Genomic DNA, 49,244 nt, shown 5'->3' with positions numbered 1-49,244 from the left:
CACTGCTGCGCAGCTTGGAACAAGCTCGTCGATCAGCCCTGGAAAATCACGTCCATCGGAATGCGAGAGTGGGCGCATGGGTCTTGATCAGCGCCCGTTGGTATAAGAGATGGATTAGAAAAGATTTCTTGGTACATAGTCACGCCGATGACTGCGCGGCATAGGATATTTACATCTATCTGCCAGCCAGCTCTACCAGATCAGGGTCTTATAGCAATCGCCTTTGCATCGCATAGCGCGCTAGCGGTGCTATCGGCACGACTTCACATATATTGGGCAATTCAGCTTGGTGGGTTCATGGGAATCGGTAACGACCCTCGTTACAACAATACCCGCACCTTCGACCCCTTTCCCTTTCCCGCCTGCGTGGCCGAGGTTCCGCCCGCTTTGCGCGGGCCGGAGGATGCCGGCAATGCCGCGCGTCGCGCGCATCTCGCCGAGCTGGGTGAGCGGCTCGATGCCTTCCGCAAGCAGCGGCTGGCCGAGCACGATTTCCTGACCATGACCGGCCTCTACAACGTGCTGGAGCGCGTCCGCGCGCTGGAATGGGCCGGGCGTGCCGGGCAGGGCGCCCATTCCTCTCCTCTCGGGGGAGAGGGTGGTTCGCGAAGCGAACCGGGTGAGGGACAAGGCGGTGGCAAGACCCCTCATCCGGCGCCTGCGGCGCCACCTTCTCCCCGCCGGGGAGAAGAACCGGGCGCAACCGCAGAGCCCGCCGCCGTTCCGCCGCTGAGCGAGGCGGAACGCGCCATCTACGATGCCGGGCTGATCGCCGTCCTGAAGGAGATTCACGACGACATCGACCGCGCCGTCTTCGCCGCCTATGGCTGGGAGGATCTGGCTACCCGCCTCGTCGGCCGGCCCGGCGCGACCATGCCCTCGCCATTCAAGAGCGAGGACCAGGAGGTCGCCGAGGAGGAGCTGTTGAGCCGTCTCGTGGCGCTCAACCTGGAGCGCCAGGCCGAGGAAAAGCGCGGCTATGTCCGCTGGCTGCGGCCGGACTACCAGATCCCAAAACTCGGTCACAAGGTGGCCGAGCCCGCCGCCGCGACGCAGATCGAGGCCGAAATCGCGGTGGTGGCGGCCGGCGTCAAACCGCCGGCGCTGCCGGCGGACACTTTCGAGCAGATCCGCCTCGTCCGCGACGCGCTGGCGCGCGCCCCCGAGCCGGTCCTGCCTGACCAGCTCGCCGCCGCCTTCGCCGGCAAGGCGACGAAAAAGAAGCTGGCGAATGTCGAGGAGGTGCTGCGCAATCTCGCCGAACTCGGCCTTGCCCGCACCGGCACCGGCGAGGACGGCGCCACCCGCTATTTCGCCCCGCGTGGATAGGCGCGCGCCGGGAGGCGCACTACAGCATCGAGCCGAGGTCTGAGCCGACGGACGGGTAGGCGGCGATCATCGATTTGAGGTCGCGGGTTTTCAGCCCCAGCCGCATGGCGAGGCCGCAGAAATTGACGATCTCGGCATATTCCGGCCCGAGCAGATGCGCGCCGAGAATCTCGTCGCTGTCGGCGTCGATCAGGATCTTGGTGGCGGCATGGGTCTCGCCGACCCGCAGATTGGAGTACCAGCCGCTGGTGTCGTTATACGCCACCCGAAAGTTGCGGCCTTGCTCCCGTGCCTCGGACTCCAGCATGCCGACCCGGGCAAGCTCGGGAATCGTGAAGACGACGCTCGGTACGCCGCGATAATCGACGGTGGCGTGATCGCCCTTCAGCATGTTCGAGGCGGCGACCTTGCCCTCGGCAACGGCCACCGGCGTCAGCGGTGGGCCGTCCGTGTCGGCGGCGTCACCCGCGGCAAAGACCGCCGGGTTGGAAACGCTCTTGAGATGACGGTCGACGCGGATGCCGGCCTCGCTCGCCTCGACCCCCGCCGCCGCAAGGTCGAGCCGGTCGATCGCCGCCACGCGGCCGGCGCCGTGGACGACGAGATCGGCGGCGAATGTCGCGGGCTTGCCGTCGGTCTCGGCATGGACGGTGTAGCCGTCGCCGCTCCGTTCCACCGATGTGAGATCCGTCATGGTGGTGACGGCGACGCCCGCCTCACGGCCGCGCGCGACCAGTCTGTCGACGAGGTCGGGGTCAAAACCCTTCAGCGGCCGTTCGCCCCGTTGGACGATCTGGACCGCGCTGCCGGCCCGCGCCGCGATATGGGCGAACTCGAAGGAGATGTAGCCGCCGCCGACGAAGACGATGCGGCGCGGCAGCGTTTCCAGCTCCAGAAACGCCGTGCTGTCGATGACGTGTTCGGCGCCCGGAAATTCCAGCGGCCGGGGCTCGGCGCCGGTGGCGATCAGGATGTGGCGGCCCTGCAGCCGGGTCTCTCCACCGATTTCGACCGTGTTGTCGTTCAGGAAGCGCGCCGGGCCGTGAAACGTGCTCACGCCGTTCTTGTCGAGACCGCCCTCGATCTTGTCCGGCATCGCGTCGGTGAAGCTGCGCTTGAACGCCATCAGATCGGCCCAGTCGATCTTAAGGTCGCCGGCTTCGACGCCCTTGCCGCGCATCAGTCGCGCCGCGTCGATGATCTCGGCGCCCCGGCGCAGCATCTTCTTCGGGTCGCAGCCGCGCAGTGCGCAGGTGCCGCCATAGGGCAGTTCGTCGACGACGGCGACCGACCAGCCGGCGGCGGCGCATTTGTTGGCGGCGCTGACGGCGGCCATGCCGACGCCGAGCACGATGAGGTCGAAATTCTGGGTCATGGGCTAACTCTAGCTCGCGCAGCAGGCGGCGGTTTCGCCGCTCGCCCGCGCTTCCTGGATCGGCGGACAGGGCACGCTGCCGAAGGAGCAATAGACGCAGCAATCCCCGGCATTCGGCCTGAGCAGCGCGCCACAGCCCTTGCAGTCATAAAAGAACTGGCAGGCGTCGGTCGGCATGGTTTCGGTTTCCTGGTGTCCGCATTGCGGGCAGGTGAGGGTGGAGCGAGGTTCCATCAGCAGGCGGCTTTCTTGTGGCGGTGGCGTAGCAGGAGGGCGTAGGCGGTGATGCCGACAAACAGGAACAGCAGCGGAAACAGCACATAGTCGGCGAAGGCCAGCCAGGCGGAGACCCCGGCGAAGGCGAAGAGGATCACCAGCGCCGGAGTGAAGCAGCAGATCGCCGCGATCACCGAGCCGACAATGCCGGTCTTGAGAAGCGTCCTGTCTTTCATGACGGATCAGCTTCCGGTGATTTTGGCCGGGTAGCCGGCGTTGGTCGAGGCTTCGGCGAGGTCGCCCGGCGTGACTATCGCCGGATCGAACACCACCGTGGCCGTCTGGGCGTCGAGATCGACCGCGACCGAAGTAACGCCGTCGAGCCCGCTCATCGCCAGTTTGACGGTGATCGGACAGGTCGGGCAGGTCATGTTTGCGATCGTGAAGGTTTGGGTCTGAAGCGCCGGGGCGGCTTCCGTCTGCGTTTGCGCGATCGCCGCCGGGGCAAGCAGGGCCGCGCCAAGTCCGACGACGCTCAGCATCGCAGCGGCCAGGGAAAGGGTCGACAGGCGTTTCATGCGTGGTCTCCTAATAGAATAACGGCGCCCACCAGGCGTTGGTCATCGACAGGATGACCAGGACGGTGGCGATCCAAAGGGCGCTTTGCGTGATCAGCGAGGCAATGGGGCGGGCGCAGGCGGCGCCGACCGCGCAGGCCGCTTTCGGCCGGAAATAGACCTGCCAGAACCCGAGCCCGAGAAACACCAGCGTCAGGGCGACGAAATACGGCTGGTAGGGGGTCAGCGCCGTCAGATTGCCGATCCAGGCTCCGCTGATCCCCAGCGTGACCAGAACCAGCGGCGCGATGCAGCAGGACGAGGCGAGCACCGCGCCGACGACACCGCCGCCCGCGAACCACGCCTCGCGCCGCTCCGGGGCGGCCGGTCGTGCGTCTTTTCGTCCGATCTCGGCTGCTGTGTCGCTCATGTCGATTGGCCCTCGCTTTCGGGTGGACCAACATCTACGGTCTGTAGCGACTACAGGTTCAAGAGGTTTTTTCCGCTATGGCGATCACGGCTGCGAGAGCGGTGCTCAAGCGCGGCGAACTGGCCAAGCGCATGAGCTGCAACAGCGAGACGATCCGTTACTACGAGAAAATCGGGTTGCTCGGCGTTCCGGACCGCTCAGAGGGCGGTCACCGGCTCTATGCGCCGGATGATCAGGCGCGGCTCGGCTTCATCCTGCGCGGCCGCGAACTCGGCTTCTCGATCGAGGAATTGCGGGGATTGCTGGGTCTCACCGATGCGCGCGACACGACGTGCGGCGAGGTTCTGGCGCTGACCCGTCGCCATATCGACGGCATCCGCGCCAAGATCGCCGACCTTGAGCGCCTGGAGCGTACGCTCGTGGCGGTCTCGGCGGAATGCGAGGGCGGCAATGTGCCCGATTGCCCGATCCTGGATACGCTGCTGGATTCCGGCAACCGCTGATCGCCGTGCTGGCACAGGAGATAAGTGTTCGGCGAAAGGCCGGTCGCATGGGTGTGCGCCCGGCCTCTTGGATTGTTTCGCGTTACGCCGCTTCCGCGAGCGCGACGGCCTGCGGAAACATCTGTTCGAGGTTGAGGAAGCAGATCATGCCGTCCGAGTGCGCGATGATCCCCTGGGCGTAGCTCTTCTCGTAAGCTCCGCTCATTTCGGGGACGGGCTGGATGCTGGAATGATCGACGGTCATGATGTCGGACAGGCGGTCGACCAAAAGGCCGAGCGTCTTGCCTTGAACCTCGACCACCACTATGGCGCTGCGCGGATTGGGGTCCGTGGCGGTCATTCCGAGCTTGCGGGCCATGCTGACCACCGGAATGATGGTGCCGCGCAGGTTGATCAAGCCCAGGATGTCCGGCGGGGAGTTCGGCAAGGGAGTCGATTGCGACCACCCTCGGATTTCGCGGACCGAGATGGTCCGGACGCAAAACTCCTGCTCGTTGATGCGGAAGGCGACGATTTCGAGCGGTCCGCCGTCCTCTCCGATGTCGGGAGCCATCAAAATTCCTCCCATGTGTTGGCGTCGACTGCCGCGTTGCCATTGGTCGCGAAGGCGCGGGAGACTTTCCCTACGAGCTGCCGGGCTGGAGAATCCGGCATCCTCGTGACTTTTCGGCCGGCGGGCTGCGCTCCCTGCCGTTCGTCGCTGAGGTCGAAATGGCCCAACAGTTCGGTCAAGGCCGCGGCTTGCTGGCTGAGACCGTGACAGGCCGCGGAGGACTCCTCCACCATGCTGGCGTTCTGCTGCGTGCCCTGGTCGATCGAAGCGACGGCCTTGTTGATCTCCTGAAGCCCGACCATTTGTTCGCGCGCGGCCTCGACGATCGCCGTGACGTGCTGGTCGATCTCCTTCACCTCGCTGACGATGGTCTCGAGCGCGGCACCCGTCTCGCCGACCAGCCCCACACCCAGCTTGACGTTCTCGCCCGAGGTGTTGATCAGACTCTTGATTTCCTTCGCCGCTTTCGCCGAGCGTTGGGCGAGTTCGCGCACTTCCTGGGCGACGACCGCGAAGCCCCGGCCGGCTTCGCCGGCGCGCGCCGCCTCCACCCCAGCGTTGAGAGCCAGGAGATTGGTTTGGAAGGCGATCTCGTCGATCACCCCGATGATGTTGACGATCTGGCCGGACGAGGCCTCGATTTCGCCCATTGCGGCGACGGCACGCCGCACGACCTCGCCGGACTTCTCCGCTCCCGCCCTGGTCTGGGTGACCAGTTGCCCGGCCCCTTCGGCCCGCTCGGTGGAACTCTTCACGGTCGCCGTCATCTCTTCGATCGCGGCGGCGGTCTCCTCGACGGACGCAGCCTGCTGTTCCGTCCGCTTCGCCAGATCGTCGGACGCGGTCTGGATTTCGGCGCTGGCGCTATGAATGGCGGACGCATTCTCTCCAACCTTCTGCAGGGCCGCCTCCAAAGTGCCGACGGACTCGTTGAAGTCCTCGCGCAATTTGTCGAGGGCCGGAATGAAGGGTCGAGTGATGCGCTGACGCACGTCGCCATCGGCCATCCGGCCGAGTCCGTTGGCGAGCTCGTTGACGGCTTCGACGCGCCCGGTAATGTCGGTCGCGAATTTGACCACCTTCATCACCTTGCCGCTCATGTCGAAGATCGGGTTGTAGGACGCCTGGATCCAGATTTCCTTGCCGCCCTTGCCGATCCGCTTGAATTCCTCGGACACAAACTCGCCGCTGCCGAGCCGCGTCCAGAAATTGCGGTAGTCCGGTGATTGGGCATAGGCCGGTTCGACGAACATCGAATGGTGTCGTCCGACGACCTCGTCGAGCCCATAGCCCATCGCGTTCAGGAAATTGTCGTTCGCGGTGAGGATCTTGCCGTCGACGGTGAACTCGATCACCGCCTGCGCCCGACCGATGGCATCGAGTTTGCCGGAATTTTCGGCCGAAACCAGCTTGGCGGCGGTAATGTCCGTCGCGATCTTGAGGACTTTTTGAACCTTCCCGCCGGCACCGAGGATCGGATTATAGGTGGCCTGGATCCAGATTTCCTTGCCGCCCTTGCCGAAGCGCTTGTATTCGCGCGCATCGAATTCGCCGCGTCCGAGCTTGGCCCAGAACTCTTTGTATTCGGCGCTCTGGGCGTAGGCCGGTTCGACGAACATCGAATGATGCCGTCCGGCGACCTCGCTGACGTCATAGCCAATCGCGCTGCAGAAGTTCTCATTGGCCGTGATGATCGTGCCATCCGGCTTGAACTCGATTGTTGCGAGCGACTTGCTGAGCGCCGCGAGAATGGCCTTTGAATCGCCATTCCCGAAACCTGCCGGTAGAATACCCATCAAACCTATCTCCTCACCCTCACTGCCGACTTTCCGGTCGGACCCAATTGAACTCGCGCCAATATGAAGGCGCGTCGCTCGTCGGACAGCCGGGCACGCTTTCGCGACGCTCAGGCATACGCTTGGCATCCGGCAAGCGAGCTTAATGGGGTTGTTAGACGGCTATCTGTTAACAACTGATTTCATTCGTAAGTATTTGCATCACGCATCGGTGAGGAAGGTGCGATGTAAAAAGAGTACGGATGATAATTGTTATTGCCGGCGCACGGCCCCATGGGACTCGATGCAAACCTGAAATGCCTTTGTCGCGTTTCGCGTAACGAGCTCTGAAATAACCGAAATTCGCGCCCGCCACTTGATCGCGGCGTTGATACCTCGAGCGAGGGCCGAGGGCGAATACCGAAGGTGCCGCCGTTAGTTGGCGGCAGTCCCCAGCTCCCCTTGCGGCATTACGCCGCGGCAGCCAATTTTGCGACGTCTGGAAACATGTGGTCGAGGTTGAGGAAGCAGATCATGCCGTCGGCGTGCGCGATGATGCCTTCGGTATAGCTCTTGTCGTAGCCGCCGGTCATTTCCGGAACCGGCTGGATAGTGGAGCCGTCGAAGGTCAGGAGGTCGGAGAGACCGTCCACGAGCAGGCCCAGAATCGTATCTTGAACCTCGACGACGACAATGGCGCTGCGAGGATTCGGCGGCGCGGCGGTCATGCCGAGCTTCTGCGCCATGCTGACCACGGGAATGACCGTCCCGCGCAGATTGATCATGCCCAGGATGTCGGGCGAGGAATTCGGCAAGGGGGTCGATTGCGACCACCCCCGGATTTCGCGCACCGAAATCGTCCGGACACAGAATTCTTGCTCGTTGACACGGAAGGCGACGACCTCCACAGGGCCGCCATCGTGATAGTCCGGGGTCTTCATCGCCATCCTCATCCACGCGTCGCGGCAAGGTTTGGCCGAGCGACGAATTCGATGTGGTGACCAAACGGCATTGAGATTAATAATCTGGCGGGGGACGAGGGTTAAAATTCTGTAAACGACGCCACGGCATGGCGCTCGTCCGCGCATTCCTGCGCTTGGATGGCGCGTGTCGGTCCCGTCCCGGCGATCGTGCGGTAGCCGGAACGCGGCGGGATCAACCGCCGCCGAGGTGCTGCTTCAGGAACGCGACCGTCTGCTCCCAGGCGCTGTCCGCCGCCGCCTTGTCGTAGCGCGCCGCCGATGTGTCGTTGTTGAAGGCGTGGTTGACGCCCTCATGGACGACGATCGCATGCTCCATCCCGGCCGCCTCCAGCGCCGCCTTGTAGGCGTCGATGCCGGCATTGATGCGCTCGTCGAGCCCGGCATAGTGCAGGAGCATCGGCGCCTTGATTTTTGCGACATCGGCCGCGTCCGGCTGGCGGCCGTAATAGGCGACGCCGGCGCCGAGCTCCGGATCGGCGACCGCCAGGCTGTTGACCAGCCCGCCGCCCCAGCAAAAGCCGACCGCCCCGACTTGGCCGGTGGTGCCGGCCTCGCTCGTCGCCCATTCGCGCGCCGCGACTGCGCTCTCCACCGTCTTGGCGCCGTCGAGCGCGCCGATCATCTCGCGCGCCTTGTCCTCGTCCGTCGGCGTGCCGCCATCGGCCGACAGGAAGTCCGGCGCGACGGCGACGAAGCCCTCCAGCGCCAGCCGTCGCGCGACGTCCTCGATATGGGCGTTGAGGCCGCGGTTCTCGTGGATGACGAGGACTCCGGGCAGCGGTCCCTCGGCGTCGGTCGGCTTGGCGACATAGGCCTTCATCTCCGCGCCGGCGGCAGGGAATTGCGCCCACACGGTCGTCACCCGCTCATCCTGCGGGGCGACGATCTGGGCGCTGGCCTTGGACGCGCCGATCAGCGGCGCGATCGCGGCCGCCGCCGTCGCCGAGCCGGCAAGCGCCGTCAGCTTGGCCATGAAGCCGCGCCGGTCCAGTGTCAGATGCGTGTATTCGTCATAGACGTCGATCATCGCCTGGGTGATCTTCGGCGTGCGGGGTGTTTCGTCGGTCATTGCGCTTGCTCCCATGCTCCATCATTGGGAATACTAACGCGGTCGCCTCTGCCCGCAAGGCGACCGCGTTCCCCTAGGAGCGTGACTCCTTAAAGCGGTAGCAGGGGAAGCTTTGCGCCGAAAGGGGGGTGGCGCGCTGTGGATGCGATCTGGATGTTCGTGTGAGAACAGTTCTCGTCGGCTGGAAGTGGCTGGCGGACGCCGGTGCAGCATCGACACTGGGCTTTCGGCGCCCGGTTCAGGCCAGTGCCGGTCGATATGTGGCCAGTTTCAACAGATTGTGGACGGTGCAGATCATCGCCCATTCGCTAGCGACCTTGTCGCGGCCACGCAGCAGGAATTGCCGGAAGCCGCGGGCGTGCTTGATCTGACCGAAGACCGGCTCGACGGTCTGCTTGCGCAAGCGATAAGGACTGTCAAAGCCGTCCTTGCGCAGCTTGGCGCGCATCCGCTCGACCCTGGTTCCAGGGGCGCCGGGTGCGCCACCCTCGCCGGGCGGCCGACCGTGTCGCTGTCGTCCGGGGGCAATGAAGGCATTGATCTTCTGCTTGTCCAGAGCTGCCAGATTGGCATCCGAACAGTAGCCGGCATCAGCCGAAAACTGGGCAGGGTTACGCCCGGTGTTGACGCGGATCTCCTTGAACATGGGCTCGAGCTGGCCGCTGTCGGCCGAACAGTCGCTCAGACCGTGGGCAACGATGATCTGCGCCTTGGCGTCGACGGCTGCCTGGGCGTTGTAACCCTGGAGGAAGCCATCAGGCCCCTTCATGATCCGGCTTTCAGGATCGGTGAAATTGCGCTGCGCCTTGGCCTTCGGCTTCGGCTCCTCCTTGGATTCCCCCTGGGCCTCGGCAGGTGGCTCCGGCTGGGCCTTGCCCTTCGTCGGCTTGCCTGGCCCGCCCTTGCGCTTCCGCTTTCGCTGCTTCTCGGTCGCCGCCCTGGCCTTGGCTTCAGCCTGGGCACGAGCCTCCGCCTCGAGGGCCGTCTTGGCTTCCTCGATCTTGGCGATGCGTTTCTGCTTGTCTGCCATCCAGTCCGGCATCTCGTCGCCGCGCGCCTCGCCGAGCTCGGCGTCTTCGAGCGCATCCGTCTGCTCGGCCCGCGCAAGCCAGGCGTCCACTTGCGCTTTGAGTTCCGGCCCGGTCTTGAGCATCCGATCATAGCTCATCGCCTTGTGCCTGGAGGCATTGGCCTTGATCTTCGTCCCGTCGAGCGCAACGTGACCAAGGTCGGCCAGCCCCGCTTTCTGGCAAAGCTTCAACACCTGCACGAACAGGCCGCTCAAGGCCGACAGGTGACGCTTGCGGAACTTGTTGATCGTCCGATGATCCGGACGGTTCATCGCCGTCACCGCAAGGAAATCCAGCCGCTCCTCGCAGGCCCGCGCCATCCGTCGCGACGAATAGACCCCCTGGCTGTAGCCGTAGAGCAGCAGCGCCGTCATCATCACAGGGTCAAATGGCGGATAACCGCGCAACTCGGTGTAGCTCTCGATAATCTCCGACAGGTCCAACTGCTCGCGGGCCATGTCGCGCACGAAATGGGCGACATGGCCCGCCGGCACGAAGTCACCCACCGACGCAGGAAGAAGCTGAACCTGATCAACAGGCCACCGACGAAAGGTTTTGCTCATCCCACGACTGAATCAGCATACTTCCATCTTGTCGAGTTCAACCGAGGCATTACGGGGACAGCCTCCTAGTGTTCCGCGCCCGAACCATTACATTGCGGGCGATGACCGATTCCCATGATCTTTCCGGCCCCGCCGCTCCCCGGGCCGGCTCCATCGCGGCCCGCGCCATGGCCGCCCGTGGCTCCCGCGCGCCCGACTATCTCGCCGGCCTCAACGCCGAGCAGCGCGCCGCCGTCGAGACCACCGAGGGTCCCGTTCTGGTGCTGGCCGGCGCCGGCACCGGCAAGACGCGGGTGCTGACGACGCGCATCGCCCATATCCTCGCCACCGGCCGCGCCTTTCCGTCGCAGATCCTCGCCGTCACCTTCACCAACAAGGCGGCGCGCGAGATGAAAAACCGCGTCGGCCTTTTGGTCGGCGAACAGGTCGAGGGCATGCCCTGGCTCGGCACCTTCCACTCGATCGGCGTCAAGATCCTGCGCCGCCATGCCGAGTTGGTCGGGCTGAAATCCAACTTCACCATCCTCGACACGGACGACCAGATCCGGCTGATCAAACAGCTGATCCAGGCGGAAAACCTCGACGACAAGCGCTGGCCGGCGCGCGGCTTCGCCCAGATGCTCGATTCCTGGAAGAACAAGGGTCTGACCCCGAAGGACATTCCCGAGGGCGACGCCCGCGCCTTCGCCAATGGCAAGGGCCGCGAGCTCTACGCCGCCTATCAGGCGCGGCTGAAATCGCTCAACGCCTGCGATTTCGGCGATCTCTTGCTGCATCCGATCGCCATTTTCCGCGCCCATCCGGATGTCCTCGCCGAATATCACAAGCGCTTCCGCTACATCCTGGTCGACGAGTATCAGGACACCAATGTCGCGCAATATCTCTGGCTGCGGCTCCTGGCGCAAAGGCCGACGCGGCGGGATTCCACCGCGATTGCAGAGACACGCGCCCCGGCCGAAGGCCGCGAGGGCGACCGCCCGTCGGCCGGTCAGGCCGCGCCTGCGCAGGCCAGCGAGCGAAGCGAGCGCTCGGCCGTGAGCGAAAACCAGAAGCAGCAGATCAACATCTGCTGTGTGGGCGACGACGACCAGTCGATCTATGGCTGGCGTGGCGCCGAGGTCGACAACATCCTACGCTTCGACAAAGACTTTCCCGGCGCCACCGTCATCCGGCTGGAACGCAACTACCGGTCCACCGCCCACATCCTCGGCGCCGCCTCCCACCTCATCGCCCATAATGAGGACCGGCTTGGCAAGACGCTGTTCACCGACTTTTCCGACCCCGAGCACCAGAAGGTCGAGGTCAATGCCGGCTGGGATTCGGAGGAGGAGGCGCGCGCCATCGGCGAGTCGATCGAGGATCTGCAGCGCCGCGACAATCACGACCTCAACGACATGGCGATCCTGGTCCGCGCCTCCTTCCAGATGCGCACCTTCGAGGACCGCTTCGTCACCATGGGGCTCAACTACCGGGTCATCGGCGGCCCGCGCTTTTACGAGCGCATGGAGGTGCGCGACGCGCTGGCCTATTTCCGCTGCGTCGTCCAACCCGCCGACGATCTGGCCTTCGAGCGCATCGTCAACACGCCGAAGCGTGGCCTCGGCGATGCCACCATCCGCTTGCTGCACGACTACGCCCGCTCCCGCGAAATCCCGCTGATCGCGGCCGCCGGCGAAATGGTCGAGACCGAGGAGCTGAAGCCGAAGCCGCGCAACGCGCTGCGCCGAGTCGTCACCGACCTTGTCCGCTGGGCCGAGCTGCTGGATTCCACCAAGCACACCGAATTGGCCGAGCAGATTCTGGAGGAATCCGGCTACACGGCGATGTGGCAGGCCGACCGCTCGGCCGAGGCGCCGGGGCGGCTGGAAAACCTGAAGGAGCTGATCCGCTCGATGGAGGAGTACGAGGGGCTCGCCTCCTTCCTCGAACATGTCGCGCTGGTCATGGACACCGAGCAGAACGCCGATCTCGACGCCGTCTCGATCATGACGCTGCACGCGGCCAAGGGGCTGGAATTCGAGACCGTCTTCCTGCCCGGCTGGGAGGAGGGGCTGTTTCCCCATCAGCGCGCTCTCGACGAGGGCGGCCGCTCGGGCCTGGAGGAAGAGCGCCGGCTCGCCTATGTCGGCATCACCCGCGCCAAGCGCCGGGCCAAGATCTGGTTCGTCTCCAACCGCCGCATTCACGGTCTGTGGCAATCGACCATCCCCTCGCGCTTTCTCGACGAGCTGCCTGAGGCGCATGTCGAGGTGATGGAAGCCAACACCAGCCAATACGGCGGCTACGGGGCCTCGCGCTGGGACGGCGCCGCCGCCTTTCAGGAAAACGCCTACCAGACGCCGGGCTGGCGCCGGGCTCAGGCGGCGAATGCCGGCTTTGCCGGGGGCAAAGGCAGTTCGGGCGGCGACGGCTGGTCCGGCGGCCGCGCGCGGCAGATCGACTATGGGGGCGGCGGCGGGTCGAATGCGGGCGCCGGCGCCCGCGGGGGCAGGGGCCACAACCAGCCGCCGAAACAGGGGTTCGGCCTCTACGCCTCGGCCAAAAAGGGCGGCCCGCGCGAGATCGAGGGCGAACTGGTGGCGAAATCCGTCATCGCCGAGGACAGCCGCTTTGCCAGCGGCGACCGGGTCTTCCACCAGAAATTCGGCAACGGCACCGTCGCCTCGGTCGAGGGCAACAAGCTCACCGTCGACTTTGACAAGGCCGGCCAGAAGCGCGTGCTGGAAGGGTTTGTCGCGGGGGTGTGAGGGGCTTGTATGAATGTGATCAGAATGGGGAACGCTTGAAGATTTAAACCCGGGGTAAGGATTTTCTGAATGATGGGATTCGACATATTTTCGAAGCGTGCGAAACGCGAATTAGGAACGCTTCCAGATGTTTATCAGTACGAAGAATTTCCTCAAACGTTACGCATTCAGATAACATCTGGGCTCATCCGGACTGTCAATCTCGACTACTATAATAATTTAGATAAAGAATTTCAGGCTGTGCATGATATCTTATCTGAAGAATATGGTATGAAAATGCTATTTCAATCACGATCAAGCGTGTATTATGAAGACTTCTTTCGATGGTTCATTGCGGTGCCTCCATGTGATCAGGCCCTGGACTGCGTTGAGTTTTTTGACAGAATTGTAGAGACAAAAGATTATTTAGACGTACGCGTGTACCGAGAGCTAGTAAATTTTCGTTTCCGGGAAGCCGGATTTGGTTATAGATTGGATGATCAGGGTCATATTATCAAGATCAGCAACGAATATCTGCATGCTGATGTCACTAGTCCAGCGCTTCTTTTGCTGAGCGATCCGGCGTTTCGGGGCGCGAACGATGAGTTCCAGGCCGCGCATGCGGACTACAAGAACGGTGATTTCAGTGGTTGTCTCGTTGAGTGCCACAAATGTTTTGAAAGCACCATGAAGATAATACGCGATAGGCGCGGATGGACATCAGACGGAGACACTTCTTCAAAACTCGTAGCCTGCATGTTGGACAACGGGCTCATAGAAGCATACTGGAAAAACCAGATGATGTCCCTGCGCAGCATGCTGGAAAGTGCGATTCCCACGCCGCGGAATAAGAAGGGAGGACATGGTCAGGGAGGGCAGCCCCACAACGTACCGGACCACTTGGCAGCCTTTTGCCTACACCTCACGGCCGCGACTGTTCAATTCCTTGTTCAATCCTTTAAGTCTCTTCCGTGACTCTGCATGGCGTAGACGCGAGCGCCTAAGCTCAGCTGACTTAAAACTCGGCTCTCCTCTCCCCACTTGTGGGGGAGAGTGAAGAGCGGTCCGCAAAGCGGATCGGACGCGAAGCGTTCGAAACGATGAACGCCCGGAGCCCAAGCGACGGGCCGATCATCGGCTTAGCGACGAAGGAGCTAAACGATAGAAATCGCAAGAGAGGGGTTGCGCGGTCTTGTTCGGCGCCGGAGCGGCGGTTGGCCTGGTGACACCCCGCTCTTGCCTTTTCTGTGGTTTGCGCCTCGCTTTGCTCGGCACAATTCCACGAAAGGCTTTCTCGCCCACAAGGGGCGAGAAGGGGCGCCGCGCCCCTAACAAAAACCCGCCCCTGCAAAAATTTTTATCCCCACCCTCTCCACCTCCCGCACAATGCCTTCACCGCCGGCCCATCCTGAGCCAGTCGAAGGAACGGGCGCGGACGATCGCCGGGATCGTTCGAGGGCCAAAGGGGAGTGATCCCTGGTGGGCGGTGCCGGTCTCGGCCGCTTCCGGAGCGGCGGGAACCGGGCCTTGTGACGGCCGCGCCTGCCTTCCGTTCTGCGGGGAAGGCGGCATGTCGCCGGCCTGGAGGTCGTGCTCCTCCCGGCGGCACCCCACAGCCCGTCCGGTCCTGGCCGAAAGGTTGGGCCGGCAGGCGAATGGTTCGGCGACACACGGGAACCGAGAGCCCGTGCGTGTCCTTGGCACCCATCGCGCGGAACGCCGGAGGCGGACCGTTTATTACAATCGTTCGGAGGGTTCGCCTCCGGCGTTCCGCCGCTCGTGAGGGCGGTAGCATAGCTAACACTCCGGCCCGATCGGGTGCGGAGGCGCTGTCGCGTGCCCGGTGGATTTTTGCGGAAAGCCCCCGGCGCGCCGGCGATGGTTGATCGATTGTTAAGTCGCTGATTCTAGGGTGGCTCCCGGTATGCGAGATGGCGCGACTCGTCTATCCTCACGGTTGGATCGCGGAGGACAAACGGTCTTGGTCGAAAGGCGGACAGGCAAGGCTGGACGGGGGTTGCGAGGCGTGCGAATCAGCGCCGCGGCGTTTCTCTGTGCCGTGCTCGCGCCGTTTCCGTCCGGCGCGCAGCCGGATGCGGTTCGCTCCGAGGCCAGACCCGTCGAGTCCGCCATCGACCCGATCCAGGTCGCCTCGATCCAGACCGCCCGCTCGGCCATCCTGGAAAAACAGCGCCGCCAGACCGCCGCCGATCTGGTGGCCGTTGCCAACACCATCGCGTTGTCGCGGGAGACGATCAGTTCGCTCGACGAAGAGATCGACGCGCTGGCGAAGGACCGGGAACGGATTCGCGAGGCGATGATCGATGCCGCCGCCGCCCAGAAGGCGGTCAGCGAGGAATTGGCGGCGACCGAGGGGCGGGTCGATGAACTGGCGAGTGAGGAGGGGCTGATCAAGGCCTCGCTCAACGAGCGCCGCGGCGTCCTCGCCGAAGTGCTCGGGGCACTGCAGCGCATGGGCCGCAAGCCGCCGCCAGCGCTGCTGGTCAAGCCGCGCGACGCGCTGGGTTCGGTCCGCAGCGCCATTCTTCTCGGCGCCGTCGTTCCCGCCATTCGCGAGGAGACCGACCGGCTTGTCGCCGATTTGGAACGTCTGGGAACGGTTCGTCTCGCCATCGTCTCCGAGACGCAACGCTTTGCCGGCCAGGTCGCCCGGCACCGCGAGGAGGAAGCGCGCCTTGCCCGGCTGTTCGCCGAGAAGGAAAAGCTCGAAGCGACGAACCGCGAGCGGCGAACAAGCGAAGCCGCGCGGGCGGCCGACCTCGCCGGAAAGGCGACGGACCTGAAAGACCTGATCGCTTCGTTGCAGAACGAGGTCGACAGCGCCAGGGCCGCCGAGGACGCGGCGCGCCTCGCGGAGATGCGCCGCCAGGCGGAGGAAAAGGTGCAGGCGGCGGAAGCCCGGCGCTTGGCGGAGGCCCGGCGCATGGAAGAGGAGCGCCTGACGCGCGAGGCGCGCGTCATCGAGCAGCGCGTGGCTGAGGCAACGCGGCTGGCCGAGGCTCGCGACGCCGAAGCGGCCCGGACGCGGGAGGCCGCGATCGAGGACGTTCCGGAGACGGTCGTCGCCACGGCCGCGCCACCGGCGGCTGAGACAGCCGCACCAGATGATGGCGCGGTGGAGAGCGAACCGGCAGCCGAGGCGACGGTCGAAATTGCCGCGTTGCAATCAGCCGACGCGCCCTCCGCCGACGCAACGCCCGAATACGATATTGCCTCACTTCGTCGTGAGGCGGCGCGGCTCGAACCGGCCGCCGCATTTTCGACAATGAAAGGCCGTTTGTCGAAGCCGGTGGCTGGCATGCAACTGATCGGATTCGGCGGGAAAGACGATATTGGGCGGGAGACGACGGGAGCATCCTTCGAGGCGCGGCCAGGTGACGCCGTCACGGCGCCTGCGGACGGTCGGGTTTTGTATTCCGGGCCGTTCCGGTCCTATGGTCAGCTCTTGATCCTGGACGCCGGCGACGGCTATCATGTCGTGCTCGCCGGTATGGAGCGGATCGACGTCGAGACCGGCCAATTCGTTTCGGCGGGCGAGCCCGTCGCGGTCATGGGCGCAAGACGTGTTGCCAGCATCGCGGTGGCGGAATTCGGTGCGACCCGTCCCGCGCTTTATGTCGAATTCCGCAAGGACGGAAAACCGGTCGATCCGTCTGCCTGGTGGATGGACGAACCCTCTGGAAGGACGACGAATGATTCGTAAGCTCTCGATACTCTTCGCCGGGGCGCTGATGGGGGCGACGGCGATGACCGTCGTCAGTCAGAACGCCGGCACCGCCAACGCGGCGGGCTCCGATACCTATCGCCAGCTTGCGATCTTCGGCGACGTATTCGAGCGCGTTCGCGCGCAATATGTCGATGAGCCCGACGACCAGAAGCTGATCGAGACGGCCATCAACGGCATGCTGACGTCGCTCGATCCGCATTCGAGCTACATGAACGCCAAGGAAGCGGCGGACATGCGGACCGAGACCCGCGGCCAGTTCGGCGGTCTCGGCATCGAGGTCACCATGGAGGACGAACTCGTCAAGGTGGTTTCGCCCTTCGAGGGCACGCCCGCCGACAAGGCCGGCGTCATGGCCGGCGATCTGATCGCCGAGATCGATGGCGAGCAGGTTCGCGGCCTGACCCTCGGCGAGGCCGTCGAGAAGATGAAGGGCGACATCGGCACCAGCGTCAGCCTGACGATCATCCGCGAAGGCGCGACCAAGCCGGTGCGGCTGACCGTCACGCGCGACGAGATCAAGGTGCCCTCGGTCCGTCATTCGGTCGAGGGAAATATCGGCTACGTCAAGCTGTTGAAGTTCAACGAGCAGACCACGATCGGCCTGGAAGCGGCGATCGCCGACATCAAGGAGCAGGTCGGAGAGGACAAGCTCAAGGGCTATATCCTCGACCTTCGCCGCAACCCAGGCGGACTTCTCGACGAAGCGGTGTCGGTCTCCGACGCCTTCCTCGACAATGGCGAGATCGTCTCTACCCGCGGTCGCAACTCCGACGAGACCCGGCGCTACAATGCCCGGACTGGCGATGAGATCGACGGCAAGCCGCTCGTCGTCCTCGTCAATGGCGGCTCGGCCTCGGCGTCCGAGATCGTCGCCGGCGCGTTGCAGGATCAGCGCCGCGCGACCGTCGTCGGCTCGCGTTCCTTCGGCAAGGGCTCGGTGCAGACGATCATCCCGCTCGGCGCCAACGGCGCGCTGCGCCTGACGACGGCGCTCTACTACACGCCTTCCGGCCGTTCCATTCAGGGCCGCGGCATCGATCCCGACATCGGCGTCGAGCAGCCGCTGCCGCAGGAGATCCGCGAGCAGATGGGCCTCGATCCACAGGAGGATATCTCTCGTGGCGAATCCTCGCTGCGCGGTCACATCACCGGCAACGAGGAAGACGACCAGGGCTCCGGCTCGCTCGACTATGTGCCGCCGGAGAAGAAGGACGATCTGCAGATGCAGTACGCGATCGACCTCCTGAACGGCGTCAAGACCAACGCCATGTTCCCGCCGAAGCAGGAAGCCAACGCCGCCAACTGATCCCTTCGCGCGGCCGGCCTATAGCTGGCGATGAACAACCAAGGCCCGGCCATCTTCGGATGGCCGGGCCTTTTTCGTGAGTGAGACCGCCGTCGCCTGTCCCTCGCTCGCGAGCCACGATCCAGCTTCGCCGGATAGACGGGAAGAATGCACGGCGAACTCTATGAGCCCCTGGGTCTCGATCGCGACGACGGCGAAGCCCGCCGTCGACCGTCGGCGTCGACGCTCGGCGGTCTGACCTTGGCTGCGCTCGTCGTCGCCGGCTCGCTCACGACCGCACTCCTCGGCCAGCCGGAACGTCGGGTCACCGACTATTTTACCGAAGCATCGCAGTCGATCGCCGCCGAACAAATCGCTGCCACGACGGTCATCGCCGCACCGGCTCCGGTGGCGAAGAGGCCGCTGCCCATCGTCATCTCGGGCCCGGACGATCCGGCGCTGCATGAAGGCGGCGGGATCGGCTTCCGCATCGAGGATCCGGTCTCCTATCGCCAACGCCCCTCGGACGCGCATCTGCCCGACCCGGATCTCATCGAGGAAAGCGCCTACGGCCCGCTGCCGACGCGCGGGGCGGATGGCAGGCGGCCGTTCGACGTCTATGCCGGATCCTCGAGCGGCACACCGGGCGCCCGCATCGCCATTGTCGTTGGTGGTCTCGGCATCAGCCAGACCGGGACGTTGAACGCCCTGAACGCCTTGCCGGGCTCGGTGACGCTCGGCTTCGCGCCGGCGGGCAACAGTCTCGACCGCTGGATGCAGGACGCGCGGCGGGGAGGGCACGAGCTTTTGCTGCAGGTGCCGCTCGAGCCGATCGGCTATCCGCAGATCGATCCCGGCAAGAATACCGTGACGGTCGCCGACGCGGCGGCCGGCCGCTTTGATGCGCTGTACGCCTCGCTTGGCCGGATCACCAACTATGTCGGCATCATGAACTACATGGGCGGCCGGTTCACCGGCGATCCCTCGGCGATGGAGCCGCTGATCGCCGAACTCGGTCGTCGTGGCCTGATGTATCTCGACGATTCCAGCTCGCTGCGGTCGCTCGCCAAGGACACGGCGACGCTTCAGAACGTCCCGGTCGCTGCCTCGAACGTGATGATCGACGAGACTCAGGACGCGGCCGACATCCGCCGTCAGTTGGATACGCTCGAGCGCATCGCCCGCGCCGAAGGCGCGGCGATCGGCGTCGCATCGGCCTTCGACGTCTCGGTCGCGGTCATTGCCGAATGGATTGCCGAGGCGAGCGGACGCGGCATCGAGATCGTGCCGGTCTCCGCGTTGGCCGAGGATACGGAGCGCCGCTGACCGCCGCGCTCCATCGATGCCCTTGCCCTCGTCGCCGAGCGCGCGATAACACCACCCGATGAAGGGGAGATCCGCGCCCCAGACACTCGGGACGGCACAGCATGAAACCGATCGCATTCGACAATCTTCCCTATCGCCCTTGCGTCGGCGTCATGGTGCTCAACCGCGACGGACTGGTCTGGTCCGGCCGCCGGATGATGGTGGACAAGGGCGAGATGACCGGGGCGACGCAGCTTTGGCAGATGCCGCAAGGCGGCATCGACAAGGGCGAGGACCCGCTGGAAGCGGCGCGCCGCGAACTCTACGAGGAGACCGGCATGCGCTCCGTCGCGCTGCTCGGCGAGGCACCCGACTGGATCGACTACGACCTGCCGCCCGAGCTTGTCGGCATCGCCCTCAAGGGTCGCTATCGGGGCCAGACCCAGCGTTGGTTCGCCTTCCGCTTCGAAGGCGACGATAGCGAGATCGCCATCAACCCGCCGCCCGGCGGGCACAGCGCGGAGTTCGATGAATGGGCGTGGAAGCCGATGGACGAACTCTTGGACCTGATCGTGCCGTTCAAGCGCGGCGTCTATGAACGGGTGGTCGCGGCGTTCCGGCATCTGACGACATGAGTACGAGCGACATGAAACTCGTCGGCATCCTCAGTGCATGAGTTGGGCGTTTTATATTGAATCGCGGCTTTGCGGGCTACGATGATGTGTGTGACCGGCAGCGCCGCAGTGTCAGAAAAGGGACGTCATGTTCAGCCACGTTACCGTCGGTGTGAGTGATCTTCAGTTCGCATCTCGTTTTTACGATGCGGTACTCCAGCCCCTTGGACTCCGGCAACGGGCAGTCCTTGCGGACGGTGGCCCGCCGTCCTTGTGCTGGGTCTGCCGGGACAATGCACTGCCGCGCTTTTATGCTTACGTGCCCTTCGACGGCGGGTCGGCAACGCCCGGAAACGGCAGCATGGTCGCCTTTCTGGCCCCTTCGGAAGAGGCGGTCTCAGACGCCCATGCAGCCGGGTTGGCCGTGGGAGGCAAGAATGAAGGAGCGCCGGGCCCACGGCCTCACTACGGCGACGGCTATTTTGGTGCCTATCTGCGCGATCTCGACGGAAACAAAGTCCATATTGTCTACCGTGGTGATCTGATCACGCAGTAGGAAACGGCGATCGCGGAGCAACGGGGATGGTGACGATGAGCAGCGAGCATGTAGATCAACTGTTCCTCGTTTATGCGACCTACTTGATCGCGACCGCCAGCCCCGGCCCGAGCAATATGGCGATCATGGGCGTTGCAATGGAGCGAGGACGCATGTCCGCTATCGTGCTGGCACTGGGCGTCGTTACCGGCTCAATGTTCTGGGCGCTTCTTGCAGTGACAGGCCTCTCCGCCGTTCTCTCGACCTATGCCAATGCACTGTTTGCCATCAAGATCGCGGGTGGACTTTATCTCCTTTATCTCGCCTGGAAGGCCGCCAATTCTGCCCTCAGTTCGCGTCCGGCAACTCTTGCCATTCCGGATAGCTCGCGGCTAAAATTTCGTGCGTTGTATCGCCGCGGCATCCTCCTGCATGCCGGCAATCCAAAAGCCATTTTGGCATGGATTGCGATTATGTCGCTTGGCCTTCAGCCTGGCGCCCCTTCCTATATGCTGTTGGCGATCATTGGAGGGTGCGCGGTTCTCGGCGTTCTGGTGTTCTGCGGCTATGCCTTGGTCTTTTCGACCGGCCCCATGCTCCGGGCCTATGAGAAGGCCCGGCGTTGGGTCGAGGGCGCGCTTGCGCTCTTCTTCGGCATTGCCGGCGTCCGGCTTCTCCTATCGCGGGCCTGATACCAACCTGCGGTAATAGGAGCCCATTCGACGGGGACGATCGCCGATGCATGGCGAGGAGCGGGACGACGCGCGATGCGGCGCATCGAGTGAGGCCCGTGACGAAGCCAGGCGCAGCGAGCGCCCCGCCTGCGGTGGGCTGGACGGGCTCGCCGGACGGCGTCGCACCGCTTGCCCGATGCGCCGCATCGAACTGCGCGTCGCTCCTGGCCGGACAAGCCCGTTCAGCGCCATCCAGTAGGTCCCTATCACCGCAGGTTGGTATGATATCCTGACAGCCTGCGTTCGGTCGAATTGAAGCGGGATTTCACGCGGAGCTGCCGATGGGGCGCTGGCCGCGTGGGAAATGTCGCATGGTCACTGAAACGAAAAGGCCGGCATCGCGCCGGCCCCATTGTATCGAACAGAAATAGGGATATCAGAATCCGACGGCGACCCGCGCTTCGCGGAGCTGGTCGAGGGCATGCTCGGCCTTCGCCTTGGCCTCGGGCGTCTTGGCGTCGGCGACGTCTTCCTCGGCGTTCTTGATCTGCTGGTCGAGCTCGGCCGCGTCGAGATCCTCGACACGGGTGGCGCGCTCGGCCAGCAGCGTGAAGCTGTTCTGGTTGACGTCGGCGAAGCCACCGAGCACGAAGATTTTCTGCTCGGAGCCACCTTCCAGCGTCGCCACCACGACGCCGGGCTTCAGCGTCGTCATCAGTGGCGCGTGCTTGGCCATGACGGTGAAATAGCCTTCGGTGCCGGGCACGTTGACGGCCGTCACCGCTTCAGACAGCAGCAGGCGCTCGGGAGAGACGAGTTCGAACTGAAAACTATCGGACATGGTGCCCCTTTAAGGTCGGAATGGAAGGCGTGCTTTGATCTCACGGCGCGCCCTCTCGGTACAAGGTTGTTCCTTGAACTTGGACTCAGCCACCCCTTGGCCAGCACCATGCCACGCGGCGATCACAGCCATCTGCTGCTCGGTTTTCCCTTTGTCCCGCCAGTAGGCCATCAACGGGCTGAAACTCAAACGAGTCCAATCAAGACCGCAGGCGTTGGCGGTTCCGCTGACCACTCCCTGATCAAAGATCGCGTCCATCTGCATCTTCGTCAATCCGGCCTCCCGAGCCAGATCCTGCGTGGTGTCAGCTCGTGTGGTCGCCGGCAGAACCCAGTCGGAAATCAAGAGAAGAGCAACAACCGCTCCGACGAGGGGCCCTGGTGATCGAGTAAACAACGGTCAAGCCGCTTCGGCGGCCAGCTTCTGCGCCTTCTCGACCGCCATCTCGATCGAGCCGACCATGTAGAAGGCGGCTTCCGGCAAATGGTCGTACTCGCCATTGACCAGACCCTTGAACGACTTGATCGTGTCTTCGAGCGGGACCAGCTGGCCGGGCGCGCCGGTGAACACTTCGGCGACGAAGAAGGGTTGCGACAGGAAGCGCTCGATCTTGCGGGCGCGCGCCACCGTCACCTTGTCCTCTTCCGACAACTCGTCCATGCCGAGAATGGCGATGATGTCCTGCAGCGACTTGTATTTCTGCAGAACCTCCTGAACCTGCCGCGCCACGCCGTAATGCTCCTCGCCGATGATCATCGGGGACAGCATGCGCGAGTTTGAATCCAGCGGATCGACGGCCGGGTAGATGCCCTTTTCCGAGATCGCGCGGTTCAGAACGGTCGTCGCATCCAGATGGGCGAAGGAGGTCGCCGGGGCCGGATCGGTCAGATCGTCGGCAGGCACGTAGATGGCCTGCACCGAAGTGATCGAACCCTTGGTGGTCGTGGTGATGCGTTCCTGCATCTGGCCCATGTCGGTCGCCAGCGTCGGCTGATAGCCCACGGCAGAGGGAATACGGCCGAGCAGCGCTGACACTTCCGAGCCGGCCTGGGTGAAGCGGAAGATGTTGTCGACGAAGAACAACACGTCCTGGCCCTGATCGCGAAAATGCTCGGCGATGGTCAGGCCGGTGAGCGCGACGCGGGCACGGGCTCCGGGAGGCTCGTTCATCTGGCCGTAGACGAGGGCGGCCTTGGAGCCTTCGGCCGAGCCGTTGTTCTGGTGCGGGTCCTTGTTGACGCCGGACTCGATCATCTCGTGATAGAGATCGTTGCCCTCGCGGGTCCGCTCGCCGACGCCGGCGAAGACGGAGTAGCCACCATGCGCCTTGGCGACGTTGTTGATCAGTTCCTGGATCAGAACGGTCTTGCCGACGCCGGCGCCGCCGAACAGGCCGATCTTGCCGCCGCGGGCGTAAGGCGCGAGAAGGTCGATGACCTTGATGCCGGTCACCAGGATCTGCGATTCCGGCGACTGTTCGATATAGGGCGGCGCGTCCTGGTGGATGCCGCGCTTCATCTCGTACTGGATCGGACCGACCTCGTCGATCGGCTCGCCGATGACGTTCATGATGCGGCCGAGCGTGCCGTCACCGACCGGAACCTCGATCGGGCCGCCGGTGTCTTTCACCGGCTGGCCGCGGACCAGACCTTCGGTCAAATCCATGGCGATGGTACGCACGGTGTTCTGTCCGAGGTGCTGGGCAACCTCGAGCACCAGGCGCATGCCGTTGTTGTCGCATTCCAGCGCGTTCAGGATCGCCGGCAAATCGCCGTCGAATTCGACGTCGACGACGGCGCCGATGACCTGGGCGACGCGGCCGGTCGCGCCGGAAATGTTTACGTTGTCAGCCATCGGAGGCCTCCTCTTAGATACTTTAGAGCGCCTCGGCGCCCGAAATGATTTCGACCAGTTCCGTCGTGATCTGCGCTTGCCGCTGCCGGTTGTAGGAAATCGACAGGCGGTCGATCATGTCGCCGGCATTGCGGGTCGCGTTGTCCATCGCCGACATGCGCGCGCCTTGTTCGGAGGCGGCATTTTCCAGCAGCGCATGCAACACCTGAACCTTGATGCTGCGTGGGATCAGATCCTCGAGAATCGCGCCGGGCTCCGGCTCGTACTCGTAGACGGTCGCTTCGCCGGCCAGATTGGCGTCGTCCTCGGCGAGCGCGGCCGGGATCACCTGCTGCCTGGTCGGCGTCTGGGTCATGACGTTCTCGAACTCGGAAAAGAAAATCGAGCAAACGTCGAACTCGCCCTTCTCGAACAGGTCGATGATCGTCTGTCCGATCGCCTCGGCATGTTCGAAACCGACCTGTTTGGCCTCACGCAGATCGGTGCGCTCGACGACCTTCGACGACAGGTCGCGGCGCATCAGGTCCCAGCCCTTCTTGCCGACGACCACGAACTTCACCGTCTTGCCCTGGCCTTCCAGCTTGCGCTGGTGGATCCGGGCAAGCTTGACGATCGACGCGTTGAAGCCACCGCAAAGGCCGCGATCGGCTGTGAAGACGACCAGAAGATGGACGTCGTCCTTGCCGGTCCCGACCATCAGCGGCAGGCCGTCGCCCTCCATGGCGCCGGAAATGTTGGCGAGCACCGCGGCCATACGGTCGGCATAGGGGCGCGCGGCTTGCGCGGCCTCCTCGGCACGGCGCAGCTTCGCCGCCGCGACCATCTGCATGGCCTTGGTGATTTTCTGCGTAGATTTGACCGACGCAATGCGGTTTCGCAGATCCTTCAGAGATGCCATGGCTTGGCGCTGTCTCCCGCTAGCTCGGCCACGCCCGCTGAGGGGCGCGGCTTATGCGCGTTTTCGTGACTCAGGCGAAGCTCTTGGCGAATGAATCGATCGCCGACTTCAAGTTCTCGCGAATTTCGTCCGAAAGCGCCTTTTCCTGCGCGATCCGGTCGAGCAGATCCTTGTGATCGCTCCGCAGCGCGTTGAGCAGGCCCTGCTCGAAATCGCTGACCTGATTGACCCGAAGCTTGTCGAGATAGCCCTGGGTGCCGGCAAAGATCACCGCCACCTGCTCTTCGGTCTTCAGCGGCGAGAACTGCGGCTGCTTCAACAGCTCCGTCAGACGGGCGCCGCGATTGAGCAGGCGCTGGGTCGCGGCGTCGAGATCGGAGCCGAACTGCGCGAAAGCCGCCATTTCGCGGTACTGCGCGAGCTCGCCCTTAATCGAACCGGCGACCTGTTTCATCGCCTTGATCTGGGCGGCCGAGCCGACGCGGCTCACCGAGAGGCCGACGTTCACAGCGGGACGGATACCCTGGAAAAACAGGGTGGTCTCGAGGAAGATCTGGCCGTCGGTGATCGAGATCACGTTGGTCGGGATATAGGCCGACACGTCACCGGCCTGGGTCTCGATGACCGGCAGTGCTGTGAGCGAGCCGGCGCCGTGCGCTTCGCTCAGCTTGGCGGCGCGCTCCAAGAGCCGCGAATGCAGATAGAAGACGTCGCCCGGATAGGCTTCGCGGCCTGGCGGACGGCGCAGCAGCAGCGACATCTGGCGGTAGGAGACGGCCTGCTTGGACAGATCGTCATAGGCGATCACGGCGTGCATGCCGTTATCGCGGAAATATTCGCCCATGGCGCAGCCGGTGAACGGCGCGATGTACTGCATCGGCGCCGGGTCCGACGCCGTGGCGGCGACAACGATGGAATACTCCATGGCGCCGCGCTCTTCGAGCGTGCGCACGAACTGTGCGACGGTGGAGCGCTTCTGGCCGACAGCGACGTAGATGCAGTAGAGCTTGTCGCTCTCGCGGTTCTCGTCATGCGCCGGCTTCTGGTTGAGGAAGGTATCGAGCAGGATCGCGGTCTTGCCGGTCTGGCGGTCGCCGATGACCAACTCGCGCTGGCCGCGACCGATCGGGATCAGCGCGTCGATGGCCTTCAGGCCGGTCGACATCGGCTCATGCACCGACTTGCGCGGGATGATGCCCGGCGCCTTGACGTCGACGCGGCGCTGCTCGGCACCCTCGATCGGGCCCTTGCCGTCGATCGGATTGCCGAGACCGTCGACGACGCGTCCCAAAAGGCCCTTGCCCGTCGGCACCTCGACGATGTTGCCGGTGCGCTTGACGGTGTCGCCTTCCTTGATCGCCCGGTCGGAGCCGAAGATCACGACGCCGACATTGTCCTCTTCCAGATTCAGGGCCATGCCCTGAATTCCGCCGGGGAATTCGACCATCTCGCCGGCCTGGCAATTGTCGAGCCCGTAGACGCGCGCGATGCCGTCGCCGACCGAAAGAACCTGGCCGACTTCCGAGACTTCCGCCTCCGAGCCGAAGTTCTTGATCTGCTTCTTGAGGATTGCGGAAATTTCCGCGGCGCGGATGTCCATCAGCCGACCTCTTTCAGTGCAAGCTTAAGCGAATTGAGTTTGGTACGAAGCGAGGTGTCGATCTGGCGCGATCCGATCTTGACGATCAGCCCGCCGAGGATCGTGGAATCGACACTCTCGGTCATGGTTACGGTCTTGCCGGCGTAGGAGCCGAGAGCCTCGGCAAGTTCCTTGCGCTGGGCGGCCGACAGCTTGTGGGCACTGGTCACCGACGCCGCGATTTCGCCGCGATGCTCGGCCGCATACTGGCGAAAGCCGCGGATGATGCCCGGCAGGACGAAGAGGCGGCGATTCGACGCGACGACCCGCAGGAAGTTGCCGGTCAGTTCGCTCGGCTTCACCTCGCCAACGATGGCGTCGATCGCCTTCATCTGGTCGTCCGAGGAGAAGACCGGGCTTTCGACGAGCCGGCGGAAATCCGCATTGTCGTCGATCAGTTTTTGAAACGCCACGAGCTCGGATTCGACCGTCTCGATCGCGCCGTCATCGCGGGCGAGATCGAAGAGCGATTGGGCGTAGCGGTCTGCGACCCCCGAAACGGGAGAGGATGATTGTGCCACGGACGACCGTTTCTCTTTCGGGTTTCGTTCAAGGCATTCGTTGCGCCTCTGAAGCGAGAGCGCCCCAAATCCTTGAAGCCGTTAAATGATTGACGGAAGGCGCGCGACCGGGCCGCAAAAGCCCTTCCGAAGACTGGGTCCGTCTAGCATAGGGTTTTGCCGGCGACAACACGCTTTGGCGACAGCTTTTGTCAAAGCATCGTCCTATTTGCGCTGATTTGCCGCCGGTGCGGAGCGCTCGCCCGCGGCTAATTCGCCACCATGCCGAATACGGGAGCGAGAGCCGCGGCCGCCAGAGCAAGAGCTAGAAAAAACATCAGCCAATTATAGGCGGTCGACCCGCGGTCCGAGAGGATCGAGACCAGTCGGCCGAAACCGGTGAACAGCCAACCCGCACCGAGCGTCATCTGGACGAAGGGCTGATTGTAGAGGAGCAGCGTGACGATGCCGACGCCGAGCCAGAAGCCGGCGATGGTCGCCCGCGATTCGGATAGGGCTTCGGGATGGCGCGGGCTGGTTTCCAGCCTGAGAGCGCGAAGCGTGATTCGCGGTGCGAACAAGGCGACGAGGCCGAACAGGACGGTGACGCACGCGGCCGCGAACGGCAGCATGTCGGCGTTGGTTTGCGGCAGCGCGAAGTCCATCGAAGCTCCATCGGCGAGGGCAGGTGGCGGCAGTCGAGGGCGTGCCGCGCGGGAATCAGGACGGGCGCCTTATAGGCTGAGGTTCGGCGAGGCGAAAGACAGGCCGCAAAGCGGCAGGCCGCGCTTGCCGCCGCTCAATTCTCGCAGCTGCCGGTGATCGCCACCGATTCTTTCTTGTCGCCCCAAAAAAGGGTCATCGACCCGGAATAGCGGGTCGTGCCGTTCTCCTGGCGCGCGTCCGCCAGGACGATGTTGACGTTGATGCGCGGCTCGCCCGCCGAGCGCCAGACGGTGACCACCTGGCCGTCCTTGTTCGGCGCCGTCTTGCCCTTTTCGAGTTCGCGCACCAGGCCGTTCGCCATGACGTAGCCACGCTCCGGTCCGACCGTTGTCCCGCTGCCGCTTTGGGTCATGGTCAGGAAAACGAACGGCTCGAACGTGGTCTCCGTGCTCGGCTTGACGGACTTGTCGGGATCGACGAAGGCACAGCGCGTCGGGATGGGGGACCAGTCGAGGAGACCCAGTTCGAGGCCTGTGGGCGTGTCGGGGGAGGCGTTCGCAGTCGGTGCCTGACCCGGCGTCGTCGATGCGAAGGGGGAAGTCGGGAGCGAGGTTCCGCCCGCTTTGTCCTGAGCCATGGCCGAATAACTCGCGAGCACGCTCATGGCCGCCCCGGCCACGAGATATTTCAACAGCGCCTGCATCCGTCGTCTCCCCGTCCATCATACCCCTTTGCCAGAGGCTTTCTCACAGAAAGCTCTGCGGGTCCACGTCGATCTGCACCTGAACTGAGCCACGCGGGCGGGGCGCAGCAGCGACCATGGCGCGCAGGAACACCTGGATCGGCGAGCGGCGTGTCCCGTGAACGAGCAGCCGGAACCGATGCCGGCCCCGCAGCACCGCCAGCGGCGCCTCGGCCGGGCCGAGAACTTCGATGTCGCCGTCCTCGGCCGCCGCCCGTCTGAGCGAGCGGGCATGCTCCTCTGCCTCCTTGCGGCTATTCGCCGAGACGATGACGCTGGCAAGTCGCCCGAAAGGCGGCAGACTCGTGCGTTCGCGTTCGGCGATCTCGCGCTCGTAGAAGCGGCTGGCGTCGCCGGACGCGATCGCCTGCATCACCGGGTGCTCCGGCTGGAATGTCTGGATCAGCCCGCGGCTGGCCCGGCCGCCGCTGCGGCCCGCACGGCCGGTTACCTGGTGCAAGAGCTGGAAGGTCCGTTCGGCGGCGCGCGGGTCGCCATTGGCGAGGCCGAGATCGGCGTCGATCGCGCCGACCAGGGTCATCATCGGAAAATGATGCCCCTTGGCGACCAACTGCGTGCCGATGACGATATCGGCCTCGCCGTCGGCGATGGCGTCGAGTTCGCGCCTGAGCCGCCTCGCGCCGCCGGGAAGGTCGGAGGAGAGCAGAATCGTCCGCGCCTCGGGAAAATCCGTCAGCATCTCCTCGGCGATTCGTTCCACGCCGGGGCCACAGGCGACGAGGTGATCGAGCGTGCCGCATTCCGGGCAAGCCTCGGGCCGGGGCACAGCGAAGCCGCAATGATGGCACTGCAACTGGCCGCGCAGCCGGTGGTCGACCAGCCAGGTCGAACAGTCGGGGCACTGGAAGCGGTAGCCGCAGACCCGGCAGAGCGTCAGCGGCGCGTAGCCTCGCCGGTTGAGAAACAAGAGCGCCTGTTCACCGCGCGCGATCGTGTCGGCGATCGCCCGTCCGAGCACCGGCGAGACGAAGCGCCCGCGCGGCGGCGGCGCGGCGCGCATGTCGATCAGCGACAGATCCGGCATCGCCGCTTCGGCGAAGCGGCCGGCGAGCCGCACATGGCCATAGCGCCCGGACGCGGCGTTGACCCGCGTCTCCACCGACGGGGTCGCCGATGCGAGGATCACCGGAAATCCGCCGAGCGAGCCGCGCACCACCGCCATGTCGCGCGCGTGGTAGAAGGTGCGCTCCTCCTGCTTGTAGGCCGGATCATGCTCCTCATCGACGACGATCAGCCCGAGGTTCTGGAACGGCAGGAACAACGCCGAACGCGCTCCGGCCACGACCTTCACCCGTCCTTCCACGACCTGTCGCCAGATCTTCTCGCGCTGGCGCGGGGCGACGTCCGAGTGCCATTCGGCCGGCGGCGCGCCGAAGCGCGCGTGGAACCGGTCGATGAAGCTCTGGGTCAGCGCGATTTCGGGCAACAGGATCAGCACCTGCCGGCCCTCGTCGAGGGCGCGCGCGACCGCCTCGAAATAGACCTCGGTCTTGCCCGAGCCGGTGACGCCTTCGAGCAGCGTCGTGGAAAAGCCGCCCTTTGCCACGCTCGCGGCGAGACTGTCCGCCCCCGCGCGCTGGTCGGCGTTGAGTTCGGCCCGGCCGTAGCCCGTATCGGGCGCCGCCACCGCCGGCGGCGGCGGCAGGCGGACGCCGCGAAAACTGCCCTGTTTGATCAGCCCGTCGACCACCGACGGCGTCACCCCCGCCGCGTGGGCGAGCCCCGAGCGCGACCAGGCCGGCGCCTCCTGCGCGGCCGCAAGCACCCGCTCGCGCGCCCCGGTCATACGGTCCGGAGAAGCGCCGGTCGCTTCGATCCCCTCAATCCAGGCTTCCGGGTCGAACGCCGCCGGTGCCCTGAGCGCCATGCGCACCACCAGCCCCGGCGGCGACAGCGTGTAGTCGGCGACCCAGTCGACGAAGCGACGCATCGTGGCGTCGAGCGGCGGGCAATCGAAAACGCGGGTGATCGGCCGGAGCTTCTTGGCGTCAACCCGGTCGGTCGCGCCGTCCCAGACGACGCCCGCGACCTGCCGGGGGCCGAGCGGCACCTGCACGATCGACCCCGGCGCGACCTCCATCCCGTCCGGCACGGCATAGGAATAGGGCCGCTCGGCCGGTAGCGGGACGAGGACCGGCACGACGCGCGTTTCAAAGAGCTGGCCGGTCTGGGACAAAAGGGGGGCTCCGGGGGAGGGCAGGGACCGGATTTGGCCGCTTGCGAGGAGCGGAACCGAATCGCGCATGGATTGGCGAGTCTACGAAGTCGGGCGGATGGCCGAAAGCGATGGTGCGGTCTGGCGGCAGCCGCGGACCAGATTGCCCGATCCGCGGCCTTGGGGCAGGCGATGATGCGCAGGGCCTCCGCCGCATTCCATCAGCGGTATTTTCCGCTCCGTCCGCCGCAGTCTGAGTGCGCATCTGCCGTGGGCGTCGAGGGATACGTTGATAGCATATGAAGCGCCAATAATGATGCTTGAGATATCAGTATGCATTGTGTAGGTATCGATTTACCTATCCTGGCCTCGGCAGAATGATTCATGATCACGGCCTCACAACTACGCGCCGCCCGGGCGCTTCTGGGCATCGATCAGAAGACATTGGCGGAACGCGCCGGCGTCTCGGTGCCCACCATCCAGAGGATGGAGGCCAGTCAGGGCAATGTTCGCGGTGTCGTCGAGAGTCTGACGAAGGTTGTCGAGGCGCTCGACCGCGCCGGAATCGAGTTGATCGGCGAAAACGCACAGAGTGTCTCGTCGGGCCGGGGGGTTCGGCTGAAGGTGCCGAAACCGCGAAGCTGAACGAGCAACCAACGCGACGGCGACCGACGACTGATGCCGACGATCCCGCCACCTTATCGCAAGGCCGCCGGACATCATGGACATGAGACCCTCAATTCGGACCCCGACGTCCAACCCGAGCTTTGTCGAGCTCTTCACGCCCAAACTCATCACCGTCCTGCGCGAGGGCTATCGCCTCTCGCACTTTCGATCGGACGTCGTCGCCGGGCTGACCGTGGCGATCGTCGCCCTGCCATTGTCGATGGCGATCGCCATCGCCTCGGGCGCGACGCCGGCGCAGGGGCTCTATACGGCGATCATCGGCGGCTTTCTGGTCTCGGCCCTCGGCGGCAGCCGCTTTCAGGTCGGCGGTCCCGCCGGTGCGTTCATCGTGCTGGTGGCCACGACGGTCCAACTGCATGGCATGGACGGCTTGCTCCTGGCCACGATCCTGTCCGGCGTGATGCTGATGGCGGTGGGCTTGCTGCGGTTTGGCACCTATATCAAGTTCATCCCCTATCCGGTCACCGTCGGCTTCACGGCCGGCATAGCCGTGATCATCTTCGCCAGCCAGATCAAGGATCTTCTCGGTCTCACACTGGGCGACGAGCCCGGGCCGCTGCTGGAGAAACTGCCCGTCATCTGGGCCAGTCTGCCGAGCGTCAATGCTGCGGCGATCGCGCTGTCCGCCGCAACCATCGTCGTCATCACCGGCCTGAAACGCGCCCGCCCGCATTGGCCGGGGATGTTGATCGCGGTGGGCGCCGCCGCCGCCGCAACCGGTTTGTTGCATCTTCCGGTGTCGACGATCGGCACCGCCTTCGGAGGCATTCCCAGCACCTTGCCGCTGCCGTCATTGCCGGAATTCACGTTCGCCAAAATCCAGGCCGTGCTGCCGAGCGCCGTGGCGTTCACGCTCCTCGGCTCCATCGAATCCTTGCTGTCGGCTGTCGTCGCGGACGGAATGACCGGTCGCCGCCATCGATCGAACTGCGAATTGGTCGCGCAAGGCGTGGCCAACGTCGCCTCGGGCCTCTTCGGCGGCATTTGCGTCACCGGCACGATCGCCCGCACCGCCACCAATGTCCGCGCCGGCGCGCACGGACCTGTCGCGGGCATGCTGCATGCCGTCTTTCTTCTGCTCTTCGTTCTGGTTGCGGCGCCGCTCGCGAGCTACATTCCTTTGGCCAGCCTCGCCGGGGTTCTTGCCGTCGTGGCCTGGAACATGATCGAAAAACATGCCTTCGCGACGCTGCTGCGGGCCTCGCGCGGCGACGCCGCGGTGCTAATGGCGACCTTCCTGCTAACGATCTTCCGCGATCTGACGGAAGCGATCGTCGTCGGCTTCGCGCTCGGTTCGGTCCTGTTCATTCACCGCATGTCGAAAACCACTTCGATCGCGACGCACGGACCGTTTGTCGCCGAGGACAGGGCCGATGATGCCAATGGCGGCCGCTTGCCTTACGACGAGATGGCGGCGATGGATCCCGACGTGGTCGTCTACCGGATCTCGGGGGCGTTCTTCTTCGGTGCGGCGGCCTCGATCGGCTCGGTGCTGGACCGCATCGCCGACACGCACCGCGCCTTGATCATCGACTTCGCGGCGGTTCCCTTTCTCGATTCCACTGCGGCCAATACGCTGGAGGGGCTGGCCCACAAGGCCACCCGGCGAGGGGTGAAAGTGGTGCTGACCGGCACTTCGCACGAGATCCGCAAGGATCTCTTCTTGCACGGAATCAAGCCGCCGCTGGTGAGCTACGAGCCATCCATCGACAAAGCCGTGGCGACGGTTCACCGGGTCGGCGGGTGATCCGGTCGGCCCGGCAGCGGATGATTTCGCCGGCCGGCCGGCGCGCCCCAGCGGCATCTGCACGATCGAGCCCGGCGCGACCGCCTTCCCCTCCGGCACGGCATAGGAAAAGGGTCGCTCGGCCGACAGTGGCACGAGGATCGGCAGGGAAAACGTTTCGAAGGGCTGGCCGGTCTTGAGGGCAAACCGGGCTCCGCAGAGAAGGTGGTAGCCGCTTCGATTGGCCGATACGTCGACTTCTAGCGGTAGACGCTCGCAATTCAGCCTTGGCCGAAGACCACCGAATTACGCACACCCCAACCAGTAACTATTCGCAGCGGCGTAAACGCGGCAGCCGATCCACCCACCGAGCCGACGAGAGCTTTCAGATAAATCGAGCCAGCTCTCAACTCGCGGCAAGCTCGCTCCTGACAGGCGGCGATTATGCAGTTTGCCCGGAAAAGACCGCTTCATACACATCTAAAACAATGCCGGTCATGGCAGTGCTGAGGGTAGCCCATGCGAAGCTCTCTACATCCACAAGTTGTTGGGCAGGGCGGTAATGAACGAAGGAATTCCTCAGCCAGTAAATGGCTTTTGCTGAGTGCCGAACTAATGTTTCGTCATCGGACGGTATGGGTTTTTCTAGCGCATTTAGGACTTCGCGAAGGTCCGACGGCGAAGAAAAGCGTAAAATTCGCTCCAAGCTTCCTTCCTCGCGAGGATGCCACCCCAGTTTGTCCTCAAGAGCGGTCGCGATCTCGCCCCAGCTGGATTTGATGCTGAGATGTTTTCCGAGACTGTGAGCACTTGAGTAGGCATAGAGTGCTTCAAGACATCTGTATTGAGCCAAAAAGAAACTGCTCTTATCGCCGTCGAAAACGGACCTGCAGAGAACTCTATACGGAATCCTTGTGCTTTCGAGGTCGCAAAGTGTACGAAGAGTTGCCGCCAAATTTCCCTCGATCCAAGAAGCGCCAATTTCGCACTCATCTATGCAGGATTGAAAGAATACGTTCCAAGTCTCTTCAGTCGATGTTCCGCTAATATCGAAAATGCGTAAAGTCGGATAGAGAGAGGCAATTGCATCGTGATCATGGCCTGTATACGCCGAATCAGCCTTCTTATCTGACCATTCAACAATATCCCTAATTTCACTAGGCGTTGCTTTGGGGCGCGGTGTTAAGTCGGAAAGCGCAACGGTGAGGAACGCTGGGGTTATTTCCATTTCCACTGCTGATAAGCTAGTTCCGGCCTGTTCGAACCCTATCGTAAGCAGATACGTCTTTGAAGAAATATCTACTCTTGCGAGCTTTCGGCTCGGGGTGAAGGTTAAGCACTCAGCGACGACTGCGTTTATCATGAAGTTGCGGTGCATTGGCATCGACGCAATCCAGCGCGGCTTGCCAGCGTTTTTCAGAGCGATGCCGCGTGAAGCGCAATGGTCATCCAACGCCGAGAAAATGCCTGTGTTGGCGTCGATCAAGTGCCGAGACATTAGTTTGCGCGCCAGCAGGGCTCCAGCGTTGAGAGTTCGAAACCTTCGTCAATCAACACCTGGAAGCCGTCAAAATAGGCGGTTCGCTCATATCGTCCGACTTGACCAACGCGTTTGTCGAGCGTTTCCGAAAGGACGTCGAGCCTTAGAAAATCTCCAATCTCCTCTGTACCCATCGCCTTGAGCCGCTTTAAAAGTTTATGAGAATCGGCTCTTATCTTTTTCATCCTTTTCAGCCGTTCCTCGTGAGGTCGATCCATTCCTGGGCGGCCAAGCACGTTTTGTGCAACCGCGACCGTGAAGCCGATCCGAGCCGGTTGGCTATCGAATATATTGCGCCCCTTAGAAAACCTAGCGTTTGAGCCACGATCGAAACGCGAGAATGCTTCGTCTAATCGAGTCATAATTGAAAGGCACTCATAATATTGCTTCTGAAATTCGTTGTCTGTAAGGTTGTCCACAAAGTCTAGTCGAGAAAATTCGTCTGATAGTGCTTCTCTTGTATCAATATTCGTTTTTCGCAATGAAAAAGAAATATACAATTCAACCAAGGAGTCGCTGCTAAATTCACCTGGATTTACGCGGCGACCGGGTTTATCCGGCGTAAACATACGGTTAATCTCAGGGACATTATCCTGAATCTCATTCAATAACGGTGCAAAAACAACCGATAACTGGCGTGCAAGCGTCCATGGCACCTGACCCGTGTTTAGGACCAGCATTCGATAGACCATCGTACTGACAGTTTTTGTAAGCCAAAACTCAACGCGCATTTCATTGGCCAGTACAGTCGGATCGATATTGCTAGCTTCCGACAATGCGGCCGTTCTTTGCATACCATCAATGATCGAGAGCTGGGCTCTGATTTCATCCGGAAGAATGTCGCCCGGAGCAACGGCATCAATTTTCGGATAGGTGTTGAAGGTTTTCAGGTCAACTACAGCCCCAATTACAACCGGCGGTAAAACGGCTCCGCGCCGGATGTCGGTAACCATACGGTCTCGTATACGCTTGGCAGTTGTTGTTTTTAAGGTATCTCGCTGCCCGCTCAAAGCGCCACGTGCTGAATGAGCGGGCTTAACTAAATTTAAGTAATCACCAACCGTCATTATCGTTTGCACAGAAAAACACTCAGTGCGAGAGTCGTGAAGCCAATTCATAAAAGCCCCTCAAAGCCCATTATGTCCGCGTAGCACCAACTAACTTATTTTAGAAGCGGGAGGATGTTTGAGCGGCACCTGATCGACATCATATATGCAGCGGAACCTGTGCGATAGGGGCCGACGATCATGAACCTGCATAGCGGAAAATTGTGAGGATGATAGTTCAGTAGCAAAAATTTTGCGCGGTCTATATCGCAAGTGCTGAGCCGTGAGGTGTGTTGGCCGGTCATGCGCAATTCGCCAAGGCCATTTCATCCGCTATCTCCGTGGTGGCGCTATGTTACCAACGGCCATCAATACACATTTCAATCCCGTATGCGGAGAAGGCTACGCTCTGGGCCGCGTCCATGCCCTTCCCATATAGCCCCGGCCCGCCCATTCCTGCTAAGACGCGGCAGATCGCGAACCGAACCCAACGAGGGCGCCATGAAATTCTTCGTCGACACCGCCGATATCGCCGAGATCAAGGAACTTGCCGACACGGGTCTCCTCGACGGCGTGACCACCAACCCGTCGCTGATCATGAAGGCGAACCGGCCGATGAAAGAGGTGGTCGCCGAAATCTGCGCCGCCGTCGACGGCCCGGTCTCGGCCGAGGTTACCGCCGTCGAAACCGACGCCATGATTCGCGAGGGCAAGATTCTGGCCGCCATCGCCGACAATGTCTGCATCAAACTGCCGCTGACGCTGCCCGGCCTGAAGGCCTGCAAGGCGCTGACCGGCGAGGGCTTCCTGGTCAACGTCACCCTGTGCTTCTCGGCGGTGCAGGCGCTGCTCGCCGCCAAGGCTGGGGCGACCTTCATCTCGCCCTTCATCGGCCGACTCGACGACATCAATATCGACGGCATGGGGCTGATCGCCGACATCCGCCGGATCTACGACAATTACGGCTTCGATACCGAGATCCTGGCGGCCTCGGTGCGCACCATGAACCATGTGCGCGAGGCGGCGCTGCTCGGCGCCGACGTTGCCACCGTGCCGCCGGCAACACTCAAGGGTCTGGTCAAGCATCCCTTGACCGACAAGGGCCTTGAGGCCTTCCTTTCCGATTGGAAGAAGACCGGCCAGACCATCGCCTGAGGGCGGGGCGGACCAATAGCCGCAACGAAAAAGGCGACCCGCTGGGCCGCCTTTTTTCTTGTCCGGATATGAGCCGGGGAACGCCTTACGCCTGAAAATGGCTCTCCAGGAAATACAGCGACTTGTCGAGGCCGCGGCCGACCTCGGTCAATAGATCCTCGGTCAGCGCGTCGCCGGCCTCGGAGGCCTCCTCGATGCCCTTCTGCACCTCGTCGCTCCAGCGCGCGTAGGAATCGGCGAGTCGCTTCAGGTGATCTTCCGATTTCACCAGGTCGAGCGGGTAGGGCTCCAGCACCGAATTCTCGACCGCCGCCTGAACCGTACCGTGCGCCTGGCCGCCCATGCCGGTCAGCCGCTCGGCGATGTCGTCGACATAGGCCTCGGTCACCTCGTGCAGCTCGTCGAACAGCTTGTGCACGGCGATGAAGTTCATGCCCTTGACGTTCCAGTGCGCCTGCTTGGTCTGGTAGGTGAGGTCCACCGCCGTGCCGAGATGCTTCTGCAGAAGCTGGACCATCGATCCGCGGATGTTCTCCGACAGCGGGTTCTTGGTCGAATGCAGCTTGGTTTTGCCGTTCTTGGCCATGGTCGTCTCCTTCGTGTGGGGTGGCGTTGGCGCATCGGGCCGCGTAGGCGAACCCCGATGCCAAAACCGGTCGCCTGCATAATCGCCCTGAAGGCCAACGGTTCCGTTCGAAACGGGTTTTCGGCGACGATTCGGGACGGCATCGCGTCGCGGCGCGGGGTGCCCGGGCTTTCCTGAACGGGGTTGCGATCCACATGGCGGTTCCAGTGCGATCGCGCCCGGTACCGGCGCCCGCCTGAATTGCGATCAAGGAGATTTCCATGAAGACCATGCTCATCACCGGCTCCTCGACCGGCATCGGCGCGGCCACCGCCCGCCGCGCCGTCAAGGCCGGCTACCGCGTGGCGCTCGCCGCCCGCTCCAAGGACAAGCTCGACGGCCTGGTGGCGGAACTCGGCGAGGATAAGTCGCTCGCGCTCGCCTGCGACGTCCAGGATTTCGCTGCCCAGCAGGCGATGGTCGCCGCCGTTCTCGACCGCTTCGGCTCGCTCGACGCGGTCTTCGCCAATGCCGGGCTCGGCGCCAAGGGCACCGGCACCGCGGGCGGCGACGTCGAGAACTGGCGCGAAATGGTGCTGACCAACGTCCTCGGCCTGATGTTCACGGTGAAGGCGACCCACGACGCGGTCGTCGCGGCCAAAGGGCAATATCTGCTGACCGGTTCGGTGGCCGGACGCAAGGTGCTGCCCGGCTCGGTCTACGGCGCCACCAAATGGGCGGTGACCGGCTATGGCTACAATCTGCGTGAGGAAATGCGCGAGAAGGGCGTCAAGGTGACGCTGATCGAGCCCGGCATGGTCGACACGCCATTCTTCGACGAGCCCAAGCCGAACGCACTGACCCCGGACGATATTGCCGGGGCGGTGCTCTATGCGCTGTCGCAGCCGGACAACGTCATGGCCGGGCGAGAATCTGGATCGAGCCGCTCAATCGTTGAGGGTGGGCGGCGCTACTTGGCGATTGCCGCGTCCGACAGCTTGTCCAGCGCCTTTTCCATCGCACCCACCGCGTCGGCATCGTCGTCGATGTCGTAGCGCTCGGCGAGTTCCTCCGCCTCGAGATAGCCGACCATGGTCTGGCCGTCTTCGTCCCAGACCAGCATCTTCTGCGGCAGGTCGAGCCCGATCCGGCGGTTCTTTTGCATCAGCGGCGTGCCGAGCTTCGGGCTGCCGAAGATCACCACCGTCGTCGCCGGCAGCTCCAGCCCGGCGGATTTCGCGTTGGCCTGATGGTCGAGGGTCAGGGCCACCTTGGCGCCGGCCTTTTCGATCGCCGCCGTCAGCGCCGCGACCGTATCGGCGACGGATTTGGGCGATTGCTTGGTGACCCAGTCGTCCTCGGCATGGGCGAGGGTAGGAGCCAGGATGAGGGCGGCGCCGAACAGCGGCGCCAGGGCTTTGAAAGTCATGATCTCTCCCGTGTGAGGTTTCGAGTCCAACTGTCGGCGGGGCGGCGGGTTCCCTCCGCACCGCCCCTGCCGTCTCTCAGCTCATCGAATCCTTGATGCCCTCGAAGGCCTTGTCACCCCAGACCTTGCGGATCGTGGCGTCGCGGCCGCAGGAGAAGCGGTAGTATTTATATTTCAGCGGGTTCTTCTTGTAGTAATCCTGGTGGTAGCCCTCCGCCGGCCAGAAGGTCGGGGCGGTGTTGATCGGCGTCACGACTGTGCCGAGGTCCTGTTTCACCGCGGCCTTCGACGCCTTCGCGGTCTCGACCTGGGCGGCGTCGGTGGCGAAGATCGCGGTGGTATAGGAATGGCCGCGATCGCAGAACTGGCCGCCGGCGTCGGTCGGATCGACCGAGTGCCAGAACACCGTGAGCAGCTGGTCGTAGGACACCTTGGCGGGGTCGTAGGTGATCTTCACCGCTTCGACGTGACCGGGATGGTTCTGATAGGTCGGGTTCTGGTTGGTTCCGCCGATATAGCCCGACGTCGTGTCGAGCACGCCCTGCACATGGTCGAAGTCGCTCTCCACGCACCAGAAGCAGCCGCCGGCGAAGATCGCCGTCGCACTCGTCTGGGCCGCGACCGGGCCGGGCGACAGCGTCAGCGCCATCAGCGCGCCAGCGGCCAGCGTGGCCAGGGCGAATGGGTTGCGTCGCATCGTCATCTCCTCAGTCTTCTGCCGAACGGGCATGCGTCGCGCCATCAAGACTGGCGACGCGCGCCCGATCAACACAAGCTTCGGTGAAGCGGGATGTTACCGGCCCCGACCTCAGCTTCTCGCGAGGCTCGGCGCTAACGGGGACCCGGTTGTCTGCCCCGCCCTTAAGCTTCGGGCTGACGCTCTCGCTGGCGGGGGCCCCTAGCCCCCGTCGGCCTGGAAGCCGGCGGCCTCGATGCCGGCGATGGCGGCGATCTCGTCATTGTCCGAGGTATCGCCGGTGATGCCGACAGCGCCGAGGATCGCGCCGCCCTGGCCCTTGACCAGCACGCCGCCCGGCACCGGCACCAGCGAGCCCTTGGCGAGAGCGTTCATCGCCTGGACGAAAGAGGGCTGCTCCTCGGCCCGCTTGAAGATCGCCCGCGAACCGATGCCGAGCGCGATGGCGCCATTGGCCTTGCCGATGGCGATGTCCGGGCGCATCCGCGACGACCCGTCCGAGCGCTCCAGCGCGACCAGCGCGCCGCCGGCATCGAGAACGGCGACGGTCAGTGGCTTGCAGCCGTTCGCGGCACCGGTTTTGAGCGCCTCGGCGATGATAATGCGGGCCTTGTCGAGGGTGATGGTCATGGTCGTCCTTGTTGTATGAGGTTGGCGGGTATTGATGTGGCACCGCCTTTAACCGATCCGGCTGGCGGCACAAAGCCGCCGCCGGGCACATTCCCGCCGCTGTCAGAACTTCCCTCACATCCACTTGATCGGCGGGTTTCGACGCAACCTCCCGCCGAACGGCCCGTTGTTAGCTGGAATCGCGAACGCTTCGCACAGCCGACGCTTCTTCGCGATCCATCCCCGAATTTGGAGGACTCCCCATGAACAAGCTTCTGATGACGACTGCCGCCACGCTTCTCGCGCTCGGAACGACCGCCTTTGCCGACAACATGATCGACACCGCCAACGTCAAGGTCGAGGGCAAGGCCATCACCTTCGCCAGCGTCGGCGCCGACAATGGCGGCTATCTGGTCATTCACGAGGTCAAGGACGGCGCGCCGGTGGTTCCGGGCTCGATCGGCCACGTCGCCCTCAAGCCCGGTCACAACGAGTCGGTGACGGTCGAGACGGACGTCGAACTGGCCGCCGACGGCGCCTACATGGCGATGCTGCACGACGAGACCAACGGCAACGACACCTATGATTTCGGCGACGGCGCGACCGACGTCGACACCCCGACGATGATGGAAGGCAAGCCCGTCGTGATGCCGTTCATGGCGACGATGATGATGGACGGCGGCATGAAGGCCGACGGCGCGATGGATTCGAACATGTCCGGCGCCAGCACCGCGACGAGCGGCGAGCCGGGCGCCAAGACCGACGAAGTTACCACCCCGTCCGGTGGCGTGGTCCCCGGCCAGACGCCGAACTAAGCCGGTCCCCGCCAGCAAATGACGACAAGCCGTCCCGCCTCGCGCGGGGCGGCTTTTTTCGTGCCCATTGCAGGGCCGGCGCCAAGACGCAACGGCGGAACCATTTCCCGTGTTCGAGGCGTTTATCGCGAAGAGACTCCATTCCATCAAGGAGATCGCTATGCCCCGCTTTACCGCTGCCATTCTCGCCGCGCTGCTCGCGCTCCCCGCCGCGCCGGTCCTGGCGCAGCAGACCGTCGGCGTCGCCCTGTCGAACCGCGAGAAGCGCGTCGCCGTGCCGGTGCGTCTGCCGGACGGGCGCATGGTTCTGCGCACCCGCAACAGTGGCGTGCCCTGGCTCTACGGCGTCGGCAGCGCCTACGGCAAGGCATCCGGCCTGCCGCTGATCGGCGGCGTCACTTCCTCGATCATCGCTTCGACGCCGTCGGGCGGCCTGGTGCCGGGACAGGAGCCCGAGTGATCGCCCGCCATCCGGCTTGCGCGGTGTCACCACGCAATCGCCCGCTTGGCAGCGGAGGATGCCTCCGCCAACGCAAAAAGGCCTGCCCGATGAAAATCCTCCCCGCCGTTCTTCTCCTCGCTTTGACCTTCAGTGCCTGCGCCCAGACCCCGGACGGCGTGAAGAGCGCCAGCTGGAGCCGCCAAGCCGAACTGATGGACGGCGCGGTACCGCGCTAGACGGGACTCCACACGCGGTAAGCTTGGCGACGCCACTATCGCGCGGTTGGTCAGTTGCCAAGTGGGCTCCGCATGCTTTGCAAAATAGGGCGGTCAAGTCGGACTTTCCGCCGCGCGCCGAGGGCGGGCGACGATCAACGCCACCCGGCAATTCAAGCGGAAACGATTGCGGGCAAGATGCTGCATGGTGCAAATGAGGCAACGCATCGATAACGGCTTCGATGCGGCGGCGGTGACATGCTGCGGGGGCAGGGGATCGCTATCGATGCGCCCTGCCGATATCGCGAAGACGCTCACGCCGCCCGCCGTCAAAACCGCTGGACGACGACCGGAGTGAGCTTCAACTCGCCTCATCCCCCAACTTGGTGACGTTGCCCTGATTGTGACCGCAATGAATCCTATTCGGGGCTGATATGGGCCAAATAGGTGCACGGCATGAGGCTTTAGTCGTATCCGGATCGCCCTGCCGCTCCTTGCCAACCAGGGGTGCGTCCATGATAGTAGCCGAGGCCGCCGGGACGGATCGGTTCGCCACAATGCATCGGCTTGTGTGTGAACCAAGGTTCCGCAAGACCGGGCGCGAATTTTAAGGGAGGAATTACGTGACAGATATTCAATCCAAGGCCGTCAACCGCCGCTCGTTTCTGAAGAAGAGCGTGATCGGTGGTGGAGCGGCAGCCGCGGCGACCGCGCTCGCGACGCCGGCCGTACTGGCCCAGTCGCCGCTGGTCGTGAAGATGCAGACGTCCTGGCCGGCATCCGACATCTGGATGGACATGGCCAAGCAGTATGTCGACCGCGTCGAGTCGATGTCCGGCGGCCGGATCAAGATCGATCTTCTCCCCGCCGGCGCCGTCGTCGCGGCGTTCCAGGTGATGGACGCGGTCAATGACGGCGTGCTGGACGCGGCGCATTCGGTGTCGGCTTACTGGTACGGCAAGAACAAGGCGGCTTCGCTGTTCGGCACCGGACCGGTGTTCGGCGGCAATCCGACCACCATGCTGTCGTGGTTCTATCAGGGTGGCGGGCGCGAGCTTTATCGCGAGCTGACCCAGGACACGATGGGACTCAACGTCGTCGGCCTGCTCGGCTTCCCAATGCCGGCCCAGCCGTTTGGTTGGTTCAAGGAGCCGGTGAATAGCGTCGCCGATATCAAGGGCTTCAAGTACCGGACCGTCGGTCTTGCCGCCGATCTGATGCAGTCCATGGGAATGAGCGTCGCGCAGCTTCCGGGCGGCGAGATCGTGCCGGCGATGGAGCGTGGCGTGATCGACGCGTTCGAGTTCAACAATCCGTCGTCCGACATGCGGTTCGGCGCGCAGGACGTGGCAAAGAACTACTATCTCGGTTCTTACCATCAGGCGAGTGAGGCCTTCGAATTCCTGTTCAACAAGGACTTCATGGACGATCTCGACGAGGATCTGCGGGCGATTATGGAATATAGCGTCGAGGCGGCATCGACAGCCAACACGGCTTATGCGCTCGACAATTATTCCTCCGATCTGCAGAAGTTGCAGGACGAGAGCGGTGTGACCGTGCGCCAGACGCCGCAGGAAATCCTGCAGGCGGAACTGGAAGCCTGGAGCACCATGATCGTTGATCTGGAGGCCGATCCCTTCATCAAGAAGGTGCTCGACAGTCAGCGCGCCTGGGTCGAACGGGTGACCTATTACGAGCTCCTGAACGCGCCGGACTACCGCTTGGCCTACGAGCACTTCTTCCCCGGCAAACTGCCGAGCTGATACCCCGACACAGAACAATCCAATGCCCGGCGGTCGGTTTCCGCCGGGCCTTTCTGTAATCGGATCGGGAATCCATGGTCGCTTTCATCCGCTTTGCCGACTCACTGTCGGCAGCCTTCGGCAAGGCATTCGCCTGGCTGATCATCTTGATGACGTTCGGCACCAGCTACGAAGTGTTCGTGCGCTACGTCCTGAACGATCCGACGCCCTGGGCGTTCGACGTTTCCTTCATCATGTACGGAACGCTGTTCATGATGGGCGGAGCCTATACGCTGTCACGCGGCGGCCATGTCCGCGGCGACTTCCTTTATCGGCTCTGGCAGCCGAAGACGCAGGCGACCGTCGACCTCGTCCTCTATCTCATTTTCTTTTTTCCCGGGGTCACGGCGCTGATCGTCACCGGCTGGAAATACGCGGCCCGCTCCGTCGGTTACGGCGAGGTCAGTGTGAACAGCCCGGCCGGCATCCCGATCTTCCAGTTCAAAGCGGTCATGGTCGCGGCCGGTATCCTCCTCTTCATTCAGGGCATCGCCGAGATCTTCCGCTGTATCCAGTGCATTCGCACCGGATATTGGATGCGCGCCCATGAGGACGTCCAGGAGACCGAGGACGCGATCCTGAACAAAGCCACTGCCGCCGAAAGCGACGCCCATCCATGACCGATCCCCAACTCGCCCTCACGATGCTGGGGCTGTTCATCTTCCTTGTCTTCCTCGGATTTCCGATCGCCTTCACCCTGATGGCGATGGGTATCGGCTTCGGTTACTACGCTTATTTCGACGCCGACCGCATGTGGCGCAGCTTCAATCGTCTCGATGATTTCGCGGGCACATGGGACAGCTTCAGTCTCTGGGTCGACGGGTTTTTCAACAACCGCATCTTCGACCTCTTCATCAACCAGACCTACACGGTGATGAGCAACGAGGTTCTGACCGCAGTCCCGCTATTCCTCTTCATGGGCTATGTCGTCGAGCGGGCCAATATCGTCGAGAGGCTCTTCACCACCCTGAACATCGCCTCCAAGAATGTTCCCGGCTCGCTCGGCGTTGCCGCCCTGATCACCTGCGCCCTGTTTGCCACGGCCACCGGCATTGTTGGCGCAGTTGTGACGTTGATGGGACTGCTGGCGCTGCCGGCCATGTTGAAGGCGCGCTACGACACGTCGTTCGCCGCGGGCATCATCTGCGCCGGCGGAACGCTCGGCATCCTGATCCCGCCCTCGATCATGCTGATCGTCTACGCGGCGGCCTCCGGCACCTCGATCGTCCGGCTCTATGCCGGTGCGTTGCTCCCCGGCTTCCTGTTGGTCGGTCTCTACCTCGTCTACGTCGTTGGCCGGTCCATCGTGCAGCCCTCGGTGGCGCCGAAACCAACCGACGAGGAAGTTCCCCACGTTCCGGCCCTGCGGCTGATCGTCATGATCGCGACGTCCTTCCTGCCGCTGGCCGTCCTGATTCTCTCCGTCCTCGGCTCGATCCTGTTCGGGCTTGCCACCCCGACGGAAGCCGCGGCCATCGGTGCGCTCGGCGGCTTGCTGCTTGCCGTTTCCTACCGCGCCCTGACCTTTCAGAGACTGCGGGAGTCGGTCTATCTCACGGTCCGGACCACCGCGATGGTGTGCTGGCTCTTCGTCGGCTCCTACACCTTCTCCTCGGTCTTTTCCTATCTTGGCGGTGAGACGGTCATTTCGGAATTCGTCCGTGGGTTGGATCTGTCGCCGCTGGAGTTCCTGCTGTTGGCGCAGTTGATCATCTTCCTGCTCGGCTGGCCGCTGGAATGGTCGGAGATCATCATCATCTTCGTACCGATTTTCCTGCCGCTGCTGGAAATGTTCGGGATCGATCCGCTCTTCTTCGGCATTCTGGTGGCGCTGAACCTCCAGACGTCGTTCCTCACACCTCCGATGGCGATGAGCGCCTATTACCTGAAGGGGATCGCCCCGCCGGAGGTGAAGTTGACGCAAATCTTCGCCGGCATCATGCCGTTCCTCTTCATGGTCTTCCTGTCGATGGCGGTCGTCTACATCTTCCCGCAGATCGTCTTTTATCTGCCGGACGCCATTTATGGCAATTGATCCAAGGCTGCTCGCGCTGCCGGTTGCTGAACTCGCAAGCCGTCTGGCAAGCGGGGCGCTACGTGCATCCGATCTGGCGGAGGCGTCGCTCATGCGGATCGCGGAGCGCGAGGAGGCGGTGGGCGCTTTTGCGTGGTTCGACGCCGAGTTCGTGCGCCGGCAGGCAAGGATCCTCGACGAATGGCGGGGCAGGGGGCGCGCGCTAGGGCCGCTCCATGGCGTGCCTGTGGCCGTCGCGGACACGATCGACACGGCCCGCATCCCCACCAGCAATGGCACGCCTGCCGACGCGCAGCGCGTGCCCGATGCCGACGCAGCCATCACGGAGCGGCTGCGCGCGGCAGGCGCCTTGCTGATCGGCAAGACGGAAACGGCCGAGCTAGGCTATCGCCAGCCGCCGAGGACGCGCAACCCGGTCAACCCGGCGCACTCGCCGGGCGTCGCCTCGTCCGGCTCGGCGGCGGCCGTCGGTGCGGGCATGGTGCCGCTCGCGGTCGGCGTCGAGGGTAGCGGATCGGTCATCGGCCCGGCCGCCTATTGCGGTTCGGTCGGTTACAAGCCGAGCTTCGGCTCGATAGCGCGACGCGGCACGCTAGCCCTTGCTCCCAGTCTCGATACGCCCGGCGTATTCGCCGCTGATGTCGAGGGCGCGGCGATGCTCGCCGAGGCGCTGTTTGGATATGATGCCACCGATCCCGCGACATCGTATGCGCCGCATCCACGTCTTCTCGACGCGGCGCGCTCCGCGCCGCCGGTCAAGCCGACCTTCGCCTTGGTGCGTACGCCCTTCTGGGATCAGGCGAGCGCCGATATGCAGGGCGCGCTCGGCGAGTTGGCCGAGCATCTCGCCGAGCGCTGCTTCGAGGCCGAACTGCCGGCCATCTTCGCCGAATGCGAGATCCATTTCGAGCGCGTCCTGGAGGCTGAAATGGCTCGCAGCCTCGTCGGCTACGGTCAGCGTCACGGCGCGCTCCTCAGTGCGCCATTGCGCGAGACATTGGAGCGCGGCGGGGCCATCCTGGCACGCGACTATCTCGCGGCGAAGGACTGGCAGAGCGTCTACAGAGCCGGGATCATGGCGATCCTGGACCGATGCGACGCGATCCTGACGCCTGCGGCGCCGGGACCGGCGCCCGAAGGGCTCGACAATGTCGGCTCACCGGTTTTCAATCGTCTTTGGACATTCGCCGGGCTGCCGACGATCACGCTGCCGCTGTTGGAGTCGGAGAACGGCCTGCCCATGGGCGTTCAACTGGTTGGACGCCTGGGAGAAGATGCACGTTTGTTGCGCGCGGCGCGTTGGCTGGAACAGACGATACTCAAAGGAGGAACGCCCGAATGACCCTGACCGAACGTTTGATGAGCGTTGTGGCCTTCGCGATGCTCGTCGTCTTCCTGGGGGTGCTGATCCTCTACGTTCCCCGCGTCGACCTGGGTGTGGTGCTTTTGGTGACCATCCTGCTTTGCGCCTACGACCTGTTCTGGCACAAGACGCCTGCGCGCGACTGAAGCACGGGGCTTGAAGCACCGACGGAAGACGGCCTTATTCCCGGAGTAACCTCTACGAGATCGCACCGGGCTGACCCGGTGCAGGAACCTGCCGTGCTCCGCTCGCGTCTCGTCGGGATCGGCGAATTACGCGCGTATCTCGCCATAGGCCGCCAGCGCGCGCTCGCGTGCCCGGCCGTGGTCTACGATCGGCCTCGGATAGGTTTCTCCGAGCCGGACTCCCGCCTTTGCGAGGGTTTCGTCGGACGCGTTCCAAGGCGCGTGGATCGCCTTGTCCGGCAGTTCGGCGAGTTCCGGCGCGAACCGGCGGATATAGGTGCCGGCGGGATCGAATTTCTCGCTCTGGGTGACGGGATTGAAGACGCGGAAGAACGGCTGCGCGTCGGCGCCGGAGCCGGCCACCCACTGCCATTGCGCGGGGTTCGAGGCCGCATCGCCGTCGACCAGCGTATCCCAGAACCAGCGCTCGCCGTCGCGCCAGTCGAGCAAGAGGTCCTTGGTCAGGAACGAACCGACGATCATCCGCACCCGGTTGTGCATCCACCCCGTCTGCCAGAGCTGGCGCATGCCGGCATCGACGATGGGGTAGCCCGTCAGGCCCCGTTGCCATGCCCGTAGATCCGCGTCCGAACGTCGCCACGGGAACGCATCGAAGCGCTTGTTGATGTTCGTCGTGGTGAGGTTGTCGCAGTGATGGAGCAGGTGGGCATTGAAGTCGCGCCAGACCAACTCCTTCTTGAACGTGCGGATCGCATCGTCCGGGATCGATTGGCGGCGTGACGCATAGGTCTGGACCGTGTGCCAGATTCGGTAGGGCGAGATTTCGCCCCAGCGAAGATGCGGCGACAGACCGGATGTGCGATCCGCGGAGGGATTGTCGCGCGCTTCATGATAGCCGGCGAGATCATCGTTGCAGAACGTCTCCAGGCGTTCCAGCGCGGCTTTCTCGCCGGGCGTCCATGCCTCGGCGATGTCCCCCGACCAGTCTGGCTTCGTCGGCAGAAGCGCCCAGTCGGCGAGATTGTCCGATCGCGGAAAATCCTCCGGTTGCTTGAAACCGGCCGGCGCGTCGATCGGATCGCGTGGCTCGGATGCCGAGAGCTTCTTCCAGAACGGCGTATAGACCTTGTAATAGCCGCCGGTGGTCGTCTGGACCTCGTCCGGCTCGTGCAGGATGTTGGCGGTGAAGCGGCGGACATCGAACGCCGCGCCCAAAGCCTCCGCGATCCTGTCATCGACAGCGCGCCCGGCCGGATCGGAACGTCGGTTGAAATAAAGCGCTGTGGCGCCGACGGCCGCGATGATGTCGAGGAGCTCACCCTTTGCCGCGCCGCGCCGGAGCGTCAGCTGGGAGCCCTTGCCGCGCAGGCTGCGGGCGAAAGCGTCCAGGCTGTGATGCAGCCACCATTGGTGAGCGCCACCGAGCGCGCGGATGCCGTCCGATGTCTCGTCGAGCACATAGAGCGGCACCACGGGCCGACCGGTGTCGGCCGCCGCGGCGAGCGCCGGATTGTCGTCGAGGCGCAGATCGTCGCGCATCCAGACGACGATCGGATCGCTGTGGGCTTTCGAGCTGTTGTCGTCCATGCAGGCGTCCCATCGTTGCCGATGGCAGATAGCTGGCGCTCCATGGCTCTGCGGCGAGGCGGGTGCGACGAAATCGCAGGGGGGCCGGCGGATCAGACGACGCCGAAAAAAAGAAGGTCGCCGGTGCGGCACCGGCGACCTTCTTGAAAACTGGCTCCCCGAGCAGGGCTCGAACCTGCGACAATTCGATTAACAGTCGAACGCTCTACCAACTGAGCTATCGGGGAATGACGCGTCAGACGCGTTGGCGTGCCTATAGCAAAACGATGACACTCTTGCCAAGCCGCGAGTTGAGGAAAAATCCCCGATCGCGGCGCGAATGGCAAAAACGGCTTTGTTCCGGCCGGCCGCATTCCCATTTCAAGGGCCGGGCCAACGGCTATCGGTAAATCATGGCGGCAGGATGAGTGATCAAGAGACGCAGCACAACGAAAGGGATGGCGAACGCAAACCGGCGGGCCGAGGGATCGAGATATTCGGTCGCAGACTTCCGCTGCCGGCGAACCGCGGATGGCGGATAGCCCTGGGAAGCGGCCTTGTCGCCGGCGGCCTTCTGGGTTTCCTGCCGATTCTCGGCTTCTGGATGATCCCGTTGGGGCTCCTCGTCCTGTCGGTCGATCTGATCGTCGTGCGCCGCTGGCGCCGCCGGTCAACGGTGAAGTGGGGACGCGCCCGCTCGCCCCGCGACGCGAGCCGAGCCGGCAAGCCAACGCGCGAACCGCCCACGAACCAGCCATCATAGAGCATTCGTCGCGACGA

The 49,244-nt window shown here is 63.8% G+C and carries 48 protein-coding genes, 1 tRNA gene and 1 pseudogene; 23 read left to right on the top strand and 27 right to left on the bottom strand.

Annotated elements, in window-relative coordinates; all coding sequences use genetic code 11:
• Positions 1 to 297: 297 nt before the first annotated feature.
• On the top strand, positions 298 to 1,329 hold the full coding sequence (locus VSX60_RS04680; protein ID WP_327622979.1) for a hypothetical protein: 1,032 nt from the start codon (positions 298 to 300) through the stop codon (positions 1,327 to 1,329).
• Between the two features lie 19 nt (positions 1,330 to 1,348).
• Here VSX60_RS04680 and VSX60_RS04675 read toward each other — a convergent pair whose 3' ends face one another.
• The 5 genes from VSX60_RS04675 to VSX60_RS04655 are packed head-to-tail and all read right to left on the bottom strand — an operon-like array spanning position 1,349 to position 3,907.
• Positions 1,349 to 2,704, bottom strand: coding sequence for a dihydrolipoyl dehydrogenase family protein (locus tag VSX60_RS04675; RefSeq protein WP_327622978.1), 1,356 nt, complete (start codon positions 2,702 to 2,704; stop codon positions 1,349 to 1,351).
• A 9-nt stretch (positions 2,705 to 2,713) separates the two neighbouring features.
• Positions 2,714 to 2,938: a GDCCVxC domain-containing (seleno)protein gene (locus VSX60_RS04670; RefSeq protein WP_327622977.1), complete on the bottom strand. Its 225-nt coding sequence runs from the start codon at positions 2,936 to 2,938 to the stop codon at positions 2,714 to 2,716.
• On the bottom strand, positions 2,938 to 3,156 hold the full coding sequence (merF, locus tag VSX60_RS04665) for a mercury resistance system transport protein MerF (RefSeq protein ID WP_206454502.1): 219 nt from the start codon (positions 3,154 to 3,156) through the stop codon (positions 2,938 to 2,940). Before merF ends, VSX60_RS04670 begins: the two co-directional genes overlap by 1 nt.
• A gap of 6 nt (positions 3,157 to 3,162) precedes the next feature.
• Positions 3,163 to 3,498, bottom strand: a complete 336-nt coding sequence (locus VSX60_RS04660) for a heavy-metal-associated domain-containing protein (protein ID WP_327622976.1) — start codon at positions 3,496 to 3,498, stop codon at positions 3,163 to 3,165.
• 10 nt (positions 3,499 to 3,508) lie between these two features.
• The gene (locus VSX60_RS04655; protein WP_327622975.1) at positions 3,509 to 3,907 is read right to left on the bottom strand and encodes a mercuric transporter MerT family protein; all 399 of its coding nucleotides are present in this window, start codon (positions 3,905 to 3,907) and stop codon (positions 3,509 to 3,511) included.
• A gap of 77 nt (positions 3,908 to 3,984) precedes the next feature.
• On the opposite strand from VSX60_RS04655, the gene VSX60_RS04650 reads away from it, so the two are divergent.
• Positions 3,985 to 4,410 (top strand): MerR family transcriptional regulator, encoded by a 426-nt coding sequence (locus tag VSX60_RS04650; RefSeq protein ID WP_327622974.1) that lies wholly within the window; start codon positions 3,985 to 3,987, stop codon positions 4,408 to 4,410.
• An 82-nt stretch (positions 4,411 to 4,492) separates the two neighbouring features.
• Here the strand turns inward: VSX60_RS04650 and VSX60_RS04645 are convergent, their stop codons facing one another.
• The 5 genes from VSX60_RS04645 to VSX60_RS04625 form a co-directional block, all read right to left on the bottom strand.
• Complete coding sequence (locus tag VSX60_RS04645) at positions 4,493 to 4,963, bottom strand: chemotaxis protein CheW (protein ID WP_327622973.1); 471 nt, start codon at positions 4,961 to 4,963, stop codon at positions 4,493 to 4,495.
• Positions 4,963 to 6,759 (bottom strand): methyl-accepting chemotaxis protein, encoded by a 1,797-nt coding sequence (locus tag VSX60_RS04640; RefSeq protein ID WP_327622972.1) that lies wholly within the window; start codon positions 6,757 to 6,759, stop codon positions 4,963 to 4,965. The genes VSX60_RS04645 and VSX60_RS04640 overlap by 1 nt, the downstream gene beginning before the upstream one ends.
• Positions 6,760 to 7,208: 449 nt before the next feature.
• Positions 7,209 to 7,685, bottom strand: a complete 477-nt coding sequence (locus VSX60_RS04635; RefSeq protein WP_442872879.1) for a chemotaxis protein CheW — start codon at positions 7,683 to 7,685, stop codon at positions 7,209 to 7,211.
• Positions 7,686 to 7,893: 208 nt separating this feature from the next.
• Positions 7,894 to 8,790: a dienelactone hydrolase family protein gene (locus tag VSX60_RS04630; protein WP_327622971.1), complete on the bottom strand. Its 897-nt coding sequence runs from the start codon at positions 8,788 to 8,790 to the stop codon at positions 7,894 to 7,896.
• A gap of 238 nt (positions 8,791 to 9,028) precedes the next feature.
• A complete protein-coding gene (locus tag VSX60_RS04625; protein ID WP_327622970.1) occupies positions 9,029 to 10,423 on the bottom strand; it encodes an IS1182 family transposase in 1,395 nt (464 codons plus the stop codon).
• A 101-nt stretch (positions 10,424 to 10,524) separates the two neighbouring features.
• Here VSX60_RS04625 and VSX60_RS04620 point away from each other — a divergent pair, with 101 nt between their 5' ends.
• The 8 genes from VSX60_RS04620 to VSX60_RS04585 all read left to right on the top strand — a co-directional run bounded on the left by VSX60_RS04620 (position 10,525) and on the right by VSX60_RS04585 (position 21,328).
• Positions 10,525 to 13,170 carry an ATP-dependent helicase gene (locus VSX60_RS04620; protein ID WP_327622969.1) on the top strand — a complete coding sequence of 882 codons (2,646 nt, stop codon included), beginning with the start codon at positions 10,525 to 10,527 and terminating at the stop codon, positions 13,168 to 13,170.
• A gap of 69 nt (positions 13,171 to 13,239) precedes the next feature.
• Entirely contained in the window at positions 13,240 to 14,124 is an 885-nt protein-coding gene (locus VSX60_RS04615) for an STM4504/CBY_0614 family protein (RefSeq protein WP_327622968.1), read from the top strand.
• Between the two features lie 1,051 nt (positions 14,125 to 15,175).
• The gene (locus tag VSX60_RS04610; RefSeq protein ID WP_327622967.1) at positions 15,176 to 16,873 is read left to right on the top strand and encodes a murein hydrolase activator EnvC family protein; all 1,698 of its coding nucleotides are present in this window, start codon (positions 15,176 to 15,178) and stop codon (positions 16,871 to 16,873) included.
• Positions 16,863 to 18,203, top strand: coding sequence for a S41 family peptidase (locus VSX60_RS04605; RefSeq protein WP_327622966.1), 1,341 nt, complete (start codon positions 16,863 to 16,865; stop codon positions 18,201 to 18,203). The genes VSX60_RS04610 and VSX60_RS04605 overlap by 11 nt, the downstream gene beginning before the upstream one ends.
• A gap of 147 nt (positions 18,204 to 18,350) precedes the next feature.
• Positions 18,351 to 19,508: a divergent polysaccharide deacetylase family protein gene (locus VSX60_RS04600; RefSeq protein ID WP_327622965.1), complete on the top strand. Its 1,158-nt coding sequence runs from the start codon at positions 18,351 to 18,353 to the stop codon at positions 19,506 to 19,508.
• A 101-nt stretch (positions 19,509 to 19,609) separates the two neighbouring features.
• Positions 19,610 to 20,122 carry an RNA pyrophosphohydrolase gene (locus VSX60_RS04595; protein ID WP_327622964.1) on the top strand — a complete coding sequence of 171 codons (513 nt, stop codon included), beginning with the start codon at positions 19,610 to 19,612 and terminating at the stop codon, positions 20,120 to 20,122.
• Between the two features lie 127 nt (positions 20,123 to 20,249).
• Positions 20,250 to 20,657, top strand: a complete 408-nt coding sequence (locus VSX60_RS04590) for a VOC family protein (protein ID WP_327622963.1) — start codon at positions 20,250 to 20,252, stop codon at positions 20,655 to 20,657.
• Positions 20,658 to 20,683: 26 nt separating this feature from the next.
• Entirely contained in the window at positions 20,684 to 21,328 is a 645-nt protein-coding gene (locus VSX60_RS04585) for a LysE family translocator (RefSeq protein WP_442873053.1), read from the top strand.
• A 418-nt stretch (positions 21,329 to 21,746) separates the two neighbouring features.
• On the opposite strand, the gene VSX60_RS04580 is transcribed toward VSX60_RS04585, so the two are convergent.
• From VSX60_RS04580 to VSX60_RS04540, 9 genes and pseudogenes are all read right to left on the bottom strand, one after another.
• Positions 21,747 to 22,151 carry a F0F1 ATP synthase subunit epsilon gene (locus VSX60_RS04580; protein ID WP_327622962.1) on the bottom strand — a complete coding sequence of 135 codons (405 nt, stop codon included), beginning with the start codon at positions 22,149 to 22,151 and terminating at the stop codon, positions 21,747 to 21,749.
• A gap of 9 nt (positions 22,152 to 22,160) precedes the next feature.
• The gene (locus tag VSX60_RS04575) at positions 22,161 to 22,424 is read right to left on the bottom strand and encodes a hypothetical protein (RefSeq protein WP_327622961.1); all 264 of its coding nucleotides are present in this window, start codon (positions 22,422 to 22,424) and stop codon (positions 22,161 to 22,163) included.
• 126 nt (positions 22,425 to 22,550) lie between these two features.
• Positions 22,551 to 23,987 (bottom strand): annotated as a pseudogene (atpD, locus tag VSX60_RS04570) (F0F1 ATP synthase subunit beta); the annotation flags it as partial.
• A 40-nt stretch (positions 23,988 to 24,027) separates the two neighbouring features.
• Positions 24,028 to 24,903: a F0F1 ATP synthase subunit gamma gene (locus tag VSX60_RS04565; protein WP_327622960.1), complete on the bottom strand. Its 876-nt coding sequence runs from the start codon at positions 24,901 to 24,903 to the stop codon at positions 24,028 to 24,030.
• A 70-nt stretch (positions 24,904 to 24,973) separates the two neighbouring features.
• On the bottom strand, positions 24,974 to 26,503 hold the full coding sequence (gene atpA / locus VSX60_RS04560) for a F0F1 ATP synthase subunit alpha (protein WP_327622959.1): 1,530 nt from the start codon (positions 26,501 to 26,503) through the stop codon (positions 24,974 to 24,976).
• Entirely contained in the window at positions 26,503 to 27,063 is a 561-nt protein-coding gene (locus VSX60_RS04555) for a F0F1 ATP synthase subunit delta (protein ID WP_327622958.1), read from the bottom strand. The genes atpA and VSX60_RS04555 overlap by 1 nt, the downstream gene beginning before the upstream one ends.
• A gap of 248 nt (positions 27,064 to 27,311) precedes the next feature.
• Positions 27,312 to 27,707 carry an AGROH133_08824 family phage infection protein gene (locus VSX60_RS04550; protein WP_327622957.1) on the bottom strand — a complete coding sequence of 132 codons (396 nt, stop codon included), beginning with the start codon at positions 27,705 to 27,707 and terminating at the stop codon, positions 27,312 to 27,314.
• A 134-nt stretch (positions 27,708 to 27,841) separates the two neighbouring features.
• Positions 27,842 to 28,411: a hypothetical protein gene (locus tag VSX60_RS04545; protein ID WP_327622956.1), complete on the bottom strand. Its 570-nt coding sequence runs from the start codon at positions 28,409 to 28,411 to the stop codon at positions 27,842 to 27,844.
• A 43-nt stretch (positions 28,412 to 28,454) separates the two neighbouring features.
• On the bottom strand, positions 28,455 to 30,716 hold the full coding sequence (locus tag VSX60_RS04540) for a primosomal protein N' (protein ID WP_442873052.1): 2,262 nt from the start codon (positions 30,714 to 30,716) through the stop codon (positions 28,455 to 28,457).
• A 294-nt stretch (positions 30,717 to 31,010) separates the two neighbouring features.
• Here VSX60_RS04540 and VSX60_RS04535 point away from each other — a divergent pair, with 294 nt between their 5' ends.
• Positions 31,011 to 31,271, top strand: coding sequence for a helix-turn-helix domain-containing protein (locus VSX60_RS04535; protein WP_206453355.1), 261 nt, complete (start codon positions 31,011 to 31,013; stop codon positions 31,269 to 31,271).
• A gap of 82 nt (positions 31,272 to 31,353) precedes the next feature.
• Positions 31,354 to 33,060: a SulP family inorganic anion transporter gene (locus VSX60_RS04530; protein WP_327622954.1), complete on the top strand. Its 1,707-nt coding sequence runs from the start codon at positions 31,354 to 31,356 to the stop codon at positions 33,058 to 33,060.
• 421 nt (positions 33,061 to 33,481) lie between these two features.
• Here the strand turns inward: VSX60_RS04530 and VSX60_RS04525 are convergent, their stop codons facing one another.
• Entirely contained in the window at positions 33,482 to 34,525 is a 1,044-nt protein-coding gene (locus VSX60_RS04525; RefSeq protein WP_327622953.1) for a hypothetical protein, read from the bottom strand.
• 11 nt (positions 34,526 to 34,536) lie between these two features.
• A complete protein-coding gene (locus VSX60_RS04520) occupies positions 34,537 to 35,532 on the bottom strand; it encodes a hypothetical protein (protein ID WP_327622952.1) in 996 nt (331 codons plus the stop codon).
• 594 nt (positions 35,533 to 36,126) lie between these two features.
• Here VSX60_RS04520 and fsa point away from each other — a divergent pair.
• Positions 36,127 to 36,780 (top strand): fructose-6-phosphate aldolase, encoded by a 654-nt coding sequence (gene fsa, locus VSX60_RS04515; RefSeq protein WP_327622951.1) that lies wholly within the window; start codon positions 36,127 to 36,129, stop codon positions 36,778 to 36,780.
• Between the two features lie 85 nt (positions 36,781 to 36,865).
• Here the strand turns inward: fsa and dps are convergent, their stop codons facing one another.
• A complete protein-coding gene (gene dps, locus VSX60_RS04510) occupies positions 36,866 to 37,366 on the bottom strand; it encodes a DNA starvation/stationary phase protection protein Dps (protein WP_327622950.1) in 501 nt (166 codons plus the stop codon).
• 260 nt (positions 37,367 to 37,626) lie between these two features.
• On the opposite strand from dps, the gene VSX60_RS04505 reads away from it, so the two are divergent.
• On the top strand, positions 37,627 to 38,400 hold the full coding sequence (locus tag VSX60_RS04505) for an SDR family oxidoreductase (protein WP_327622949.1): 774 nt from the start codon (positions 37,627 to 37,629) through the stop codon (positions 38,398 to 38,400).
• Here VSX60_RS04505 and VSX60_RS04500 read toward each other — a convergent pair.
• The 3 genes from VSX60_RS04500 to VSX60_RS04490 all read right to left on the bottom strand — a co-directional run bounded on the left by VSX60_RS04500 (position 38,316) and on the right by VSX60_RS04490 (position 40,101).
• Positions 38,316 to 38,774: a DUF302 domain-containing protein gene (locus VSX60_RS04500; RefSeq protein ID WP_327622948.1), complete on the bottom strand. Its 459-nt coding sequence runs from the start codon at positions 38,772 to 38,774 to the stop codon at positions 38,316 to 38,318. The genes VSX60_RS04505 and VSX60_RS04500 overlap by 85 nt on opposite strands.
• A gap of 76 nt (positions 38,775 to 38,850) precedes the next feature.
• Positions 38,851 to 39,471 (bottom strand): peptide-methionine (S)-S-oxide reductase MsrA, encoded by a 621-nt coding sequence (gene msrA / locus VSX60_RS04495; RefSeq protein ID WP_442873051.1) that lies wholly within the window; start codon positions 39,469 to 39,471, stop codon positions 38,851 to 38,853.
• A 201-nt stretch (positions 39,472 to 39,672) separates the two neighbouring features.
• On the bottom strand, positions 39,673 to 40,101 hold the full coding sequence (locus VSX60_RS04490; protein ID WP_327622947.1) for a GlcG/HbpS family heme-binding protein: 429 nt from the start codon (positions 40,099 to 40,101) through the stop codon (positions 39,673 to 39,675).
• Between the two features lie 242 nt (positions 40,102 to 40,343).
• Between VSX60_RS04490 and VSX60_RS04485 the strand changes: the two genes are divergently transcribed.
• The 8 genes from VSX60_RS04485 (at position 40,344) to VSX60_RS04450 (ending at position 46,898) form a co-directional block, all read left to right on the top strand.
• On the top strand, positions 40,344 to 40,895 hold the full coding sequence (locus tag VSX60_RS04485; protein ID WP_327622946.1) for a DUF7282 domain-containing protein: 552 nt from the start codon (positions 40,344 to 40,346) through the stop codon (positions 40,893 to 40,895).
• 160 nt (positions 40,896 to 41,055) lie between these two features.
• A complete protein-coding gene (locus tag VSX60_RS04480) occupies positions 41,056 to 41,355 on the top strand; it encodes a hypothetical protein (protein WP_327622945.1) in 300 nt (99 codons plus the stop codon).
• 89 nt (positions 41,356 to 41,444) lie between these two features.
• Entirely contained in the window at positions 41,445 to 41,573 is a 129-nt protein-coding gene (locus tag VSX60_RS04475) for a hypothetical protein (RefSeq protein ID WP_327622944.1), read from the top strand.
• 611 nt (positions 41,574 to 42,184) lie between these two features.
• The gene (locus tag VSX60_RS04470; protein WP_442873054.1) at positions 42,185 to 43,315 is read left to right on the top strand and encodes a TRAP transporter substrate-binding protein; all 1,131 of its coding nucleotides are present in this window, start codon (positions 42,185 to 42,187) and stop codon (positions 43,313 to 43,315) included.
• Positions 43,316 to 43,389: 74 nt separating this feature from the next.
• Entirely contained in the window at positions 43,390 to 43,974 is a 585-nt protein-coding gene (locus VSX60_RS04465; protein WP_253964511.1) for a TRAP transporter small permease subunit, read from the top strand.
• A complete protein-coding gene (locus tag VSX60_RS04460) occupies positions 43,971 to 45,389 on the top strand; it encodes a TRAP transporter large permease (RefSeq protein ID WP_327622943.1) in 1,419 nt (472 codons plus the stop codon). The genes VSX60_RS04465 and VSX60_RS04460 overlap by 4 nt, the downstream gene beginning before the upstream one ends.
• The gene (locus VSX60_RS04455; RefSeq protein WP_327622942.1) at positions 45,379 to 46,731 is read left to right on the top strand and encodes an amidase; all 1,353 of its coding nucleotides are present in this window, start codon (positions 45,379 to 45,381) and stop codon (positions 46,729 to 46,731) included. The genes VSX60_RS04460 and VSX60_RS04455 overlap by 11 nt, the downstream gene beginning before the upstream one ends.
• Positions 46,728 to 46,898 (top strand): hypothetical protein, encoded by a 171-nt coding sequence (locus VSX60_RS04450; RefSeq protein WP_327622941.1) that lies wholly within the window; start codon positions 46,728 to 46,730, stop codon positions 46,896 to 46,898. The genes VSX60_RS04455 and VSX60_RS04450 overlap by 4 nt, the downstream gene beginning before the upstream one ends.
• A gap of 126 nt (positions 46,899 to 47,024) precedes the next feature.
• Here VSX60_RS04450 and VSX60_RS04445 read toward each other — a convergent pair whose 3' ends face one another.
• Together VSX60_RS04445 and VSX60_RS04440 are read right to left on the bottom strand one after the other, a co-directional pair.
• Positions 47,025 to 48,485, bottom strand: a complete 1,461-nt coding sequence (locus tag VSX60_RS04445; RefSeq protein WP_327622940.1) for a cryptochrome/photolyase family protein — start codon at positions 48,483 to 48,485, stop codon at positions 47,025 to 47,027.
• Positions 48,486 to 48,636: 151 nt separating this feature from the next.
• Positions 48,637 to 48,712 (bottom strand) — tRNA-Asn (locus tag VSX60_RS04440).
• Positions 48,713 to 48,888: 176 nt separating this feature from the next.
• Between VSX60_RS04440 and VSX60_RS04435 the strand changes: the two genes are divergently transcribed.
• A complete protein-coding gene (locus VSX60_RS04435) occupies positions 48,889 to 49,227 on the top strand; it encodes a hypothetical protein (RefSeq protein ID WP_327622939.1) in 339 nt (112 codons plus the stop codon).
• The last annotated feature ends 17 nt before the right edge of the window (positions 49,228 to 49,244 follow it).

It is taken from the genome of Aurantimonas sp. A3-2-R12, from assembly GCF_036016755.1.
In the GTDB taxonomy this organism is placed as follows: Bacteria; Pseudomonadota; Alphaproteobacteria; order Rhizobiales; family Rhizobiaceae; genus Aurantimonas; species Aurantimonas coralicida_A.
The sequence above is the reverse complement of the archived record's forward strand: the minus strand, read 5'-3'. Positions and strand labels throughout refer to the sequence as shown.

Excerpts from the sequence above, each read along its gene's own strand:
- VSX60_RS04445 (WP_327622940.1), bottom strand. The coding sequence starts at position 48,485 with ATGGACGACAACAGCTCGAAAGCCCACAGCGATCCGATCGTCGTCTGG.
- VSX60_RS04485 (WP_327622946.1), top strand. The coding sequence starts at position 40,344 with ATGAACAAGCTTCTGATGACGACTGCCGCCACGCTTCTCGCGCTCGGA.
- VSX60_RS04450 (WP_327622941.1), top strand. The coding sequence starts at position 46,728 with ATGACCCTGACCGAACGTTTGATGAGCGTTGTGGCCTTCGCGATGCTC.
- VSX60_RS04465 (WP_253964511.1), top strand. The coding sequence starts at position 43,390 with ATGGTCGCTTTCATCCGCTTTGCCGACTCACTGTCGGCAGCCTTCGGC.
- VSX60_RS04475 (WP_327622944.1), top strand. The coding sequence starts at position 41,445 with ATGAAAATCCTCCCCGCCGTTCTTCTCCTCGCTTTGACCTTCAGTGCC.
- VSX60_RS04505 (WP_327622949.1), top strand. The coding sequence starts at position 37,627 with ATGAAGACCATGCTCATCACCGGCTCCTCGACCGGCATCGGCGCGGCC.
- VSX60_RS04680 (WP_327622979.1), top strand. The coding sequence starts at position 298 with ATGGGAATCGGTAACGACCCTCGTTACAACAATACCCGCACCTTCGAC.
- VSX60_RS04650 (WP_327622974.1), top strand. The coding sequence starts at position 3,985 with ATGGCGATCACGGCTGCGAGAGCGGTGCTCAAGCGCGGCGAACTGGCC.
- VSX60_RS04660 (WP_327622976.1), bottom strand. The coding sequence starts at position 3,498 with ATGAAACGCCTGTCGACCCTTTCCCTGGCCGCTGCGATGCTGAGCGTC.
- VSX60_RS04640 (WP_327622972.1), bottom strand. The coding sequence starts at position 6,759 with ATGGGTATTCTACCGGCAGGTTTCGGGAATGGCGATTCAAAGGCCATT.
- VSX60_RS04615 (WP_327622968.1), top strand. The coding sequence starts at position 13,240 with ATGATGGGATTCGACATATTTTCGAAGCGTGCGAAACGCGAATTAGGA.
- VSX60_RS04630 (WP_327622971.1), bottom strand. The coding sequence starts at position 8,790 with ATGACCGACGAAACACCCCGCACGCCGAAGATCACCCAGGCGATGATC.
- VSX60_RS04535 (WP_206453355.1), top strand. The coding sequence starts at position 31,011 with ATGATCACGGCCTCACAACTACGCGCCGCCCGGGCGCTTCTGGGCATC.
- VSX60_RS04605 (WP_327622966.1), top strand. The coding sequence starts at position 16,863 with ATGATTCGTAAGCTCTCGATACTCTTCGCCGGGGCGCTGATGGGGGCG.
- VSX60_RS04530 (WP_327622954.1), top strand. The coding sequence starts at position 31,354 with ATGAGACCCTCAATTCGGACCCCGACGTCCAACCCGAGCTTTGTCGAG.
- VSX60_RS04590 (WP_327622963.1), top strand. The coding sequence starts at position 20,250 with ATGTTCAGCCACGTTACCGTCGGTGTGAGTGATCTTCAGTTCGCATCT.
- VSX60_RS04620 (WP_327622969.1), top strand. The coding sequence starts at position 10,525 with ATGACCGATTCCCATGATCTTTCCGGCCCCGCCGCTCCCCGGGCCGGC.
- fsa (WP_327622951.1), top strand. The coding sequence starts at position 36,127 with ATGAAATTCTTCGTCGACACCGCCGATATCGCCGAGATCAAGGAACTT.
- VSX60_RS04645 (WP_327622973.1), bottom strand. The coding sequence starts at position 4,963 with ATGGCTCCCGACATCGGAGAGGACGGCGGACCGCTCGAAATCGTCGCC.
- msrA (WP_442873051.1), bottom strand. The coding sequence starts at position 39,471 with ATGCGACGCAACCCATTCGCCCTGGCCACGCTGGCCGCTGGCGCGCTG.
- VSX60_RS04540 (WP_442873052.1), bottom strand. The coding sequence starts at position 30,716 with ATGCGCGATTCGGTTCCGCTCCTCGCAAGCGGCCAAATCCGGTCCCTG.
- VSX60_RS04520 (WP_327622952.1), bottom strand. The coding sequence starts at position 35,532 with ATGGTTACCGACATCCGGCGCGGAGCCGTTTTACCGCCGGTTGTAATT.
- dps (WP_327622950.1), bottom strand. The coding sequence starts at position 37,366 with ATGGCCAAGAACGGCAAAACCAAGCTGCATTCGACCAAGAACCCGCTG.
- VSX60_RS04500 (WP_327622948.1), bottom strand. The coding sequence starts at position 38,774 with ATGACTTTCAAAGCCCTGGCGCCGCTGTTCGGCGCCGCCCTCATCCTG.
- atpA (WP_327622959.1), bottom strand. The coding sequence starts at position 26,503 with ATGGACATCCGCGCCGCGGAAATTTCCGCAATCCTCAAGAAGCAGATC.
- VSX60_RS04675 (WP_327622978.1), bottom strand. The coding sequence starts at position 2,704 with ATGACCCAGAATTTCGACCTCATCGTGCTCGGCGTCGGCATGGCCGCC.
- VSX60_RS04625 (WP_327622970.1), bottom strand. The coding sequence starts at position 10,423 with ATGAGCAAAACCTTTCGTCGGTGGCCTGTTGATCAGGTTCAGCTTCTT.
- VSX60_RS04595 (WP_327622964.1), top strand. The coding sequence starts at position 19,610 with ATGAAACCGATCGCATTCGACAATCTTCCCTATCGCCCTTGCGTCGGC.
- VSX60_RS04600 (WP_327622965.1), top strand. The coding sequence starts at position 18,351 with ATGCACGGCGAACTCTATGAGCCCCTGGGTCTCGATCGCGACGACGGC.
- VSX60_RS04635 (WP_442872879.1), bottom strand. The coding sequence starts at position 7,685 with ATGGCGATGAAGACCCCGGACTATCACGATGGCGGCCCTGTGGAGGTC.
- VSX60_RS04490 (WP_327622947.1), bottom strand. The coding sequence starts at position 40,101 with ATGACCATCACCCTCGACAAGGCCCGCATTATCATCGCCGAGGCGCTC.
- merF (WP_206454502.1), bottom strand. The coding sequence starts at position 3,156 with ATGAAAGACAGGACGCTTCTCAAGACCGGCATTGTCGGCTCGGTGATC.
- VSX60_RS04655 (WP_327622975.1), bottom strand. The coding sequence starts at position 3,907 with ATGAGCGACACAGCAGCCGAGATCGGACGAAAAGACGCACGACCGGCC.
- VSX60_RS04580 (WP_327622962.1), bottom strand. The coding sequence starts at position 22,151 with ATGTCCGATAGTTTTCAGTTCGAACTCGTCTCTCCCGAGCGCCTGCTG.
- VSX60_RS04545 (WP_327622956.1), bottom strand. The coding sequence starts at position 28,411 with ATGCAGGCGCTGTTGAAATATCTCGTGGCCGGGGCGGCCATGAGCGTG.
- VSX60_RS04550 (WP_327622957.1), bottom strand. The coding sequence starts at position 27,707 with ATGGACTTCGCGCTGCCGCAAACCAACGCCGACATGCTGCCGTTCGCG.
- VSX60_RS04480 (WP_327622945.1), top strand. The coding sequence starts at position 41,056 with ATGCCCCGCTTTACCGCTGCCATTCTCGCCGCGCTGCTCGCGCTCCCC.
- VSX60_RS04460 (WP_327622943.1), top strand. The coding sequence starts at position 43,971 with ATGACCGATCCCCAACTCGCCCTCACGATGCTGGGGCTGTTCATCTTC.
- VSX60_RS04435 (WP_327622939.1), top strand. The coding sequence starts at position 48,889 with ATGAGTGATCAAGAGACGCAGCACAACGAAAGGGATGGCGAACGCAAA.
- VSX60_RS04565 (WP_327622960.1), bottom strand. The coding sequence starts at position 24,903 with ATGGCATCTCTGAAGGATCTGCGAAACCGCATTGCGTCGGTCAAATCT.
- VSX60_RS04670 (WP_327622977.1), bottom strand. The coding sequence starts at position 2,938 with ATGGAACCTCGCTCCACCCTCACCTGCCCGCAATGCGGACACCAGGAA.
- VSX60_RS04455 (WP_327622942.1), top strand. The coding sequence starts at position 45,379 with ATGGCAATTGATCCAAGGCTGCTCGCGCTGCCGGTTGCTGAACTCGCA.
- VSX60_RS04585 (WP_442873053.1), top strand. The coding sequence starts at position 20,684 with ATGGTGACGATGAGCAGCGAGCATGTAGATCAACTGTTCCTCGTTTAT.